Source organism: Actinomadura sp. NPDC048955 (genome assembly GCF_040649435.1).
GTDB lineage: Bacteria > Actinomycetota > Actinomycetes > Streptosporangiales > Streptosporangiaceae > Spirillospora > Spirillospora luteofluorescens.
Window position 1 is genome coordinate 1 of sequence record NZ_JBEZJI010000068.1, and the last position, 46,907, is coordinate 46,907.

General features: G+C 72.9%; 47 protein-coding genes. 26 read left to right on the forward strand and 21 right to left on the reverse strand.

Annotated features, from left to right (window positions below; translation table 11 throughout):
* Nucleotides 1-319: 319 nt before the first annotated feature.
* Nucleotides 320-1,516 (reverse strand): MFS transporter, encoded by a 1,197-nt coding sequence (locus tag AB0C84_RS38820; RefSeq protein WP_361076004.1) that lies wholly within the window; start codon nt 1,514-1,516, stop codon nt 320-322.
* Between the two features lie 105 nt (nt 1,517-1,621).
* Between AB0C84_RS38820 and AB0C84_RS38825 the strand changes: the two genes are divergently transcribed.
* Together AB0C84_RS38825 and AB0C84_RS38830 are read left to right on the forward strand one after the other, a co-directional pair.
* Nucleotides 1,622-2,101, forward strand: a complete 480-nt coding sequence (locus AB0C84_RS38825; protein WP_361076007.1) for an Lrp/AsnC family transcriptional regulator — start codon at nt 1,622-1,624, stop codon at nt 2,099-2,101.
* A gap of 610 nt (nt 2,102-2,711) precedes the next feature.
* Nucleotides 2,712-3,101: a hypothetical protein gene (locus tag AB0C84_RS38830; RefSeq protein ID WP_361076010.1), complete on the forward strand. Its 390-nt coding sequence runs from the start codon at nt 2,712-2,714 to the stop codon at nt 3,099-3,101.
* On the opposite strand, the gene AB0C84_RS38835 is transcribed toward AB0C84_RS38830, so the two are convergent.
* Nucleotides 3,058-4,023, reverse strand: coding sequence for a Gfo/Idh/MocA family oxidoreductase (locus AB0C84_RS38835; RefSeq protein ID WP_361076013.1), 966 nt, complete (start codon nt 4,021-4,023; stop codon nt 3,058-3,060). The genes AB0C84_RS38830 and AB0C84_RS38835 overlap by 44 nt on opposite strands.
* A gap of 279 nt (nt 4,024-4,302) precedes the next feature.
* Between AB0C84_RS38835 and AB0C84_RS38840 the strand changes: the two genes are divergently transcribed.
* The 3 genes from AB0C84_RS38840 to AB0C84_RS38850 all read left to right on the forward strand — a co-directional run bounded on the left by AB0C84_RS38840 (nt 4,303) and on the right by AB0C84_RS38850 (nt 7,224).
* The gene (locus AB0C84_RS38840; RefSeq protein WP_361076016.1) at nt 4,303-5,982 is read left to right on the forward strand and encodes an AMP-binding protein; all 1,680 of its coding nucleotides are present in this window, start codon (nt 4,303-4,305) and stop codon (nt 5,980-5,982) included.
* 8 nt (nt 5,983-5,990) lie between these two features.
* The gene (locus AB0C84_RS38845) at nt 5,991-6,890 is read left to right on the forward strand and encodes an aminoglycoside phosphotransferase family protein (protein ID WP_361076019.1); all 900 of its coding nucleotides are present in this window, start codon (nt 5,991-5,993) and stop codon (nt 6,888-6,890) included.
* Nucleotides 6,891-6,957: 67 nt separating this feature from the next.
* Complete coding sequence (locus AB0C84_RS38850) at nt 6,958-7,224, forward strand: zf-TFIIB domain-containing protein (RefSeq protein ID WP_179847349.1); 267 nt, start codon at nt 6,958-6,960, stop codon at nt 7,222-7,224.
* A gap of 53 nt (nt 7,225-7,277) precedes the next feature.
* Here AB0C84_RS38850 and AB0C84_RS38855 read toward each other — a convergent pair whose 3' ends face one another.
* On the reverse strand, nt 7,278-9,839 hold the full coding sequence (locus AB0C84_RS38855) for a polynucleotide kinase-phosphatase (protein ID WP_361076022.1): 2,562 nt from the start codon (nt 9,837-9,839) through the stop codon (nt 7,278-7,280).
* The gene (locus tag AB0C84_RS38860) at nt 9,836-11,269 is read right to left on the reverse strand and encodes a 3' terminal RNA ribose 2'-O-methyltransferase Hen1 (protein ID WP_361076025.1); all 1,434 of its coding nucleotides are present in this window, start codon (nt 11,267-11,269) and stop codon (nt 9,836-9,838) included. The genes AB0C84_RS38855 and AB0C84_RS38860 overlap by 4 nt, the downstream gene beginning before the upstream one ends.
* A gap of 107 nt (nt 11,270-11,376) precedes the next feature.
* On the opposite strand from AB0C84_RS38860, the gene AB0C84_RS38865 reads away from it, so the two are divergent.
* The gene (locus tag AB0C84_RS38865; protein WP_361076028.1) at nt 11,377-12,207 is read left to right on the forward strand and encodes a TIGR02452 family protein; all 831 of its coding nucleotides are present in this window, start codon (nt 11,377-11,379) and stop codon (nt 12,205-12,207) included.
* On the opposite strand, the gene AB0C84_RS38870 is transcribed toward AB0C84_RS38865, so the two are convergent.
* Nucleotides 12,204-12,968, reverse strand: coding sequence for a TetR/AcrR family transcriptional regulator C-terminal domain-containing protein (locus AB0C84_RS38870; RefSeq protein ID WP_361076031.1), 765 nt, complete (start codon nt 12,966-12,968; stop codon nt 12,204-12,206). The genes AB0C84_RS38865 and AB0C84_RS38870 overlap by 4 nt on opposite strands.
* 166 nt (nt 12,969-13,134) lie before the next feature.
* On the opposite strand from AB0C84_RS38870, the gene AB0C84_RS38875 reads away from it, so the two are divergent.
* On the forward strand, nt 13,135-14,841 hold the full coding sequence (locus AB0C84_RS38875; protein ID WP_361076034.1) for an MFS transporter: 1,707 nt from the start codon (nt 13,135-13,137) through the stop codon (nt 14,839-14,841).
* Between the two features lie 57 nt (nt 14,842-14,898).
* On the opposite strand, the gene AB0C84_RS38880 is transcribed toward AB0C84_RS38875, so the two are convergent.
* Together AB0C84_RS38880 and AB0C84_RS38885 are read right to left on the reverse strand one after the other, a co-directional pair.
* Nucleotides 14,899-15,825 carry an LLM class F420-dependent oxidoreductase gene (locus AB0C84_RS38880; protein ID WP_258939462.1) on the reverse strand — a complete coding sequence of 309 codons (927 nt, stop codon included), beginning with the start codon at nt 15,823-15,825 and terminating at the stop codon, nt 14,899-14,901.
* A 60-nt stretch (nt 15,826-15,885) separates the two neighbouring features.
* A complete protein-coding gene (locus AB0C84_RS38885) occupies nt 15,886-16,554 on the reverse strand; it encodes a hypothetical protein (RefSeq protein ID WP_361076037.1) in 669 nt (222 codons plus the stop codon).
* A 245-nt stretch (nt 16,555-16,799) separates the two neighbouring features.
* On the opposite strand from AB0C84_RS38885, the gene AB0C84_RS38890 reads away from it, so the two are divergent.
* On the forward strand, nt 16,800-17,831 hold the full coding sequence (locus tag AB0C84_RS38890; RefSeq protein ID WP_361076040.1) for a glycoside hydrolase domain-containing protein: 1,032 nt from the start codon (nt 16,800-16,802) through the stop codon (nt 17,829-17,831).
* A gap of 1 nt (nt 17,832) precedes the next feature.
* Here AB0C84_RS38890 and AB0C84_RS38895 read toward each other — a convergent pair whose 3' ends face one another.
* Nucleotides 17,833-19,014: a GNAT family N-acetyltransferase gene (locus tag AB0C84_RS38895; RefSeq protein ID WP_361076043.1), complete on the reverse strand. Its 1,182-nt coding sequence runs from the start codon at nt 19,012-19,014 to the stop codon at nt 17,833-17,835.
* 39 nt (nt 19,015-19,053) lie between these two features.
* A complete protein-coding gene (locus tag AB0C84_RS38900) occupies nt 19,054-19,659 on the reverse strand; it encodes a helix-turn-helix domain-containing protein (RefSeq protein ID WP_361076045.1) in 606 nt (201 codons plus the stop codon).
* A gap of 77 nt (nt 19,660-19,736) precedes the next feature.
* Here AB0C84_RS38900 and AB0C84_RS38905 point away from each other — a divergent pair, with 77 nt between their 5' ends.
* Together AB0C84_RS38905 and AB0C84_RS38910 are read left to right on the forward strand one after the other, a co-directional pair.
* A complete protein-coding gene (locus AB0C84_RS38905; RefSeq protein WP_361076048.1) occupies nt 19,737-20,510 on the forward strand; it encodes an oxidoreductase in 774 nt (257 codons plus the stop codon).
* Nucleotides 20,511-20,540: 30 nt separating this feature from the next.
* Nucleotides 20,541-20,906 carry a VOC family protein gene (locus AB0C84_RS38910; protein ID WP_361076051.1) on the forward strand — a complete coding sequence of 122 codons (366 nt, stop codon included), beginning with the start codon at nt 20,541-20,543 and terminating at the stop codon, nt 20,904-20,906.
* Here the strand turns inward: AB0C84_RS38910 and AB0C84_RS38915 are convergent.
* Genes AB0C84_RS38915 through AB0C84_RS38925 form a run of 3 tightly spaced genes read right to left on the reverse strand, consistent with a single transcriptional unit; the run spans nt 20,903 to nt 24,834 of the window.
* A complete protein-coding gene (locus AB0C84_RS38915) occupies nt 20,903-21,430 on the reverse strand; it encodes a GNAT family N-acetyltransferase (RefSeq protein ID WP_361076054.1) in 528 nt (175 codons plus the stop codon). The genes AB0C84_RS38910 and AB0C84_RS38915 overlap by 4 nt on opposite strands.
* Nucleotides 21,431-21,470: 40 nt before the next feature.
* Nucleotides 21,471-22,808 (reverse strand): class I SAM-dependent RNA methyltransferase, encoded by a 1,338-nt coding sequence (locus AB0C84_RS38920; RefSeq protein WP_361076057.1) that lies wholly within the window; start codon nt 22,806-22,808, stop codon nt 21,471-21,473.
* Nucleotides 22,801-24,834: an APC family permease gene (locus AB0C84_RS38925; protein WP_361076060.1), complete on the reverse strand. Its 2,034-nt coding sequence runs from the start codon at nt 24,832-24,834 to the stop codon at nt 22,801-22,803. Before AB0C84_RS38925 ends, AB0C84_RS38920 begins: the two co-directional genes overlap by 8 nt.
* A 248-nt stretch (nt 24,835-25,082) precedes the next feature.
* On the opposite strand from AB0C84_RS38925, the gene AB0C84_RS38930 reads away from it, so the two are divergent.
* Together AB0C84_RS38930 and AB0C84_RS38935 are read left to right on the forward strand one after the other, a co-directional pair.
* A complete protein-coding gene (locus AB0C84_RS38930) occupies nt 25,083-25,748 on the forward strand; it encodes a TrkA family potassium uptake protein (RefSeq protein ID WP_179847332.1) in 666 nt (221 codons plus the stop codon).
* Nucleotides 25,748-26,407 (forward strand): TrkA family potassium uptake protein, encoded by a 660-nt coding sequence (locus tag AB0C84_RS38935; RefSeq protein ID WP_258939448.1) that lies wholly within the window; start codon nt 25,748-25,750, stop codon nt 26,405-26,407. The genes AB0C84_RS38930 and AB0C84_RS38935 overlap by 1 nt, the downstream gene beginning before the upstream one ends.
* A gap of 107 nt (nt 26,408-26,514) precedes the next feature.
* Here the strand turns inward: AB0C84_RS38935 and AB0C84_RS38940 are convergent, their stop codons facing one another.
* Both AB0C84_RS38940 and AB0C84_RS38945 read right to left on the reverse strand, forming a co-directional pair.
* Nucleotides 26,515-27,210: a DUF3159 domain-containing protein gene (locus AB0C84_RS38940; protein ID WP_361076063.1), complete on the reverse strand. Its 696-nt coding sequence runs from the start codon at nt 27,208-27,210 to the stop codon at nt 26,515-26,517.
* Between the two features lie 28 nt (nt 27,211-27,238).
* A complete protein-coding gene (locus tag AB0C84_RS38945; RefSeq protein WP_179849807.1) occupies nt 27,239-27,571 on the reverse strand; it encodes an OB-fold nucleic acid binding domain-containing protein in 333 nt (110 codons plus the stop codon).
* 230 nt (nt 27,572-27,801) lie between these two features.
* Here AB0C84_RS38945 and AB0C84_RS38950 point away from each other — a divergent pair, with 230 nt between their 5' ends.
* Complete coding sequence (locus AB0C84_RS38950) at nt 27,802-29,268, forward strand: MFS transporter (RefSeq protein WP_361076066.1); 1,467 nt, start codon at nt 27,802-27,804, stop codon at nt 29,266-29,268.
* A gap of 124 nt (nt 29,269-29,392) precedes the next feature.
* Entirely contained in the window at nt 29,393-30,400 is a 1,008-nt protein-coding gene (locus tag AB0C84_RS38955) for a hypothetical protein (protein WP_361076069.1), read from the forward strand.
* Here AB0C84_RS38955 and AB0C84_RS38960 read toward each other — a convergent pair.
* The 3 genes from AB0C84_RS38960 to AB0C84_RS38970 all read right to left on the reverse strand — a co-directional run bounded on the left by AB0C84_RS38960 (nt 30,363) and on the right by AB0C84_RS38970 (nt 33,410).
* The gene (locus AB0C84_RS38960; protein WP_361076072.1) at nt 30,363-31,187 is read right to left on the reverse strand and encodes a hypothetical protein; all 825 of its coding nucleotides are present in this window, start codon (nt 31,185-31,187) and stop codon (nt 30,363-30,365) included. The genes AB0C84_RS38955 and AB0C84_RS38960 overlap by 38 nt on opposite strands.
* Before the next feature lie 68 nt (nt 31,188-31,255).
* Nucleotides 31,256-32,611, reverse strand: a complete 1,356-nt coding sequence (locus AB0C84_RS38965; protein WP_361076075.1) for an FtsX-like permease family protein — start codon at nt 32,609-32,611, stop codon at nt 31,256-31,258.
* Between the two features lies 1 nt (nt 32,612).
* Nucleotides 32,613-33,410, reverse strand: coding sequence for an ABC transporter ATP-binding protein (locus tag AB0C84_RS38970; RefSeq protein ID WP_361076078.1), 798 nt, complete (start codon nt 33,408-33,410; stop codon nt 32,613-32,615).
* Nucleotides 33,411-33,639: 229 nt separating this feature from the next.
* On the opposite strand from AB0C84_RS38970, the gene AB0C84_RS38975 reads away from it, so the two are divergent.
* Together AB0C84_RS38975 and AB0C84_RS38980 are read left to right on the forward strand one after the other, a co-directional pair.
* Nucleotides 33,640-34,920 (forward strand): ArsB/NhaD family transporter, encoded by a 1,281-nt coding sequence (locus AB0C84_RS38975; RefSeq protein ID WP_361076081.1) that lies wholly within the window; start codon nt 33,640-33,642, stop codon nt 34,918-34,920.
* Nucleotides 34,921-34,954: 34 nt separating this feature from the next.
* The gene (locus AB0C84_RS38980; protein ID WP_361076084.1) at nt 34,955-35,656 is read left to right on the forward strand and encodes a PIG-L deacetylase family protein; all 702 of its coding nucleotides are present in this window, start codon (nt 34,955-34,957) and stop codon (nt 35,654-35,656) included.
* A 198-nt stretch (nt 35,657-35,854) separates the two neighbouring features.
* Here AB0C84_RS38980 and AB0C84_RS38985 read toward each other — a convergent pair whose 3' ends face one another.
* Nucleotides 35,855-36,682: a DUF3710 domain-containing protein gene (locus AB0C84_RS38985; RefSeq protein ID WP_179847324.1), complete on the reverse strand. Its 828-nt coding sequence runs from the start codon at nt 36,680-36,682 to the stop codon at nt 35,855-35,857.
* Between the two features lie 3 nt (nt 36,683-36,685).
* Complete coding sequence (gene dut, locus AB0C84_RS38990) at nt 36,686-37,186, reverse strand: dUTP diphosphatase (RefSeq protein ID WP_361076087.1); 501 nt, start codon at nt 37,184-37,186, stop codon at nt 36,686-36,688.
* Nucleotides 37,187-37,408: 222 nt separating this feature from the next.
* Between dut and AB0C84_RS38995 the strand changes: the two genes are divergently transcribed.
* The 9 genes from AB0C84_RS38995 (at nt 37,409) to AB0C84_RS39035 (ending at nt 42,866) form a co-directional block, all read left to right on the forward strand.
* The gene (locus tag AB0C84_RS38995) at nt 37,409-38,125 is read left to right on the forward strand and encodes a hypothetical protein (RefSeq protein ID WP_361076089.1); all 717 of its coding nucleotides are present in this window, start codon (nt 37,409-37,411) and stop codon (nt 38,123-38,125) included.
* Nucleotides 38,122-38,652, forward strand: a complete 531-nt coding sequence (locus AB0C84_RS39000) for a MauE/DoxX family redox-associated membrane protein (RefSeq protein ID WP_361076092.1) — start codon at nt 38,122-38,124, stop codon at nt 38,650-38,652. Before AB0C84_RS38995 ends, AB0C84_RS39000 begins: the two co-directional genes overlap by 4 nt.
* A complete protein-coding gene (locus AB0C84_RS39005; protein ID WP_361076095.1) occupies nt 38,649-39,110 on the forward strand; it encodes a hypothetical protein in 462 nt (153 codons plus the stop codon). Before AB0C84_RS39000 ends, AB0C84_RS39005 begins: the two co-directional genes overlap by 4 nt.
* A complete protein-coding gene (locus AB0C84_RS39010) occupies nt 39,107-39,661 on the forward strand; it encodes a hypothetical protein (RefSeq protein WP_179847319.1) in 555 nt (184 codons plus the stop codon). The genes AB0C84_RS39005 and AB0C84_RS39010 overlap by 4 nt, the downstream gene beginning before the upstream one ends.
* Entirely contained in the window at nt 39,649-39,816 is a 168-nt protein-coding gene (locus AB0C84_RS39015) for a hypothetical protein (protein WP_179836384.1), read from the forward strand. The genes AB0C84_RS39010 and AB0C84_RS39015 overlap by 13 nt, the downstream gene beginning before the upstream one ends.
* Before the next feature lie 18 nt (nt 39,817-39,834).
* Nucleotides 39,835-40,392, forward strand: coding sequence for a hypothetical protein (locus tag AB0C84_RS39020; RefSeq protein ID WP_361076098.1), 558 nt, complete (start codon nt 39,835-39,837; stop codon nt 40,390-40,392).
* A gap of 79 nt (nt 40,393-40,471) precedes the next feature.
* A complete protein-coding gene (locus tag AB0C84_RS39025; RefSeq protein WP_361076101.1) occupies nt 40,472-40,771 on the forward strand; it encodes a DUF6412 domain-containing protein in 300 nt (99 codons plus the stop codon).
* 45 nt (nt 40,772-40,816) lie between these two features.
* Nucleotides 40,817-41,506: a membrane protein insertase YidC gene (yidC, locus tag AB0C84_RS39030; RefSeq protein WP_361076104.1), complete on the forward strand. Its 690-nt coding sequence runs from the start codon at nt 40,817-40,819 to the stop codon at nt 41,504-41,506.
* Between the two features lie 76 nt (nt 41,507-41,582).
* Nucleotides 41,583-42,866 (forward strand): cytochrome P450, encoded by a 1,284-nt coding sequence (locus tag AB0C84_RS39035; RefSeq protein ID WP_312879518.1) that lies wholly within the window; start codon nt 41,583-41,585, stop codon nt 42,864-42,866.
* 10 nt (nt 42,867-42,876) lie between these two features.
* Here AB0C84_RS39035 and AB0C84_RS39040 read toward each other — a convergent pair whose 3' ends face one another.
* A complete protein-coding gene (locus AB0C84_RS39040) occupies nt 42,877-43,764 on the reverse strand; it encodes a metal-dependent hydrolase (protein WP_258939431.1) in 888 nt (295 codons plus the stop codon).
* 109 nt (nt 43,765-43,873) lie between these two features.
* On the reverse strand, nt 43,874-46,399 hold the full coding sequence (gene valS, locus AB0C84_RS39045; protein ID WP_361076110.1) for a valine--tRNA ligase: 2,526 nt from the start codon (nt 46,397-46,399) through the stop codon (nt 43,874-43,876).
* 128 nt (nt 46,400-46,527) lie between these two features.
* On the opposite strand from valS, the gene AB0C84_RS39050 reads away from it, so the two are divergent.
* Nucleotides 46,528-46,815, forward strand: coding sequence for a DUF4235 domain-containing protein (locus tag AB0C84_RS39050; RefSeq protein ID WP_179847313.1), 288 nt, complete (start codon nt 46,528-46,530; stop codon nt 46,813-46,815).
* Nucleotides 46,816-46,907 lie beyond the last annotated feature (92 nt).

A 46,907-nucleotide genomic window follows, 5' to 3' on the forward strand; every position in this document is an offset into this window, starting at 1 on the left:
GCCCGATGTTCGACCGCCTGACCGCTCTCAGGTAGGAGGGGCCGTGCAGGGGACCCTTACCGAGCTGAACGCCTACCCGCTGAAGAGCGGCGGCGCACCGGCGCGCCGGTGAACCCGCGGCGTCCCGCCGTCGAACTCATAAGCGGGCACGGCATGGGATCGGCCGAGCCCCTAGGATGAACCCCCAGGGGGTGGTGGACTTGGGCAAGCACAACAAACCGGCGACGCGGTCGTGCCCCGGTTGCAACGGCACCGGCACCAGCACCGCCACCCACGAGCGGTGCAACGTCTGCCGCGGCACCGGCCGCATCTGACCCTGTCACGGCCGTCCGATCCCCCGCCCGTCCGGCTCCGGACGGGCCAGCGGCGCGCGGCGCCGTACCTGGCCGGCCGCGACGGCGAGGGCCCCGGCGCAGGACGCCCAGGCCAGGGCGGCGTACCCGCCCGCCGACAGGACGGCCGTGGACAGCAGGCTCGCCGCGGCGGCGACCGTCCAGACGGCCGCGTCGACGGCGCCCTCGGTGTGCTGGCGCTCCGCCTCGGGCAGGTCGCGGGCGAGGCGCGCGCTGCCGCCGACGAAGCACAGGTTCCAGCCGTACCCGAGCAGGAAGAGGGCCGCGGCGCGCCCCGGCGACCCGGTCGCGACCGCCGCGAACGCCGTGGACAGGGCGAGGACGGCCAGGCCCGCGAGGATCACCGGCTGCGCGCCGTACCGGTCGGTCATCCGCCCGGTCAGCGGTGACAGGGCGAACATGCCGAGCGTGTGCGCGGACAGCGTCATGCCGACCGCCCCGAGGCCGTCGCCGTGCAGGTGCATGTCCAGCGGCGCGGCCGTCATGACGGCGACCATCACGACCTGGGCCGTGGCCATCACCGCCAGCGCGGAGCGGGCGGCCGGGGTGCGGGCCAGCCGGCGCAGCGGCGGCGGCGAGCCCTGCGCCCCCGCCCGGCCGGCGGGCCCGCCGGTCGCGGTGCCGGCGGCGACCGCGCAGGTCAGGACGGCCAGCAGGAACGGGCCGGTGAACGCGGGGAGGCCGGCGCCGGCGGCCGCCGCGCCGGACGGGTCGAGCAGCAGCGGCCCGCCGACGGCGCCGGCCGCCGCGCACCACACCACGAGCCCGATGGCGAGGCCGCGCCGTCCGGCCGGGTGCAGGTCGGCCGCCGCGTACCGCGAGAGCTGGGCCCCGGCGTTGCCGAGGCCGAGCAGCAGCATCCCGAGGCAGAGCCTGATGACGTCGCCGTTCGCGACCGCCAGGGCGGCCAGGCAGGCGCCCGCCGCCGCGGCGGCGTAGCCGAGGACGAAGGCGCGGCGGCGGCTCGTCCGCACGAGCCGGGTCAGCGCGAGCGCGCCGGCGCCCGTCCCGACGATGCCGGCGGTGTTCGGCACGCCTCCCCATCCGGCGCCGAGCCGGTCCGCGGCGACCAGGGTCGCGGTCGCGCTCGCCACCGCCATGGACGCGTTCATCAGGGCGACGCCGGAGCAGAGGGCCGCCATCGGACGGGATCGTTTCTCCATGCCTTAACGCTAGAAACGCCGATTCCCGGACGGAATAGATGATCCCTGGCGTCCAGTCCTTTCGACTTGTAGGTTGCAAAGCGATTCCCCGAAGGGACCTTCCACATGGATCAGACGGACTGGCGGATCCTCGCCGAGCTGCAGCGGGACGGCCGCCTGTCGTTCAACCGCCTCGCGGCCCTGGTGAACCTGTCGCCCCCGGCGGTCGCCGAACGGGTGCGGCGCCTCGAGGAGACCGGCGTGATCACCGGATACCGGGCGAGCGTCGATCCGGCCAAGGTCGGCCAGCCGCTGACGGCCTTCGTCCAGATGCGCTGCGCCCTCGGCCGCTGCCTGCTCAAGACGTCCGCCGCCGAGGACCTGCCCGAGGTCACCGAGGTCCACAAGCTGAGCGGCAACTGGTGCTCGATGCTGAAGGTGCGGGTCGCCTCGATGCCGCACCTGGAAGGGCTCCTGGAACGCCTCGGTGAGCACGGCGAGATGAACTCGCACATCGTCCTGTCGACCGCCTACGAGGGCCGCGTGGTGGAGCCGACCACGCCCGAGAGCCGCACGGTCACGCGTTCGGAGGGCTGGACGCGCTGAGCCGGCGCGGACTGCCGGCCGCCACGGTCGACACCGTGTAGAGGTACGCGACGCGGGGTCCGCCGCGAGCCGATCGAGATCCTGTCGGTCGCGGGCGGACGCGCCCGGGCCTACGCGGGCGGATTCCTCAACGGCGGCCTCTCGCTGGTCGACCCGGAGTCGGGCACGGCCGCCTTCAACCGCTTCTCCCAGGTCGAGTCGGTGCTGGAGGCATCCGACGGAAGGGTATGGATCGGCGCGTACCCCGACGCCCGGCTCTACTCCTACGACCCGTCCGAGCCGTGGAGCAGCCCGGAGTACTCGCCCGGTCCGGCCGGTACGCCCGACAATCCCCGGCTCGCGGTCAACCTCAAGCCCGAGCTGCAGATGCGCGCTCGTGCGCTCGCCGAGGTCGACGGCAAGATCGCCGTCGGGGCGGTGCCCGAGGGCGACCGGCTCGGCGGGGCGCTGGCCGTCCACGACCCGGAGACGGGCCAGACCCAGGTCGCCCGGAACGTCGTCCAGGACGAGAGCGTCTTCTCCCTGACCGCGCGCGACGGCGTCGTCTACGGGGGGGACGTCGATCACCGGTGGTCTGGGCACGACGCCACCGACCCGCAAGGAGGGGGCGGTGTTCGCCTGGGACGTCGCCCGGAGCCGCAAGCTGTGGGAGACCCTCCCCGTGCCCGGTGCCGGAACCGTCGGCTCCGTCACCATCGGCCCCGACCGGAAGCTCTGGGGGGTCGCCGGAACGACCGTGTTCTCCGTCGATCCGCGCCGCGGCCGGGTCCTCAGGCGCTTCGTCCTGGGCTCGACCACCGCGGGCGGCGACATCGTCGCGACCCGGAAGGCGCTGTACGCCGGCATGGACGGCGGCCGGATCTACCGGATCGACCCCGAGTCCGGGCGGGCGCCCACCCTGGTGGCCGAGCATCCGCTCCGCAGGCTGGCGGTGCAGGGCGACCACCGGCTCCTGTTCAGCGACGGCGCGGAGCTGTTCCGGGTGGATCTGCGCGACTGACAGCGGGAAACGCCGAGTTCCGCGCGTCGACGACGGCGCCGAGGACCTCACGGGTCGTCGTCCAGGGGACGGCGGCCCGGCCCTCGCGGACTCCGCCGAGGAAGGCGTCCACCGTCCCGGCGTAGCCGAACGTCTCGAACGGGTCGTCCTCGTCGCCCGTGAGCGCGGCCGTCCGCGTCCCCTGCCTGGTGTGCACGGCGACCTCGTACCGGTCCTCATCGGTCGCGCCGAGGACCTCCACGAGGCCGTACCGCCCGTCCGGCCAGGCCAGGGCGATCACTCCGGTGTCCTCCGACAGCGATCCGCGGTGGACGCGGACCGACCGGCTCGCCCAGTGCGCGTCGAGTCCGGGCCCGAGGACCGCGGACGCCAGTTCGACGCCGTGCAGGCCCATCGTCGCCAGAGTGCCGCCGCCCTCGGCCGGGTCGTCGAGCCAGCGGCGTTCGGGAGACAGGTAGGCCGCCACGGAGTGCCGCACGGTGACGCGCACCCCGAGAACGTCCGAGGCCGCACCGCCTTCCATCGCGCGAACCGTCTCGGCGAGCCTTCTCACCGCCGGCGCGAACCGCAGCACCGAGCACGTCGTCACCGGGGTCGAGGCGGTCTCGACGACCTGGTCCAGCCGGTCGAGATCGGCTGCGGTGCCGACGGCGGGTTTGGTCACGAACACCGGGATGCCGGCCTCCGCCAGCCGGCGCACGACCTCGGGCACGGCACGCGGCCGGCAGGTGACGACGGCGGCGTCCGGCCCCGCCGCGACGAGTTCCTCCAGCGATCGGACCGGCCTGGCGCCGTGCCGCGCCGCGAAGGACCCGTCCTCGTCGCCCCAGACGACGAGCTCGGTGATCGCCCGGTCGCGCAGCAACTGAGCGTCGACATCGGGGTGGTAGGTGGTGGCCAGTCCCGCGAACGCGATCCTCATCGTTCTCCCAACACCCCGAACGGCTCGGCCGGCCAGCACGGCTCCGCCGCTTCCGCCGCGATCTCCCTACGACCCAATTAAGGACTGGACCGAAACTAGAGCGCCGCCGGGGGACCGTCAACCCGCCGGTCTCACAGCGGCTTCCCGCGCGATCGAGTCCTCGGGGGGCGGGGCGAGAGGAACTCACCTCTCGCGGAGGTGCCGGAGATGGTTCAATCGAGCGTTATGTGGCACTCGTCACTGCGCTCCTCACCCTGGCGGCAGTGGTATCAGCCGGGGGTGCCCCGGGAGATCGTCGTCCCGGACGTCCCCGTCACGCGCCTGCTCGACGATGCCGCGGACCGGTACCCGCGCAACCACGCGCTGATCTTCTTCGGCCGGCGGATCGGCTACCGCGACCTGCGCGAGGCCGTGGACCGGTTCGCCGACGGGCTGCACCGGCTGGGAGTGCAGCCCGGCGACCGGGTCGCGCTGATCCTCCCGAACTGCCCGCAGCAGGTCATCGCGTTCTTCGGCGTGCTGCGCAGGGGCGCGATCGCGGTCCAGCACAACCCCCTCTACACCGAGGAGGAGATGCTCCGGCAGCTCGCCGACTGCGGCGCGCGCGTCGCCGTCGTGCTGGATCGTTCCTACAAGACGGTGAAGGCCGTGCGGGACCGGCTGGGTCTGGAGCACGTCATCGTGACGTCCCTGGCCGACTTCCTCCCGGTCGGCAGGCGGATCGCCCTGCGCCTCCCGCTCGTGCAGATGCAGCGGCGGCGCGCGGCCATCACCGCGGACGTGCCGAACGACCCGGGCGTCATCCCGTTCAAGGAGCTGCAGAGGGCGCCCGCGCGCCGCGTACAGCAACTGCCCTTGGACCCGTCCAGGCATCTGGCCGCCATCCAGTACACCGGCGGGACGGAGGGGCGTCCCAAGGGCGCGATGCTGACCCACCGCAATCTCGTCGCGAACGCCTGCCAGCAGCACGCGTGGGACCTCGAAGGGCGTCCCGGCGAGGACGTGACCCTGGCGGTCCTGCCGCTGTTCCACTCGTTCGGGCTGATGAGCTGCCTCGTCGCGCCCGTGATGACGGCCGGGGCGGTGGTGCTGCTCCCCCGCTACGACGGCGACCGCGTGGTCCGCGCGCTCCGCAAGTACCGGCCGACCATCTTCCCCGGGGTGTCGACGCTGTACGAGCAGGTGCTCGACAGCCCGCGGTTCCGGCCTGACGACCTGCGCTCGCCGCGCATCTTCATCTCCGGGGCGATGGGGCTGTCGCGGAGCACGATCGACCGGCTCGCCGAGGTCGGGGCCAGGGGCCTGATCAACTGCTACGGGCTGACCGAGGCGTCCCCGGCGGTCACCGCGAACCCGCTGGGCGGCGGGGCGCGGAACCTGACGGTCGGGCTGCCGCTGCCCATGACCGACGTCGTCATCGTCGACCAGGACGAGCCGACGAAGGTCCTGCCGCCGGGCGGGACGGGGGAGGTCGTCGTGCGCGGGCCGCAGGTGTTCGCGGGCTACTGGAACGCGCCGCTCGCCACCGCGCAGACCCTGTCGAAGGGCTGGCTCCGCACGGGTGACATAGGGGTGATGGACGAGAAGGGCTTCCTCACCATCGTGGACCGCCAGCGAGACATGATCAAGGTGAGCGGCTTCACCGTGTCCCCGTCCGAAGTGGAGAAGGTGCTGCGCCGCCACCCGGCCGTGCACGACTGCGCCGTGGTCGGCGTCCCCGACGCCCGGCGCGGCGAGCGCATCATCGCCCACGTGGTGGAACACCCCGCCTACCCGTTCTCGGCGGACGAGCTGCGCCGGCATTGCGAACGCTACCTGTCGCACTACAAGGTGCCCTCCGAGTTCCTGCCCCGGACGGAACTCCCCCGGAACATGCTGGGCAAAGTCGTCCGGCAGCGGCTGCGGGACGAGTTCGCCGCCTCGTCGGCGGAGCGGATGGGCCCCGCCCGGAGTGGTTGACTGGTCGGGTGCACACCGAGACCGTCCAGCCAGGGCTCTTCACACGGCTCGCCGAGATCGGGCGGCAGAAGGCCACCCAGGACGGACGGCCGGAAACCCTCTACGACCGGCACGGTGTGCTCGTCGTCCGCGTCGGGGACGTGGTCGTGAAGGCGCACCAGGCCGACCGGGAGCTCGGAGAACCGTTCCTCGCCCGGATACGGCTGGCGGGAGCGCTGCCCGATCTGGTCATCGGCGCTCTGGGCCCGCCGCTCATCGTGGACGGCCGCACGGTCACGCTCGCGACGTTCGGAGAGCCCGTGGATCCGGCCAAGGAACTTCCCTGGGAGGAAGGCGCCCGGCTCCTGGCCGCCCTGCACTCGGAACCCGTCCCGGCCGACGCGCCCGCGTGGGGGCGCCCGGCACGGGTGGCGCGTCTGGTCGCCCGTCTGGAGGACGGTCCCGCCGAGGACGCGGTGCGCCGCGCGTTCACCACTCTCCCGGCCTGGATACGCGGCGAGGAGACGGAGCCCGAGGGGCGCACCCCGTGCCTCATCCACGGCGACTGGCATCTGGGGCAGATGGTCCGCGCACCGGGCGGGCGATGGCGGCTCATCGACATCGAGGATCTCGGCAGGGGCGACCCCGCATGGGACCTCGCACGTCCTGCGGCGCTCTACTCCGCCGGGGTCCTCCCACCACAGGACTGGGCGCGCTTCCTGGGCTCGTACAGGAAGGCGGGCGGCCCGGCCGTCCCCGCGCAGGGCGATCCCTGGACGGCCCTCGACGTGCCCGCCCGAAGTCTTGCGATCCAGATCGCGGCCACGTGCGTCATATCCGCCGGGAGGAAAGATCGGCCACTCGACGGTGCGGAGCAGGCGATGGTCGACGCCTGCGTGAGAATATCCGCGGCGGGGGACGCGGCATGACGTGGCGCCGAACCTGGCCTACATTTAGCCTCTATCTGGGGATCCATACCGGAAGGACGACAAGGCGATGCACTGCCCTAAGTGTCGTGGCGTGATGCGGACCTACACCCGCAGCGGCGTCCACATCGAGCAATGTGACAGCTGCCGGGGCATCTTCCTCGACTACGGCGAGCTTGAGGCCCTGGGCCAGATGGAGTCGCAGTACCGCGCGGCGCCGCCGCCCGCCGCGGCGCCCGGCTGGGGCGCTCCGGCGCCGGCCGTCCACCACCATCACCACGGCGGGCACCACCGCCCGCACCACGGCGGCGTGTTCCACATGCTCTTCTCCACCTGACCGCGCGGCCACGGCCCGCCCCGAGGGAGCGGGCCGTGGCGCGCGCGAACGGCCTACAGGCGCGGGTCCACCGGCTCGGACTCCAACGCCAGGACGGCGAAGACCGCCTGGTGGACGCGCCACAGCGGCTCCCCGCCCGCGAGCCGGTCGAGGGCCTCGGCGCCGAGCGCGTGCTCGCGCATCGCCAGCGACCGCTTGCGCCCGAGCGACCGGCGGCGCAGCCGGTCGAGGTGCTCCGGCTCGCGGTAGTCGGGCCCGTAGATGATGCGCAGGTACTCCGGCCCGCGGCACTTGATCCCGGGCTGTACCTTGGCGTCCTCCGGGAGCGGCCCCAGCGGCTTGACCACCATGCCCTCGCCGCCCGCCGCGGTGAGCTTCTCCCACCACTCGGCGGCCGCGGCCTCCGACTCCGACTCCGGCGAACCCAGGTCGACGGTCAGCGACGCCGTCCGCTGGACGAGACCGCTCGCGTCGCTCTCCGCGAGCCGCCCGGCCACGGACATGTGCCACTCGTGGTCGCGCAGGGCCGCCCAGGAGCGGCCTTCCCCGGCCAGGACCTGGAACGGCGCGAAGCGCACGCCGGTCAGGCCGTCCACCGTCCAGCAGTAGCGCGCGTACGCGTCGCGGAACCGGAACGCGTTCGCCGCCCGCCGGTCGATGCGCTCGCGCAGGCCGCCGACGTCGAGCCCCCGCCCGTCCGCCCGCGCGAGCACGTCGGCCGCCACCGGCAGGGCGGCGCGGGCCGCCGCGCCGGTCGCCGCGTACTGGGTGCGGATGAGGTCCATCGCCTTCGCCGACCACGGCAGCAGCTCGCCGTCGAGGACGAGCCATCCGGTGTCCAGCTCGTCCCAGAGCCCCGCCGCGCCGATGGCGGCGCGGAGCCGGTCCAGGACCTCGGCCGTGCGGGCCGGGTCGCGGAAGAAGGAGCGCCCGGTGCGCGTGTAGACCGCGCCGGTCGTCCCGTCGTCCACCCCGAACCGCTCCGCGGCCACCGAGGCGTCGCGGCACACGACCGCCACGGCGCGCGAGCCCATGTGCTTCTCCTCGCACACCGCGCGCAGGACGCCCCTGCTCCGGTACGCGGCGAGGGCCTCGGCCGGATGCTCCAGGTACCCCGGCAGGGGCGAGGTCTCTGCGGGCGCCATGGTGGGCGGCAGGTAGACGAGCCAGCGCGGGTCCACGGCGAACCGGCTCATCACCTCCAGCGCGGCCAGCGCGTTCTCCTCCCGGACCGAGACGCGGCCCATCAGGCGCGTCTCGACGCCCTGGTTCCCGAGGACGTCCCCGATGTTGAGGACCTCGTTCTCCCGGTGGCCGCCCGCACTCGTCCCGGCCGGCGCCGACAGCGGGCGCGTCGGCTCGTACCAGACCTGCCGCGCCGGCACCGACACCAGCTCGCGCTCCGGATACCGCAGCGCCGTCAGCTTCCCGCCGAACACCGCGCCGGTGTCCAGGCAGATGGTGTTGTTCACCCATTCCGCCTCCGGGACGGGCGTGTGGCCGTACACGACCATCGCCTTGCCCCGGTAGTCGCGCGCCCACGGGTAGCGCACCGGCAGGCCGTACTCGTCGGTCTCCCCGGTCGTGTCGCCGTAGAGCGCGAACGAGCGGACCCGTCCGGACGCGCGGCCGTGGTAGTCCTCCTTGAGCCCGGCGTGCGCGACGACCAGGCGCCCGCCGTCCAGGACGTAGTGGCTGATGAGGCCGTCCATGAACCGCAGGGCGCCGTCGCGGAAGTCCTCGTCCTCGGCGGCGAGCTGCTCCAGCGACTCGGCGAGCCCGTGCGCGACGCGCACCTTGCGCCCGCGCAGGGCGCGGACGAGCTTGGCCTCGTGGTTGCCCGAGACGCACAGGGCGTCGCCGGCGGCCACCATGCCCATCACCAGGCGCAGCACGCCCGGCGAGTCGGGCCCGCGGTCGACCAGGTCGCCGACGAAGACGGCGGACCGCCCGCCGGGGTGGCTCGCGCCCGCGGCGCGTCCCCGCGCGTCCCGGACGATCTCGTAGCCGAGGCCGGCGAGGAGGTCCTCCAGCTCCGCGCGGCAGCCGTGCACGTCCCCGATGACGTCGAACGGGCCGGTCAGCTCACGCCTGTCGTTCCAGGCCTTCTCGTACCGGATCGTCGCGGCGTCGATCTCGTCGGGACCGTTCAGGACGTGGACGCGGCGGAACTCGCGGCCCAGCGACCGCATGCCGCGCCGCAGCTCGCGGCGCTGGCGCGGGATGACGTGCGGGGCCAGGTCCCGGTCCGGGCGCCCGGCGTTGCGCTCGGCGGCGAGGCCTTCGGGGACGTCCAGCACGATCGCGGCCGACAGGACGTCGTGCTCCTTGGCCAGCCGCAGCAGCGACTCCCGCGCCTTGCTCTGCACGTTGGTCGCGTCCACCACGGTCAGCAGGCCGCGCCGCAGCCGCTTGCCCACGATGTAGTGCAGGAGGTCGAACGCGTCACCAGTGGCCGACTGGTCGTTCTCGTCGTCCGACACGGCCCCGCGGCAGAAGTCCGACGACACCACCTGGGTCGGCTTGAAGTGCTTACGCGCGAAGTGCGACTTGCCCGACCCGGACACGCCGACGAGCACGACCAGCCCCATCTCCGGGATCTTGATCTCGGTCATCGCGTGAACACTCCCATCTGCGTCGGCGCGCCGACCTCGGGGTCGTCGTCGCCGACGGGTACGTGGCGGACGCGGTAGCCGTGCTCGGCGGCGACCCGGTCCGCCCAGGCGCGGAACTCCGCCCGCGTCCATTCGAAACGGTGGTCGGGGTGGCGCATCGCCCCCGGCGCCAGCCCCTCGTAGCGGACGTTGTGCTCGGCGTTCGGGGTCGTGACGACCACCACGCGGGGCGAGGCGTGGCCGAACACGACCCGCTCGACGGCGCTGAGGCGCGGGGGGTCGATGTGCTCGATGACCTCCATCAGCACGGCCGCCTCGTACCCGCGGAACCGCTCGTCGGCATAGGTGAGCGCGCCCTGGAAGACGTCCCGCACGCGGTCGTTCTCGCGGCGCGGCTGCTTGTCCAGTCGCAGGCGCCGCGATGCGTGGCCGAGCGCGCGGTACGAGACGTCCGACCCGGACATCTCGCTGAAGAACTCGTCCTTGGCCAGCCGCGCCAGCAGCTTCCCCGAGCCGCAGCCGAGGTCGATGACCCGGCGGGCGTCCTCGTCGTGCAGCGCCCGCACCACCGACCGCAGACGCAGTTCCGCGAGCGAGACGGACGTCTCCTCCGGCGCCGCCTCTTCCTGGCCCTCCTCGGAGGCGGGCCCCTCCTCCTCCACCTCCACGGGGTCGAGTTCCTCGTCGGGCGCCTCCTCGGCGTCGGCGAGACGGCCCAGCGCCGACTGCACGAGGCTGCGCCGGTTGGCCAGGTACCGGCGCGTGATGGCACCGCGGTCGGGGTGCGCGGCCAGCCAGCCCTCCCCCGCCCGGATGAGCTTGTCGACCTCGTCGGGCGCCATCCAGTAGTGCTTGGCATCGTCCAGGACGGGCAGCAGCACGTACAGCTGGTTGAGGGCGTCGGCGAGCCGCAGGGTCCCGGTCAGGGTGAGCGTCACGTACCGGGAGTCGCCCCATTCGGGGAACTCCGGGTCGAGCGGCACGGGCGCGGCCGCCACCTCCCAGCCGAGCGGGGCGAAGAACCGTTCGGCCTGGCCGGGCCCGCCCCTGCACGGGAGGGCGGGAAGGACGACCTCCAGCGGGATGGGCGTCTCCGCCAGTTCGGGACGCAGGTCGCAGCGGCCCCGCATGGCGGTGCGGAACACGTTCGCCATGGCAGACGCCAGGAGCGACGACGCCGCGTACGGACGGTCGTTCACGTACTGGCCGAGTGAGAAGTCTGGCGTGCCTCTGCCGCGCGTGCGCACGAGCTGGACCGGGTCGACGTCCAGCAGCAAGGCCGCAGTGCAGCGCTGCTCCTCCGCATCCGGGTAGAAGACGTGCGCCGTGCCGTAGGACTGCTCGAAGCGCTGCACCCGGTCCGGATGCTTGTGCAGGAGGAACCCCAGGCCGGTCGCCTGGCTCATCGTCGTGGTGATCGTCAGAAGCACGCCCCAAGTGTGGCCGAACGCGCCGGACGCCCCCATCCCTTTTTCCGGAACGCCGGTCTTAAACGGTTTGCGCCCGGGTTCGGCCGACCAGCAGAATCCGGGGGGACATGAGCAGACACCCCCGCCGGATGACCGCGCAGGAGACCGTGGCCATCCTCGAACGCGGCGACTACACGGCGCCGTCCGGCCGCGCCGTCTCGATCGCCGACGACCTCGCCGACGCCGTCCGGCGCACCGTCCTCTACCGGCCGGACGAGCTGGACGCGCTGCTGAAGAGGCTCCCTCCCGCCGACCCCGGCACGCGGACGCGGATCGAGGTGACCGGGGAGACCACGCTCGCCGCCGCGCGCCGGCTGCGCGCCCCCGGGACGACGCCGTTCGCGCTCAACTTCGCGTCCGCGAAGAACCCGGGCGGCGGCTTCCTGAACGGAGCCCACGCCCAGGAGGAGGGGCTGGCGCGCTCGTCGGGCCTGTACGAGTCGCTGTGCTCGGCCAGGGAGTACTACGACTTCCACCGCGCGCAGGGAGATCTCCTCTACAGCGACCACATGATCTACTCGCCGGACGTCCCGGTGTTCCGGGAGGACTCCGGACGTCTGCTGGAGGAGCCCTACGGCGTCGCGTTCCTGACGTCGCCCGCGCCGAACCGCGGCGCGATCCGTGACGCCGCCAAGACCGAGCAGATCCCCGCGGCGCTGCGGCTGCGCGCTCGCAAGGTCCTCGCCGTGGCGCTGGCCAACGGGCACGGCCGGCTCGTTCTCGGCGCCTGGGGCTGCGGCGTGTTCCGCAACGACCCGGCCGAGGTCGCCGAGGTGTTCGCCGAGGCGCTGCGTCCGGGCGGAGAGTTCGCCGACCGGTTCGAGCACGTGGTCTTCGCCGTCTGGGACACCGCCGCGGGCGCCCCCAGGCACGCGGCGTTCGAGCGCGCCTTCGCCTAACCCTCCCTCTCCGGACGGGACGGCTCCTCGACGTAGGAGGCGATCCCCCGGATGAGCATGTCGAGGCCGAACTCGAAGCGCCCGTTGCTGTCCTCCCCTGTGAGCTCGTCCACCATGCCGGAGATCGTCGGGTAGCGGTCCTTCGGCAGGGCGGCGAAGTACTCGCGGATCTGGTCGAGGTACGCCTGGAAGTACGTCCACGGGTCGCCCGCCCCGGCGGGCGTCTTGGCATGGTGCATCGTCTCCTCGATGGCGTCGGCGTCGAGGAACATGCCGAGGGTGCTGACGGCGAGCCCGGCGATCCGCTTCGGGACGCCGCCGGCTTCCATGAGGGCGAGCTGCGCCTCCGCGACGTCCAGCAGATGGGGCCCGGTGGGGATGAGCGACATCGACACCACCGCGATGTCGCGGTGCGAGGTGTAGACGCGGCGGATCTCGCGTGCCAGCTCCTTCAGCTGCTCCTGCCAGCGCGCCGGGTCGGGGACGGGAAGCCGGATCTCGGCGGCCACCCGGTCGAGCATCAGCTCGCGCAGCTCCTCCTTGTTCGAGACGTGGGCGTAGAGGGACGCCGGCCCGGTGCCGAGCTCCTGGGCGACGCGGCGCATGGTCACGGCCTCCAGCCCTTCGGCGTCCAGGACGCGGATCGCCGTGTCGACGACGAGTTCCTGCGTGAGCGGCTGCCGGGCGGAGGGGGCCTTGCGCGGCCTGCGGCCGGGCGGCGTCGGCATTTCCGGGCGTGCGGCTCGGCCGGCTTCAGCCACGGCAGGACCTCCCAATCTCGCGATACATCTTGACTATCGCGAATCGCGATATATCTTCTCTATTGCAGAGAGGATTCCTCGAACACGAACATCGTACTTGACACGAACAGCGTTCGCCCATAGAACATTGTTCGTAACCAACGAACACCGTTCCCCCGGAGTGACCATGACCGACACACTGACCTCCCCTGCCCGGGGCACCGCGGACGGCGGCTTCCGCTGGCGCTGGGTCGCCCTGTTCGTGATCCTCGCCGGCGAGGTCATGGACATGCTGGACGCCCTGATCACGGCCATCGCGGCCCCCACGATCCGCGCCGAGCTCGGCGGGTCCGCGGCCACCATCCAGTGGCTCGCCGCCGCCTACACCCTCGCCATGGCCGTCGGGCTCATCACCGGCGGGCGCCTCGGCGACCTCTACGGACGCAAGCGGATGTTCCTCATCGGCGCCGCCGGCTTCACGGTCGGCTCGCTGCTGTGCGGCATCGCCGGCTCCCCCGGGATGCTGGTCGGCTCCCGCGCCGTGCAGGGCCTGTTCGGCGCGCTGATGCTGCCGCAGGGCATCGGGATGATCAAGCAGATGTTCTCGGCGAAGGAGATGGGCGCGGCGTTCGCCATGTTCGGGCCGGTCATGGGGCTGTCGTCGGTCGGCGGCCCGGTGCTGGCCGGCTGGCTGATCGACGCCGACCTGTTCGGCACCGGCTGGCGGATGATCTTCCTGATCAACCTGCCGCTGGGCGCCGCCGCCGTGCTGGCCGGGCTGAAGTTCCTGCCCGAAGGGCGCGCCGAGCACGCCTCCCGCCTCGACCTCACCGGCGCGGCCCTCGCCTCCCTCGGCGCCGGCCTGCTGGTCTACCCCCTCGTGCAGGGCCGCGAGCACGACTGGCCCGCCTGGACGTTCGCCATGATGGCCGCCTCCCTCGTCGTGTGGGGCGCGTTCGCCTGGTACGAGGTCCGCAAGCAGCGCTCCGGCGGCGACCCGCTGATCGTGCCGAGCCTGTTCCGCAAGCGCGGCTTCACCGGCGGCCTCGTCGTCGGCCTGGTGTTCTTCTCCGGCGTCGCCGGCCTCGGCCTGGTGCTGGCGCTGTTCTTCCAGCTCGGGCTCGGCTACTCCCCGCTCAAGGCGGGCCTCGCGCAGATCCCGTGGTCGGTCGGCATCGTCATCGGGTTCGGCGTCATGCAGGCCGTGCAGCGCTTCGGCCGCAGGGTGATCCACGCGGGCGCCGTCATCATGGCCGCCGGGATCGCCGGGCTGTACTTCACCCTCCGGTACGCCGGGATCGACGTCACCCCCTGGCAGCTCGTCCCCGCGCTGACCGTCACCGGGATCGGCATGGGCCTGCTGATGGGACCGTTCTTCGACACCGTGCTGGCGGGCGTCGAGCCCGAGGAGACCGGCTCGGCGGGCGGCACGCTCACCGCCGTCCAGCAGCTCGGCAGCGCGCTCGGCGCGGCCGTCCTCGGCACGGTCTTCTTCGGGGTGCTCGGCGGGCACGTCGCGTCCGCCGCCGACGACGGCGCCGCCGCCCTGCGCCGCGACCTCGCCGCCGCGTCCGTTCCGGCCGCGCAGCGGGACGGCCTCGTGGACGGCCTGCGCGACTGCGGCCGCGACCGCGCCACCGCCAAGGACGCCGCCGCCGTGCCCGCGTCCTGCCGCCGGCTCGAGAAGGCCACCGTCGCCGCCGTCGCCGCCGCACCGCAGTCGGCGCCCGCCGTCCAGAAGGCGGTCGCCGGGGCCGGCGAGCACGCCGCCAAGGTCGGGTTCGGCGACGCCATGAAGATCACGCTGTGGGTCGAGGTCGGGCTCCTCGGCCTGTCCTTCCTGGTGACGTTCCTGCTGCCGATGCACGCGCGCCCGGAGGAGCAGACCGCCTGACGGAACGCGCGGGGCCCGCGCCCGGGGACTCCCCCGGGCGCGGGCCCCGCCTCGCCGTCAGAGCTTGCTCATCACCTCGGAAGCCAGCAGCTCCACGTGCTCCAGGTCGCTCATGTCGAGGACCTGCAGGTAAAGGCACTCCGCGCCTAGCTCGCCGAACCGGCCGATCTTGTCGACCAGCTCCTGCGGGGTCCCGGCGAGCCCGTTCTCGCGCAGCTCCGGCACCTTCCGCCCGATCGCGTCGGCGCGCCGCCCCAGCTCCGCCTCGTCCCGGCCGCAGCACACGACCTGCGCGGCCGAGTACACCATCGGCCTCGTCCGGCCCGCCTCCGCGCACGCCGCGCGGACCCGCTCGAACGCGTCGCCGGTGTCCCCGACCTGGTGGAACGGGACGTTGTACTCGTCGGCGTACGTGGCGGCGAGCCGCGGCGTCCGCTTCGCCCCGGCCCCGCCGATGATGATCGGCGGCCCGCCCGGCCGCACGGGCTTCGGCAGCGCGGGCGACCCGCTCAGGGTGTAGTGCTCCCCGCTGAAGGAGAAGGTCTCGCCGGACGGCGTCCCCCACAGCCCGGTGAGGATCTGCAACTGCTCCTCGAGCCGCTCGAACCGCTCGCCCAGGCTCGGGAACGGGATGCCGTACGCGGTGTGCTCCTCCTCGAACCACCCCGTCCCGAGTCCCAGGTCGACGCGCCCGCCGCTCATCTGGTCCACCTGCGCGACGGAGATCGCCAGCGGTCCCGGGTAGCGGAACGTCCCGGCCGTCACCAGCGTGCCGAGCCTGATCCGGCTGGTCTCCCGGGCCAGCGCGCCCAGGGTGATCCACGAGTCGGTCGGGCCCGGCTCGCCCGTGACGTCCCCCATCTTGACGAAGTGGTCGGAACGGAAGAACGCGTCGAAACCGAGGTCCTCGGCCGCCTTGGCGACGGCGAGCTGTGTCTCATACGTCGCCCCCTGCTGGGGCTCGGTGAAGATTCGAAGTCGCATGTCCCCATCCTCGTACGAACCGGGCGGCGGTCGCGCGGCGGGTCGGCGCCCCGCCAGGCGTCATCCCGTGCGAGCGACCCTCCGCACCGCCGCCGGCGTCTTCGCGGCGGACTTCTTGGCGCGCGGCTTCTCGGCATGCGGCTTGGCATGCGGCTTGGCGCGCGGCTTCTTGGCATGCGGCTTCTTCGCCGCTGGCTTATTGGCCTTCGTCTTTTCCCCCTGCGGCTTCTTCGGTGCCGCCTTGGAGTGGCCGAGGTGGACGGGCTCGCCCACGCGGACGGCCGGGAACGCACGGGCCGCGTGGGCCCGGCCCCACGTCACCGTCCCGCGCAGGCCGATCCTCTGGCCGGGCCGGGCGTCACCGGACACCTTGGCCTTGATCGCGCCGGTCACGGTCCGGCCCCTGCGCACGGTGCCGAGGTCGCACTCGACCGTCCACCCCGCGGCCGCGCAGTCCCTGTTCCCCGAGACGAACGACAGCGACTTCGGCAATCTCATCCTGAACGCCGCCTTGCCGGATTTTCCCGGCCCCCTGGCGGTCATCGTGAACGTCCACTCGTAGGTGCGTCCCGGCACCACGGCGCTCACGGGACCACTCAGGCGTAGCGCCACTACAGCGGCGTGCTTCGCGTGCGGCTTGGGTTTCGTCCGCGGCCCGGGTCCGTCGGCCTGCGCCGCCGCCGGCACGAGCACGCCCCCCAGCAGCGGCGCGGCCATCGCCAGCACCATGCCCTGCACCCTCAACGTCCGGATCACTACGAACCCCCCGTGGCCTGCGCTTTTCTTGCGGTCACCGTCCGTTCTAGTGATCCGGGGCCGGGGCCGCCAACGCCGCGTCGGCGTGTCGTCACGCACGGCGACTCTTGACCGTCCACCCCCCTTACGGACAGTCAACCTCCGCGTTCTCCTGCGCCCCAAAGCACAAGCCTGTTAAATCGCCTAGACCCCGCCAATCCCCGACACATGGAGCTGACATGGCTGTCTTCGGCGTCGACTACGCGTGGGGCCGCCCCGGCGCGCCCGCGCTGGAACGCGCCGGGGCGAAGTTCGCCTGCCGCTACCTGTCGCACGACACGACCGGCAAGAACCTGACCCGCAAGGAGGCCGACGAGCTGTCCGGCGCGGGGATCTGGCTGGTCGTCGTGTGGGAGTCGACCGCCAGGCGTCCCCTCGACGGGCGGTCCGCCGGCGCGGCCGACGCCCGCGCCGCCGCCGCCCAGGCCAAGGCGTGCGGCATGCCGGACGACCGGCCCATCTACTTCGCCGCCGACTGGGACGCCACCTCCGGGCAGCAGGACGAGATCAACGCCTACCTGGACGGCGCGGCGAGCGTCCTCGGCCGCGACCGGGTCGGCCTCTACGGCGGCTACGGCCCGGTCAAGCGCGCCTTCGACGCCAAGAAGATCACTTTCGGCTGGCAGACGTACGCCTGGTCGGGCGGCAGGTGGGACGCCCGCGCCCAGCTCCAGCAGTACTCCAACGACCACACGATCAACGGCGTCGGCGTCGACTACGACCGCGGCGTCAAGAGCGACTACGGGCAGTGGCGCGTCGGCGCCTCGCCCCAGGGAGAGGACGACATGCCCGACTACGTGTCCGTCGGCACCGGTGGCGACCACCAGGAGCTTCCTCCCGGCAAGTGGACCGAGGTCACCTGGAGCAAGGAGTACTCCGACAAGGAGCACCAGCACAACGACCCGGGCGGCCCCAGCCTGCTGACCGGATCGGCCCGCTACAGCCTGTCGGTGAGCGCGGCGCTGAGCGGCGTCCCCGCGGGCACGCTCATCCAGGCCCGGGTGGTCGAGGTGGCGGACGGCGACGCCTCCGACTACCAGGTCGGCCCCGTCCAGGACTTCATCTCCGTCGGCGACACCACCAACCTCGTCTACGGCCTCGCCGCCGATACCGTCGAGGCGGGCAAGCGCGTGCGCTTCCAGCTCCTCCACCAGGGCGCCGCCGCCGCGACGATCGCCAAGGCCAGCGCCAAGGTCTTCTTCTGGCGCTGACTCAGAAGTCGTCGTTGATGTAGGGGGCCAGCGGGACGGCCAACGCGGCCTCCAGACGCGCGGCCGCGCCGGGCGTGTGCTCGGCGACGGCGCCGATCCGCACCAGCGTGACCGGGCTCTGCCCGCCCATGTAGACGGCCGCGAGATCGGCCGCGCTCAGACTCAGGTCCGGAGCCCCGGAGGTCGGCTCGCACGCAGGCGCCGCACCGGTCGTGAGGCGCCACCGGCCCGCGTTCTCCGGAATACGAGGATCGTCGACCTCCAGGACGAAGGTGTCCTCGGTGGCCCAGGAGCGGGCGCGAAGAGCAGTCGGCAGATCGATCAGACGGAGCCACAGCGCGCCGTAGTCGCTCTTGATCGTGACCTGGTCGGGATCGGCGGCCATGTGCGGCAACAGATCGTCCACCGGACGGCTCGGCGCCTCGATCCGGGACGTCAGATCGATCGACGCCAGGAACGCCCAAAGTGCGGCCTCGACCTCGGGCGTATCGGCCACAAGGTCGAGGACCCTCACGATCCCCGGCCGGCCCCGGTAGACCGCGTAACCGGCGGGATGCACGACGATGCGCGGCGCGGTGTATCCGGGGGCGTCCCGGTCGACCGGCCGCAGGATCCCCCGGGCCCACCACTCGGGGTCCCGGACGAGCCCGCCCGGCCGCACCGACAGCGCCCGGCGATGGATCGGGTCGACCACCTCGAACGCGGAATCGACGTCGACGAGCCGAAGCGGCCGGTCGTCCGCGACAGTCCGCAGCTTCAGCGGACGGGACGTGTCCACTTCCAGCCCGATCGCACGCGTGGCCAGACCGAACCCGTACCGGCCGTAGATGGCGCTTTGGGACGCCCAGAGCGCGGCGACCGGACGTCCGGCGGCGATGGCGTCGGCGTCCATCCGGTCCATCATGGACGTCAGAATCCCCCGGCGCCGGTGCGTGGGCAGCACCCCGACGAACGTGACCGCCGAGCAGTCGAGCAGAGCGCCCGGGACCGCGAGCCGCATCGGCATGGCCGCGAGCTGCCCGACCTTCGTCTCCCCGTCGAAGGCGCCGATCCGCTCGGCCCGGACGACCGGCCACCCGTCCCGCTCGCGGTCGATCTCCTCGATCGGGACGTGGAACACCATCCCGGCGAAGTCGACCATCAGCCCGGCATCGGCCTCCGGCACGTCCCTGATCTCGATCACGCTTCCACGCTATGCGGCCGCGCAACAGGTTTTCCAAGCTCACGGGAGTCGGCTGGGGGCATCCGGCTCAGTTCGCCCGGCGGCGCCGTGGCGCAGGCCGTCGAAGAGGAGGGCGGTGATCTGCCGGGCTTCGACCAGCCAGCCTTCCGTGGCGCGCATCCCGCAGATGCCGCCCAGCGCGCGCAGCAGGGTGGAGCCCGTGACGTCGCCGCGGACGGCGCCGGCCTCGGCGCCCGCGGCGAGCAGCCGGTCGAGGGCGTTCGCCATCTGGGTGCGGGCGGTCCCGAAGACCGGTGAGTCCGTGGCCATGATGCTCTCCAAGGCGACGGACATCCCCTTGCCGACGGCCGCGTGGTCCACGAGCAGCAGCAGGAAGCGCCGCAGGGCCTCGTCGGGGGCGTGCCGGTCCAGAAGCTCCACGGGCGCGGCGCACAGTTCGTCGACCTCCTTGCGATAGACCTCCTCGATGAGAACCTCGCGTGTCTCGAAGTGGCGGTAGAACGTCCCGACCGCCACGCCGGCACTACGGGCGATCTCCTCGACATGCGCGTCGGTGTCGCCGCCGAGGAACGCCTCCCGCGCCGCGGCGAGGAGCGCCTCGCGGTTGCGTCGCGCGTCGGCGCGCAGCGGGCGCGATGAAGCCAACGGGACCTCCATAAGGTGAGTCCGGTTCCGGTTGTGTACTGTTTCCGGAGTCGGGTTCATGTTACGAGGGAGATCCCATGACGATCGCAGAAGAAGGACTCGGCGGCCTTCGAGTGCTGGTCACCGGCGGCAGCCGCGGCCTCGGCGAGGCGACCGCCCGCCGTTTCGCCGCCGCGGGCGCGACCGTGCTGACGGCGTCCCGGAGCAGACCGAAGGACGAGGTCGGCGCGACGTTCCTTCCGGCGGACCTCTCGACGGAGGAGGGCGTGGCGGAACTGGGCCGCCGCGTCGTCGACCTCGTGGGCGGTGTGGACGTCCTGGTGAACAACGCGGGCGCGGCGAGCGCCCCCGCGCCGACCCTGACCCGGTCGGAAGAGTCCTGGCGGGCGGACCTGGAGATGAATCTCCTCAGCGCCGTGCGCCTGGACCGGGCCCTGGTGCCGGGGATGGTCGAACGGGGCTCCGGCGTCGTCGTGCACGTCTCCTCGATCGCCAGCCGGCTCCCGCAGCGCACCGAGGCGTCCTACGCCGCCGCCAAGGCGGCACTCAACGCCTACAGCCGCGAACTGGCGACCGAGGTGGGCGAGCACGGAGTGCGCGTGGTGTGCGTCCTTCCGGGCTTCGTCGTCACCGACGGCGCGGCCGCCCACCTCCAGCGCATGGCCGACCAGCAGGGCACCAGCCCCGAGGAGATCGAGCAGCGGATCGTGGACCACCTGAAGGTCCCGATGGGCCGCCCGGGAGACCCCGAGGACGTCGCCGACCTGATCGCGTTCCTCGCCTCCCGGCGCGCGAAGTGGCTCACCGGAGCGCAGTTCCGCGTCGACGGCGGCATCATCCCGACCGTCTGAGCACCGCCCGACTCGAAGAACGGGAAACCCGTGATCATCAACCTGAGCTCCGTGGTCATCGACGCCGCCGAACCGGAGCCGGAAGGCGCCTTCTGGCACCGGCTGCTCGGCGGCTCGATCACCCGCACGCCGAGCCACCACTTCGTCCAGGCCCCCGGCCTGCCCGTGCTCGTCATCCAGTCGGCCCCGGGACAGATCGCCCCGAACTGGCCGGACGGCCTCCAGCAGATGCACCTCGACTTCACCGTCGACGACCTCGCGGCCGCGGACCGCACGGCGCTCGAAGCCGGTGCCACCAGGCTGCGGCCCGCAGACGACGTCCACCCGGAAACCCAGAACGGCAGCCGGGTCTACGCCAGTCCGGCCGGACACCCCTTCTGCCTGCGATCAGCCTAAGAGGGCGGCACACCGCCCGCCCGACCTAGGCGCTTGACCAGGAACCGCGCGGGGTCGACCACTTCATGGCGGGTCCCGTGGTCGTCGATGTAGTGGTACCGATCGAGGTAGCGGCAGCCGGTCTCCTGGTAACCGAGCCGGAGGTAGAGATCGGCTGCCCGCTGGTTGTCGTCGTCCACACCCAGCCCGATCCGGTCGTGACCGCGTTGGCGGACGAGGGCTTCGGCCGTGGCGATGAGGGCGCTGCCGATGCCCTGGGACCTCAGTTCGGGCGGCCAGACCCCCAGACCGTTGAGCTCAGGACAGTCCGGATGCCGCTGCCTCACCTCGGGAGCGGCACAACCGTGCCACAGGATCTGCCCGGTCCCGACGGGAACGGCTTCGGCCCAGGCGATCAGAAACGTGGTGAGACCGCGCCGCTGCTGCTCGAACCGCGCCGCATGCCGCCTGGTCCGACCAGGCGAGGGAATGCAGGCCTCCAGCAACTCAAGATCTTCCTCCCTGCACTCCCGAACCCCGACCATCCCCAAACCTCCCCGAAGCCGACCTGTGGTGCACTACCGGTCAGCCCTTGACCAGGGTGGCGAGGCACTCTACGTGGTGGGTCATGGGGAAGGCGTCGAAGGCGCGGAAGGACTCGAGGGTCCAGCCGCGTTCGCTGAAGTAGGCGAGGTCGCGGGCCAGGGTCGCCGGGTCGCAGGAGACGTAGGCGATCTTGCGGCCGGCGACGCGGGTGATGTGGTCGACGACCTCGCGGCCCGCGCCGGTGCGGGGCGGGTCGAGGACGACGAGGTCGGCCTTGCGGACGCGGGAGCCGCCGTGGTGGCCGGTGCCGCGCTTGTTCTGGGTGCGCGAGCCCGAGGACGCGCGACCGAACTCCAGGTCGGCGACGACCTCCTCCACGGGGCCCCGCTCGATCGAGACGTTCGGCAGGTCGCGCAGGTTGAAGCGGGCGTCGCGGACGGCCTGGCCGTCCGACTCGATGCCGACGACGAGGCCGTCGCCGCCGACGCGGTCGGCGAGGACGCCGGCGAACAGGCCGACGCCGCAGTACAGGTCGAGGGCGATGTCGCCGGGCTTCGGTTCGAGGGCGTCCACGACGGCGTCGGCGAGCAGTTGCGCGGCGCCGGGGTGGACCTGCCAGAAGCCGCTGCCGCTGACCTGGTAGAGCCGTCCGGAGACCTCTTCGCGCACGTACGGGAGCCCCGAGCCCGGCTCGGGCTTGCCGCGCACGAGCCGGACCGGCACGTCCAGCCGCGGGACGCGGATCTTGCGGCGGTCGCGGCCGCGCAGCACGACGAGGCGGTCGCCCGTGCTCGCCGACACCACGCCCTCGACGCCGGACGCGCCCGGCCAGCGCTTGCGCTCGATGCCCATCAGCTCCACGCCGGGGTGAGCGATCAGGCACTCGTCCACCGGCTCGATGTCGTGCGAGCGGTGCTTGCGCAGGCCGACGACGCCGGAGGAGACCGAGAACTGGACGCGGGTGCGCCAGCCGAGCCCCGGCTGCGGCACCACCTCGCCGTCGACCGGGTACGGGACCTCCTCGACGACGACCGTGCGGGTGATCCCGGCGAGCCGCTCCAGCTGCTCCTGCACGACCGCGGCCTTCAGCGCCCGCTGGGCGGGCAGGGAGGCGTGCTGCCAGTCGCAGCCGCCGCACCGTCCCGGACCGGCGAACGGGCAGGGCGCCTGCACCCGGTCGGGGGACGCCTCGATGATCTCCACGGCGTCGGCGCGGAGGAAGTTCTTGGTGCGGTCGGTGACGCGGGCCCTCACCCGTTCGCCGGGCAGGGCGTGCCGGACGAAGACCACGCGCCCCTCGTGCCGGGCGACGCAGAAACCGCCGTTGGCGACGTTGCCGACCTCCAGTTCGAGGACGTCGGGTTCGAGTTCAGTCACGGTCCGAAACACTACCGGCCCCGGGGCGCGTTCCGGCCCGCGGCGGGCGCCGGGACGAGCCGGGCCCCGGAGGCTCCTTGCGCCCCTTGAGCCGGTCGGAGGACTGCAGCTGCCAGGCGACGCTCGTCACCATCACGCCCGGCTGGAACAGCAGCCGGCCCTTCAGCCGCAGCGCGCTCTGGTTGTGCAGGAGATGCTCCCACCAGTGGCCGACGACGTACTCGGGGATGAACACGGTGACGACGTCGCGGGGGCTCTTGCGCCGGACCCCCTTGACGTAGGACAGGACGGGGCGCGTGATCTCCCGGTACGGGGAGTCGAGGATCTTCAGCGGGACGGGGATGTCAAGGGCGTCCCACTCCTGCTGGAGCCGCTGCGACTCCTCGTGGTCCACCGCGACGGTCACCGCCTCCAGGGTGGACGGGCGGGTGGCGCGGGCGTAGGCCAGGGCCCGCAGCGTCGGCTTGTGGATCTTGGAGACGAGCACGATGCCGTGGTTGCGGGCGGGCAGCGCGACGTCCTCGCCGGAGGGCACCAGCTCCGCGGCGACCCGGTCGTAGTGCCGCCTGATCGCCTTCATCAGCAGGAACAGCAGCGGCATCGCGATGCAGACGATGTAGGCGCCGAGCGCGAACTTGGTGATCAGCACGACGACCAGGACGATGCCGGTGAGGGTGGCGCCGAAGGCGTTGATCCCGCGGGAGGTGCGCATCCGGCGGCGCTGCGCCGCGTCCGGCTCGGTGGCCAGGAGCCGGTTCCAGTGCCGGACCATGCCGACCTGGCTGACGGTGAACGACACGAACACGCCGACGGTGTAGAGCGGGATCAGCCGGCTGACGGACGCGTCGTAGGCGTAGATCAGCAGCCCGGCCATGGTGGCGAGGATGATGATGCCGTTGCTGTAGGCGAGCCGGTCGCCGCGGGTGTGGAGCTGGCGCGGCAGGTAGCGGTTCTGCGCGAGCACCGAGCCGAGCACCGGGAACCCGTTGAACGCGGTGTTGGCGGCGAGGAACAGGATCAGCGCGGTCATCGCGGTGACGAGCGCGAACCCGGGGGTGAAGTTGCTGAACACCGTGTGCGCCACCTGCGCGATCACCGGGTCGGCGTCGGTGACGGGTTTGCCGGTGGACGGGTCGATCAGCTGGCTGCCCTGGTCGGGCTCGGCGAACTTCGCGTCGGTGATGTAGGCGAACGCGGTGACGCCGCCGAACAGCGTCATCGCGACGAGCCCGAGCATCAGCAGGGTCGTGGCGGCGTTCTCGCCCTTGGGCTTCTTGAACGCGGGCACGCCGTTGCTGATCGCCTCGACCCCGGTCAGCGCGGCGCAGCCGGAGGAGAAGGCCCGCAGCAGCAGGAACACCAGGGCGAACCCGGCGATGCCCATCTCGTCGCCGCGGACCTCGTAGTGCGCCGTCTCGGCCTGCAGTTCGGCGCCCGACACCAGCCGGACCAGTCCCCACGCCAGCATGCTGAAGACCGCGAACATGAACAGGTAGGTGGGGATCGCGAAGGCGACCCCGGCCTCCTTGAGGCCGCGCAGGTTCCCGAGGGTGAGCAGCACGACGATGACGATCGCGACGGCGACCTCGTGCGGCTGCATGAACTTCAGCAGGGCGCCGAGGTTCTCCACCCCCGACGACACCGACACCGCCACGGTGAGGACGTAGTCGACCAGCAGCGCGCTCGCCACCACGACGCCCCAGTTGCCGCCGAGGTTGGTGGTGGCGACCTCGAAGTCGCCTCCGCCGCTCTGGTAGGCCCGGACGTTCTGCCGGTAGGAGGCGACCACGGTCAGCAGGATGATCACGACGGCCGCGGCGATCCACGGGGTGTAGTGGTACATCACGAGGCCGCCGGCGCCGAGCGCGAGGAGGATCTCCTGCGGGGCGTAGGCGACCGACGACAGTGCGTCGCTCGCGAAGACGGGCAGCGCGATGCGCTTCTTCAGCAGCTGTTCGTGCTGCTGGGCGCTGCTCAGCGCGCGGCCGAGGAGGAGCCGCTTCGCGAGGTCCGGAACCTTTGACACGCAACGAGACTCTAGCCCCTGCGGGGCGCCGTGCAGCGCCCGGCCGCCCCCCGTCCCGCGGGCGCCTCGCCGCCCCGGCGGATTGCTGGTTGAGTAGTACTCGCCTGGGCGGATGTGTAGGTTTGCAGCCCGGCAGGGATCATTCACAGGAAACGGTCCTCGGGTGCGGCGCGGTGTCGGCGGCGAATGCCGTGCCCGGCGCGGGGGGTACAGGGGGAGCGTCCCCCTGGACGGAAGAGGGAACGGCCGTGCATATCGTGATCATGGGATGCGGGCGGGTCGGCTCGACGCTCGCCCACATCCTGGAGGACAAGGGTCACTCGGTGGCCATCATCGACCAGAGCCCGGAGGCGTTCCGCCGGCTGCGCAGCGGGTTCCGGGGCCGCCGCATCACCGGGTTCGGGTTCGACCGCGAGGTCATCGCCGAGGCGGGCATCGAGCGCGCGTCGGCGTTCGTGGCCGTCAGCAGCGGCGACAACTCCAACATCATCTCCGCGCGGGTGGCGCGCGAGACGTTCGGGGTCGACAACGTGGTGGCCCGGATCTACGACCCGCGCCGGGCGGAGGTCTACCAGCGCCTCGGCATCCCCACGGTCGCGACCGTCCGGTGGACGGCCGACCAGATCCTGCGCCGCCTGCTCCCCGAGGGCGCCGAGCCGCTGTGGCGCGACCCGACGGGCGCGGTCGTGCTCGCCGAGCTGGACTCCGGCCACCTGTGGGTGGGCGAGAAGGTCGGCGAGCTGGAGGAGCACGCGAGGACGCGCGTGGCGTTCCTGTCCCGGATGGGCGAGGCGCTCGTCCCCGAGCGGGACACGGTGATCCAGGACGGCGACATCGTGCACATCATGGCGGAGGCCGACGACCTGGAGCGTGTCAACGCCGCGGTCGCGGCGCGGAACGGGGAGGACGCGTGATGCGGGTCGCGATCGCGGGGGCGGGCGCGGTGGGCCGGTCCATCGCCCAGGAGCTGCTGGAGAACGGGCACGAGGTGCTCCTGATCGACAAGAGCCCGAAGGCCATCAAGGTGGAGATGGTGCCGCGCGCGGAGTGGCTGCTGGCCGACGCGTGCGAGATCGCCGCGCTGGACGACGCGGCGCTGGAGCGCTGCCAGGTGGTGGTCGCCTCCTCCGGCGACGACAAGGTCAACCTGGTCGTGTCGCTGCTGGCCAAGACCGAGTACGGGGTGCCCCGGGTGGTGGCGCGGATCAACCACCCGAACAACGAGTGGCTGTTCAACGAGTCGTGGGGCGTGGACGTGGCGGTCTCCACGCCGCGGCTGCTGTCGGCGCTGGTGGAGGAGGCCGTCAGCGTCGGCGACCTCGTCCGGCTGATGACGTTCCGGCAGGGCGAGGCCAACCTGGTGGAGCTGACGCTGCCCGACGACGCCCCCCTCGGCGGCGAGCGCGTCGGATCGGTGGACTGGCCGCGCGACACCGCGCTGGTGGCGATCCTGCGCGAGGGCCGGGTGCTGGTCCCCTCCCCCGACGACACCCTGGAGCCGGGCGACGAGCTGATGTTCGTGGCCAGCCAGGACGTCGAAGACGAACTCGCCGAACTCCTCGGCGGTAGATAACTGGCATTTCGCGATCGCGACCATTGATGTTGTCGCGTGGTTGCTGCGACGGCTGAGGCCGGCGCGAAGAAGGTAGGGCGAGAAGGTGGAGGCCAGGCCGGAGTTCGCTAGGCGGGTTCTTGGCTCTTTGCCGGGCCCCCGCGGTTGATGGGGGTGCGGCCGCGGGTGAGGAGCCAGACCATGGCGGCCAGTGCGGCGACCTGGAGCGGCCAGCCCATCGCGATCTTCGCGGTGCCGAGCAGGCCGCTCTGGTCGCCGTCGGCGAGGTAGATCGGATACTGGACGGCGACGCGCGCGGCGCAGGGCAGCACGAGCAGCCAGGTGAGCCGGGAGCACAGCCGGACGATCCCGGGGTCGGCCCGCCAGGCGGTCGGGTCGCCGGTGACCGATCCGATGATGAAGCCGACGACCGGCCAGCGCACCGCGATCGAGAAGATCATCGCAGCGGCGTAGCCGGCGTTCAGCATGATGCCGGGCAGGAAGGCGTTCTCGGCCTTGCCCGAGCGCAGCGCGAAGAACGCGGCGATCGCGATGCCGATCAGGCTGTTGAGGACGAACTGCGGGCTGGAGCGCTGCGCGATCCGGACCAGGAGCAGCACCACCGCGGCGCCGACACCGGCGCCGACGGCGAGTTTGACGTCCTTGGCGGCGACGTAGGTGCCGGTGAAGGCGATCGTCGGGACCGCCGCCTCGACCATGCCGCGCACGCCGCCGAGCGCCTTGGTGAGCTGGGCGCGGACGGCCGCCTCCACGGTGTCGTGCGCGGCGGTCTCCCGCGCGGTGCCCGTTTCCGTTTCGCTCACGTCGCTCTCCCGGCGGTTCGCCGCGGCCTCACGCGCCGCCGCGCAGCTCGTATCGCGGATTGAACATGACCTTGCGCCCGTCCTGCTCGCTCACCAGTCCCTCGGCGCGCAGCCGGCGCCCCGGGTCGATCCCGGCGATCTTGCGGCGGCCGAGCCAGACCAGGTTGATCACGTCGGTGCCGTCGTAGAGCTCGGCCTCCAGGGCGGGTGCGCCGCCCCGGGGACGGAGCGTCACGGTACGTAGCGTACCCGCCACGCAGTGGCGTTTGCGCGCGGCGCAGTCGGTGATCGGCGTCGCGCCCTCGTCGCCGGTGGTCTTCTGCAGCTCCTCGGCCTCCAGCTCGGCCTTGGTGGACGCCATGCGCCGCAGGAAGCGCCGCAGTCCGCCCTTCCCGCGCTCGCGTCCGCGGGGCCCCGCCCCCGGCGGGGTGCTGGCCGAAACCTCGTCCATACCTCGAAGCGTATGGCATCCCCGGACGAAGCGGACCCCTTGCCCGCCGCCGGAACCCGGCCGGGCGCGATGTGGAATGAAGCATTCCGTTCTGCTATTATCGGAACAGAGCATTCCGCTCCAGGATGGAAGGACGGATCATGACCGCCACCCTCGAAACCCCGGCGCCCGTGGCCGGGACGCGCCCGGCCGACGGCGCCCCGCGCCGCTGGCTCGGACTCTCGGCGATCCTGGCCGCCACGCTGCTGAACCTGCTCGACTCCACCGTGGTGAACGTGGCCGCGCCCGCGATCCGCGCGGACCTCGGCGGCTCCTTCTCCGCGCTGCAGTGGACGGCCGCCGGCTACACGCTCGCCCTCGCGGTGGCGCTGCTGACCGGCGGGCGGCTCGGCGACATGTTCGGGCGGCGGCCCGTCCTGCTGGCGGGCGCGGCCGCGTTCACGGCGATGTCGGCGGCGTGCGCGTTCGCCTGGTCGCCGGAGAGCCTGATCGCCGCCCGGGTCGCGCAGGGCCTGTGCGCCGCGGTGATGATCCCGCAGGGGTTCGGGCTGATCCGCGACCTGTTCGGCGCGCACACCGGCAAGGCGTTCGCCCTGTTCGGACCCGTGATCGGGCTGGCCACCATCCTCGGCCCGGTGGTCGCCGGCCTGCTGATCGACGCCGACCTGTTCGGCACCGGCTGGCGCGCGATCTTCCTGGTGAACGTGCCGGTCGGCGGCTACGCGCTGATCGTGGGCGCCAGGGCGCTGCCCGCCCCGTCCGCCGCCGACCGCTCGGGCGGCCTGGACGTCGCCGGGATGCTGCTCGGCGGCCTCGGCATGAGCATGCTGGTCTACCCCCTCGTCCAGGGCCGCGAGCTGGGCTGGCCCACCTGGTCGCTCGCGCTGCTCGCCGGATCGTTCCCCGTCCTGGCCCTGTTCGCCCTGCACCAGCTGCGCCGCGCCCGCCGGGGACGGACGCCGCTGGTCAGGCTGAGCGTGTTCGCCGGCCGCGCCTACTCCTCGGGCGTGCTGTTCGTCGTCGTCTTCTTCGGCGCGATCGCCGGGTTCTCCCTCGCCACCGGCCTGTTCCTCCAGCTCGGCCTCGGCTACACGCCGCTGGCCGCGAGCCTGGCGATGTCGTCCTGGGCGGTCGGGGCGTTCGCCGGGTCGGCGTTCAGCGGCATGACGATGACCCGGCTGGGCCGCCGGGTCCTGCACCTCGGGCTGATGCTCATGCTCGCCGGGCTGGCCGCTCTGTACGCGGTGTTCGAGGCGGCCGGGACGGGCGTCGGCGGCTGGCACCTGGCCGCGCCGCTGCTGCTGTTCGGCGCCGGCATGGGCATGATCTTCGTCCCGCTGTTCGACGTGATCGTCGCGGACATCGCCGACCACGAGGTGGGTTCCGGCTCGGCCGCGCTGGAGTCGGTGCAGCAGCTCGGCGCGTCGCTCGGCATCGCGGTCCTCGGCACGGTCTTCTTCGGGGCGGTCGGCGCCCCGGTGGCCGGACGGTTCGCCGCGCCCGCCGCGCTGGAGGCCGCCGAGCAGGTCACCGCCCTGACCGCCGGGCTCACCGCCGCCGCGTTCCTCGTCGCCTTCCTCCTCCCCCACCGCGCCCGCGCGCACTGACCCCGCGCGCACTGACCCCGCGCGCACCGACCCCGCGCGCACCGACCCCGCGCGCACCGACCCCGTCCGCCCCGAGCCCGGCTCGGGGCGGACGCGTGTTCCCGGGCGCCGGTACCGTACCCGGATGATCACTCCTGTGGACGTCGGCCCGTACCGGTGCGCGCTCGTGATCCGGTACGAGGACGGGATCGACGACGCGCTCCTGGGCGCGCTCGCCGGCGCGACGGGCCTGACGTTCGCGTACTACGGAAACGGCGGTTTCGGCGGTGAGACCCTCGCCGACGTGTACGCGGACGCGTCGGGCCGGACCCTGCTGATCGAGGTGGCGGCCGACGAGGTCGGGGTGAAGGCCGTGTTCGTCCGGGCGGAGTCCGCGGACGAGGCCGTGGCGATCCGGGCGGTCGTGGGCGAGCACGTCCAGGTCTGGACGGAGCAGACGCTGCGCGCGCAGCTGGAGGGGACGCTCACCGACGCGCCCTGGACGCTCGTCGCGCTGATGATGGCCACGGGCGGCGCGGAGCCCGATCCGGAGACCGTGGATCTGCTCCAGCGCGCTCTCGGCCACGGCGATGGTGACGTCCGGGAGGCGGCCGAGTACGCGCGTGCGATCGCCGCCGAACTCGTCCATGCGCCGGTGGTGATGCGGGAGGCGCCCCGGGAGCGGCCGACGGGCGTCCTTGCTCCCGCGCGGCCGGTGGAGGGCGAGCAGGACTGGGTCACGGTCCGGCCGGGGATCCCGGACCGGGCCGTCCCGCGACCCGTCGTCTGGGTCCGCCTCGCCACCGATGACGCCGAGAAGGCCGCCATCTGGGCCTTCAAGGAGGACTGGAACATCGCCGTCGTCGGCAGGGACACCGACGGCTCGGGCTGGAAGGAGGCCATCTACACGACCATGGACGAGGAGACGGCCCTCCACATCGTCGAGCACCCGGCGCTCGGCACGGTCGTCCATACCGCCGTGCACGGGACGCACGCCGAGGCGACGGCCGCCGCGCTCCGTGAGGCCCTCGGCGGTGAGATCCTGGACGGCCCGCCGCCCGGCCTGGAACGCACGGCCCGGTCGCCGAAGGCGGATCGCCCGTCCGGCGGACGGTTCAGGCGGTCGCGAAGCGGACGGCGGAGACCGCGATGACCAGCGCCGCCACCGCCCAGTAGGCGCCGGAGGCGAGGGCGACGGACCGGACGCGGCGGGCCTCGGGCAGGCCGGTGAACGTGAGCAGCCAGGCCAGCAGCGGCAGGACGAGGATCGCGTGCATCGTCACGAAGTGCGCCGGCTTCAGCGCGGCGACCACGTGGTAGGCGGCCTGCTGGTCGCCGGACTCCACCGCCGTGACCCCGCGGGCGATCATCGCGGCGCCGGAGGCCAGCGCGAGCATCAGGGCGGCGAAGCCGGACCGGACGGCCAGCCGCATGCTCGGCGCGGTCTCCCCCTTCCGGCGGAAGGAGGCGACCGCGAGCGCGACCAGCGTGACGACCAGGATCCCGCCGCCCGCCGCCAGCATCCGGGTGACGACCGTGTCGAACGCCGTCTCCTCGTTGAAGTGGGACGGGACCTTGCGCCACGCCTGGAGGGTGATGAGGGAGACCTCCGCGACGCAGTCGGCGGCGAACACGCCGAGGATCACGGTCCGCGCGCGGTCGCCCAGCCGGACGAACGCGCTGACCCACGCGATCGTGAGGAGCGTCAGGCCGAAGGAGAGCCCGAAGGTGACGGGCTTGCGCCATGACACCGGTCCCGTCCACGGGCCGCCGTCGACCGCGAACACGACCAGGTGCAGCAGCCCCGAGGCGATGAGCGCCGCCCCGATGGCGTAGGCGGCGCGCTCGACCCGGCGGCCGCGCGTCCAGAACGCCCGCAGGCCCTGGACGGCGGCCGCCACCGGGAACCCGGCGCGCGAGGCCTCCACCGATCCCGCCATGTCCGCTCCTAAATGAGTGAGTGCTCACCCAGTATGGGCGAGCACCCACGCGAAGACAAGCCGGGCGGTCAGCGGAGGGCGGCCTCCACGGCGGGGACGCGGATCGCGCGGCGGGTGGCGGCCCACGTCGTGGCGCCGGTCAGGGCGGCGGCGAGCGCGACGACCGCGAGGTAGGTCCACGCGTCCCCGGCCGGGACGGCGGAGTCGCGGCGGGCCAGCCCGAAGGGCACGATCGTGAACACCGAGGCGACCGTCCCGCAGACCACGCCGGTCACCGTCAGCATCGCCGACTCCAGCGCCACCGAGGCGAGCACCTGGCGCGGGGTCGCGCCGGCGAGCCGGGTCTGCCCGAACTCGCGGCGCCGGTGCGCGGTCGCCGCGACCAGCGTGTTGACCAGCATGATCGCCGTGAACAGCACCACCATGCCGATGACGACGAAGTTGAGCGTCTCGATGCTCTTCTGCTCGGCCGTCTTGGCCAGCCCGGCGGCCTCCATCGCCGCGTTCTCGGTGGCCTGGAGGTATAGGGTCCCGACGGCCGTGCCGACGAACAGGATGACCGGGGTGACCGCGGACGCCAGCGCGCCCGTCCGGCGGCGCATGGTGGCGGCCGCCAGCTCGCCGGCCGCGCCGAACGCGCGCAGCGGCCGGCCCAGCAGGGCCGTCGCCCGCCGCATGATCGCCGGAGCCAGCAGCGCCAGCCCGATCGCGGCGAGGATGTCGGCCTGCCCGGACGTCGCCATCACGTCGCTGCCCTTGCCGTCCATCAGCGTGACCGTGATGACCGCCTCGTCCAGCGCCAGCAGCAGGAACAGGACCGCGAAGACGATGCGCTTCCTGCTCAGCCTCCCGGTGTCCACCGCCGCGGACCGCATCGAGTCGGCGACGCCGGCGCGGGTGGCGCGCCGGGCGGTGATCAGCGCGGCGGCGGTCGCGGAGACCGTCGTGATGCCGATCCCCATCGACAGCGCGACCGGGCCGAAGCTGTGGCCGATCTCCGCGGGCACCTGGCCGGTGTCGTGCAGCAGGCCGAGCACGCCCCGGCCGGCCAGCATCCCGGGGACGATCGCGAGCAGCGCCGCGACCACCGCCAGCCCTGCCGCCTCGCCGACGATCATCCGGGCGAGCTGCGCCGGGGTCGCGCCGACGCTCTTGAGCAGCGCGATCTCCGACGCGCGCTGCCGCACCGACAGGGTCAGCGTCGAGGTGACCGCGAACACCACCAGCAGCAGGCCCCAGCCGCCGACGACGTTGGCCATGATGACCAGCGTGCTCCGGGCCTCCCCGGTCGCGCCGCCCGACGCGGCGGTGTCCAGCATCGAGGCGAAGGCCATGATGATCGTCGAGCCGAGGAACAGGGCGAGGAAGCTCGCCGTGAACGCGCCCGCGCGCCTGCGCAGGGAACCGATCGCCAGTGCGAACATCTCACGCCCCCGCCGTCATGCGCTGGCGCTCGACCTCGTCGGCCAGGTGCGTCATCCGCTCCGCGACGGACTCGGCGGTCGGCGCGGGCTGGTGGCCGACGATCCGCCCGTCGGCCAGGTACAGCACGGCGTCGGCGAAGGACGCGGCGACCGGGTCGTGGGTCACCATCACCACCGTCTGCCCGAACGCGGCCACCGACTCGCGCAGCAGGCCGAGCACGTCGCGGGCGCTGCGGGTGTCGAGCGCGCCGGTCGGCTCGTCCGCGAACAGCACCCGCGGCCGGGTGAGCAGCGCCCGCGCGATCGCCACCCGCTGCTGCTGGCCGCCGGACAGCTCCGCGGGCAGGTGCCCGAGCCGCTCGCCGAGGCCCACCCGCTCCAGGACGGCCCGCGCGCGGTCCTTGTCCGCCCTGCGGCCGGCGAGCTTGAGCGGCAGCACCGTGTTCTGCATGACCGACAGCGTCGGCAGCAGGTTGAACTGCTGGAAGACGAAACCGATCCGCTCCCGCCGGAACTTCGTCAGCTCCGCCTCGCCGTCGCCCGTCAGCTCCGCGCCGTCGACGAAGACGCGGCCCCCGGTGGGACGGTCCAGGCCCGCGGCGCACTGCAGCAGCGTGCTCTTGCCGGACCCGGACGGGCCCATGACCGCGGTGAACGACCCGGTCGGCAGCGACAGCGACACGCCGTCCAGCGCGACGACCCGGTTGCCCTCGGGGCCGTACACCCGGCGCACGTTCTCCAGCCGGAGCGCCTCACCCGGCACCCGGTGCGCGGGCTCCGGTCCCCTGCGTCCGAACATCGTCCTCACCTCCGCCCGGCGCCCCCTCGCGGGGCGCCTTCGGGACACGAAGCTACGGACGCGCGGCGCCGCGGAGGATGGGTCCAGCACTCCGATCGGGGTAGGCAAAACCCCACCATCGCCGGGCCCGGCCTCCCCCGCGGCGTGCCGGGACGGTTAGAGTCACCCGTGGTGCGCCGGGAAGTCTGGTCGGCAGGTCCCGTCATCAGCATGCCGTCCAGGAGGTTCTGTGCAGGCCACCGCCGCGATCGTCATCTTCGTCTGCGCGTACGTGCTGATCGCGTCGGAGAAGGTGCACCGGACGGCGGTCGCGCTCGGCGGCGCGGGCCTGATGCTCCTGCTGCACATCACCGACGCCCGGGGCGCGTTCTTCTCCTCCGAGTCCGGGATCGACTGGAACGTCATCTTCCTGCTGCTCGGCATGATGGTCATCGTCTCGGTGCTGCGCCGGACGGGCGTGTTCGAGTACGTGGCGATCTGGGCCGCCAAGCGCGCGCGGGGGCGCCCCTACCGGCTCATGGTGATGCTGGTCGTGCTCACGGCGGGGGCGTCCGCGCTGCTGGACAACGTCACCACCGTCCTGCTGGTCGCGCCCGTCACGTTCCTCGTCTGCGAACGGCTCGCGCTGGCGCCCGAGCCGTACCTCATCGCCGAGGTCATGGCGTCCAACATCGGCGGCACCGCGACCCTGGTCGGCGACCCGCCCAACATCATCATCGCCAGCCGGGGCGGCCTGTCGTTCAACGACTTCCTGGTCCATCTGGCCCCGCTGGTCGTGGTGCTGATGGTCGTGTTCTGCCTGCTGTGCCGGTGGCTGTTCCGCTCGGCGTTCCGCTACGACCCGGACCTCGCCGCCGAGATCATGGAGCTGGAGGAGCGGGAGGCCATCACCGACCGCCGCCTGCTCGCGCAGGGGCTCGCCGTCCTCGCCATCGTGATCGTGGCGTTCGTGCTGCATCCCGTCCTGCACTACGAGCCGTCCGTGGTGGCGCTGCTCGGCGCCGGGCTGCTCGTCGCCGCGACCAGGGTGACCACGGAGGAGGCCCTCAGCGAGGTCGAGTGGCCTACGCTGGTGTTCTTCGCCGGCCTGTTCGTCATGGTCGGCGGCCTCGTCGAGACCGGCGTCATCGGCGAGATCTCCAGGGCCGCGGCGGACGCCACCGCCGGCCGCCTCGGCGCCGCCACGATGCTGCTGCTGTGGGCGTCCGCGGGGCTGTCGGCGATCGTGGACAACATCCCCTACGTGGCGACGATGAGCCCGATCGTCTCCGACCTCGTCCAGCGGCACCCCGGTACCGACGGGCACGTGCTGTGGTGGGCCCTCGCCCTCGGCGCCGACCTCGGCGGCAACGCCACCGCCATCGGGGCCAGCGCCAACGTGGTCGTGCTCGGCATCGCCGCGCGCAACGGCACGCCCATCAGCTTCTGGCGCTTCACCCGCTACGGCCTCGTCGTCACGCTCGTGACGGTCGCCCTGGCGACCCCGTACCTCTGGCTCCGCTACCTGTGACGACCGGCCGCCCGTCCGGGGGAGGATGGGGGGCATGGACGAGGTGCCTGAGGACTGGGAACGCGCGCTCGCGATCGTGGCGCACCCCGACGACCTGGAGTACGGGACGTCGGCGGCGATCGCCAAGTGGACGGGCCAGGGCAAGACCGTGACGGAGGTGCTGGCCACCCGCGGGGAGGCCGGGATCGACTCGATGGACCCCGGCGAGGTGCGGCGGATCCGCAGCGCCGAGCAGGTCGAGGCGGCGCGGATCGTCGGCGTCCGCGAGGTCGAGTTCCTCGACCTGCCGGACGGCACGCTGGAGTACGGCCTGCCGCTGCGGCGGATGCTCGCCGCGGCGATCCGGCGGCACCGGCCCGAGGTGGTGCTGTCCGTCAACTTCCGCGAGACCTTCCCCGGCGGCGGCTTCAACATGGCCGACCACCGGGCGCTCGGCCTCGCGGTCGCGGACGCGGTCCGGGACGCGGCCAACCGGTGGGTGTTCCGCGACCTCGGCCTCGAACCGTGGCAGGGCGTGCGGTTCGCGCTGTTCGGCGGGTCGCCGCAGCCCACCCACTACGTGGACGTCACCGGCCACCTGCGGGCCGGCATCGACTCACTGCTCGCGCACCGCGTGTACTTCGCCGAGCTCGGCGCCGGGTTCGACGCCGAGGCGTTCCTCACCGGCGCGGCCGAGGCGGGCGGGAAGCAGGCGGGCGTCGAGCACGCGATGACGTTCGAGATGATCGGGAGTTAGTGGCGGGCGTTGGGCCGCCTGCCCTTGTTGTGCTTGCTCCGCTTGCGGGCCCGGCGTTTGCGCGTCTTCTTGGACATGTCCCGATTGACCGCCCGCGGGGCGGTCCAAGGCAAGAGATCGGCCGGGCGCAGACGCCGCGAACCCGCCCGGTCGCACGTCCGAAAAGCGTGCGGGCGGGCGGGTCCGGTGCTCGTGGGGTCAGCGGACCTCGGTGATCTCCGGGCCGCGCTCGAACGGGTCGAAGGTCTCCACGGCCTCCTCTTCCCCGTCCTCGCCGGCCTCGCTGAACTCCTGCGGGATCTGCAGCTCCAGCAGCTCGCGGGGCGGCATCGGGGCGTCGCCGCGGTGCACGACCACGCCGCGCAGCACGTCCTCCAGGACCTGCCACTGCTCCTCGTCCTCGATCGCGGCGCCCTGCACCACGGCCTGCAGGAACCAGCGGGGGCCGTCCACGCCGAGGAAGCGGATGATCTGCGGCGCCCAGCCCTGCTCGACGAACTCCGCCGGGATCTGCTCGCGGACCTCCTGCGGCATCTCGGCGAGGACCTCCTCGGTCAGCGCCGCCGGGACCATCGCCAGCAGTTCGGAGCCGAACGGGCCCTCGCCCTCCTGGGTCTGGCCCTGCGCCTCCTCCTGGATGTCCTTGGCGGTCTCACGGCGCACGTCGTCCCAGATGCCGCTGCGCTTCGGCGCGGCGAACACCTGGAGCTGCATGGCGCTCTCCTCGTACTGCACCAGCACGGCGACGGGGCGCCCGTCGAGCGGGTTGCCCTCCTCGTCGACCTGGGTCGCCTCGAAGTTCACCTGGAAACCCAGCCCCGGCGCGACCGGCACCTGGAGAGCCCCGAAATCCAGCCGCTGCAGCTCGGGGAAGGACTCCTCGGAGTCCCACGGGCCGCCCTCCGGCGTCTCTGCCTTGGCCGACCCCGCCTCGGCGGGAGCCTCCTCGGCGGTCTCCGCCGGCTCCTCGGTCACCTCGGGACCCTCCGCGGGCTCCTCGGCCTGCCGGCGACGTCCAAAAGCCACGACTCACGCTCCTTCTCGACTGTGCTCATTGTCCCCGGATCGCGGGGCCGGGCCGAATCCGCCGGTGGAGCCGAACCCGCCGGTTCCGCGCGCCGATCCGGGAAGCTCGGTGACCTCGTGGAACACCGCGTGCTCGACCCGCTGGACGACCATCTGCGCGATGCGGTCTCCGCGCCGCAGTCTCACCGTGGCACGGGGATCGGTGTTCAGCAGGGTCACCCTGATCTCACCCCGATAGCCGGCGTCGACCGTACCGGGTGCGTTGACGATGGTCACCCCCAACCTAGCGCCCAATCCGGACCGGGGGTGAATGAACGCCGCGTAGCCGTCCGGCAGGGCGATCGCCATCCCGGTGGGGACGACGGCGCGCTCGCCCGGCGCCAGTTCCACGTCGGCGGCCGCGACCAGATCGGCGCCCGCGTCGCCCGCGTGGGCGTAGCGCGGCAGGGGCAGCTCCGGATCCAGCCGCTGGATCAGCACATCGACCTTGCTCACGGGCTCCACCTCACGCGCCTACCTGCCGGAGAACCACACGACCCTACCCAGGGCGCCGGGGACGGCCGCCGCTGAAACGCCGCTGCCGCGCGAGTCCGGCAGTTGACCCTACCCGGTCCCGGGCGTGACCACTTCCGGAAGGTTTGACCCTGAAGTGACGTATCGAGCGTAGCGTCGCAATTGTTACCCGCGGCGCTTCTGTGGGGCGCGTCCCCGCAGAAAGGGGACGGCATGGGCACACGGGGACAGGGCACCGCAGGCGGGCACCACGTCACCCACCGGTCGCTGGACGGCGTGCGGGTCCGCCTCACCGGCGACCACGACCTGCGGCGGCCGTGCACGTCGGTGGCGCGGATCGCCGAGGGCGGGCGGCTCCACGAGATCTCCAGCGGCACCCGCGAGGACGCGCTGGCCTGGGCCGCCGACATCGGGGTCGACCGCTTCGAGGAGGAGTTCCGCGTCCAGGGCGGGCGGCTGCGGGTCGGGCGGACGGCGACCCGCGACGCCGAGACGGGCCTGAGCGACCCCGTCCTCGCGGCCGTGTGGGAGGGACGCCGCCACGCGGTCTTCACGCACCTCTACCACGGGCGCCCCGCGGACGCGGTGGCCTTCTTCGGCACCGTGCGCCTCACCGAGCACGAGGACGGGATCACCGCCGTGCCGCGCGGCCGGGCGCGCCGCCCCGACCCCGCCGAGATGGTCAAGGAGGTGCCGGGGATCGGCCTGCTGGAGATCACCGCGCTGACCTCGGCGACGCGCAGGCGGCTTCCGCCGTGGCGCGGCGCCTCCGTCGCCGGCGGCGAGCTGTTCCGGGACACCGTGGAGGGCCAGGGGCCCTACTTCCTGCTGGCGCTGGCGTCGCTGCTGGTGACCGTGCTGCCCGAGGAGGACCGGGTCCGCGACGTCCCGCGCCGGCTCGCGGGGCTGGCGGTCGAGGCGGTCCGGTGACCGGGCTCCTCGCCGGGATCGCCGCCGTCACCGTCCCGCTCGTCCTGCTGGCGTCGCTGGCCGGGCAGGTCAGGCGCCCCGCGGCGCTGGCCGCGGCGGTGCGGGCGCACCGGGTGCTCCCGGCCGCCCTCGCCGGCCCGGCCGCGGCGGCCGTGATCGCCGCGGAGGCGCTGATCGGCGCCGCCGGGGCGGCGGCGCTGCTGCTCCGGCTGGACGGCCCGGCCCGCGCGGCCGGCGGGGCGGCGGCCGCCCTGCTGGCCCTGTACGCGGCCTACGCGGCGCACGTGGCCCGCGTCCGGCGCGGCGTCCCCTGCGGATGCGGAGGCGCGGGCACTCCGATGACCGGCTGGGTCGCGGGACGGGCCGCCGCGCTCAGCGCGCTCGCCCTCACCGGCGCCCTGTACGGGCTCCCGGCCGGGCCCACCTTGTACGAGTCGTCCGTGGAGGTCGCGGCAGGGCTGGTGTTCGCCGTGCTCCTCTGGACGCTCCCGCACGCCATGACCGAGGAGAGGAGGACGGCCGGATGAGCTTCCAGAACAGCGCGCTCCTGCTGTCATGGGCGGCGATCCTGCTGCTCGCCCTGGTGGTCGCCGGTCTCGTCCGGCAGGTCCACGCGCTCGGCCAGGGGGCCTCCCGGCCCGCCGGGCTCGGCCCCGCGGTGGGCGCGGCCGCGCCCGCCTTCGACCGGCTCGGGCCCGGCCTGCTGCTCTTCCTGGACCGCGAGTGCGGCGTGTGCGCCGACGTCCTCGCCGCCGTCCCGGCCGGACGGCCGCTGCACGCGATCTTCGCGGGGCCGGCGCCCGACGAGGCGACGCGCCCCGAGGTGAGCGTGCTGGCCGGCGAGCAGGACGGCCTGTTCGCCGACTACCGCGTCCCCGCGACCCCGTTCGCCGTACTGGTCGGCGCGGACGGGCGCCTGCGGGCCGCCGAGCCCGTCGGCTCCCCCGACGCCCTCCGCGCCCTCACCCTGGAGGCGGCACGATGATCGAACTGGAAGACGTCCCGCCGCTGCGCGGCCCCCGCCCGGCCGGGGCGCAGCGCGTCCGGCGGCGCCCCGCACCCCCGGACGAGCCGAGGTTCCGGCCGGTGCGGCGCAGCGTCCTCACCGGGCTCGCCGCCGCGGGCGCCACCGCCGGGCTGAAGGCCCTCGGCGTCTTCCCGCCCGCGCGGGAGGCGCTCGCATCGGGATTCCAGCTGGTCGGGTACTACGACATCTATCCGCGCTGCCCCTCGTACGCGTCCAACCACAACTGCTCCCCCGGCTGCGGACCCAGCCTGGTGTGCAGCGTGTGCTGCCGGACGAGCGGCAAGTACAAGGGGTTCCACAAGTCCGGCGTGTCGGACCCGGGCCGCTACAAGCTGCGTCCCAACCAGTGCTACGGCGGCGGGTACGACGGCTGGCTCTGGGCCTACGCCAAGAGCTGCGGCAGCTGCAAGAAGGGCGTCACCTGGCGCTGCCATGACGGCTGGAAGAAATCCAAGAAGGGCAACTGGTACAAGACCATCTGCCGCAAGGCGATGGCGTGCAAGAACTGACCGCCGGGCGGCTGCGGCGGGGCACGACCGACCCGCTCCTGCCCGTCGCCGCCCTCGCGCTCTTGGCGGTGTCGGCCGCCGCCCTGGACGCCGCCGTCCTCTGCTGGGCGTCGATCGGCGCGCTCGCCGGATTCTCCCTGTCCGGCAGCGTCTGAACGCGCAACAGCGAATCCGTGCTGTTCTCGCCAGGTTGGCGGGCCCCCGTACGGCAGGGCGAGATCCTGGCCGTCTTCACCCTCGGGCTCCTGCTCGGAGGCACCCTCACCGCGACGGTGATCTGGTCGCTGTCCGGCCTCTCCGCGCCGCTCCCGCCGGCCGCCCGCACCGCCGCGATCCTCGCCGTCGCCGGGCTGGGCGCCGCGCGCGAGGCCGGGCTGGTCCGCGTTCCGCTCCCCCAGAACGCCCGCCAGATCCCCCAGGACGTGTTGCAGGCCCACCTTCGCAAGGGCGCGCTCCAGTTCGGCTTCGAACTCGGAACCGGCGTCCGCACCTACGTCTCCGCCACGGCGCCCTACGTGCTGGCCCTGGGCCTGCTCCTGGTCCGCGAAGACGCGCTCACCACCGTCCTGACCGGCACGGCCTTGGGCGCCGGTCGCGCGCTGAGCGCCCTGCTCACCTACCTGGCCCGCGACGACCGGCGGGACGCGGCGATGGCCGTCCGGATGCCGCCCGTGAAGAACGCCACGGCCCTCGCGTCCCTCTCCGCCCTCGCCCTCCTCCTGCTGCTGTGAGCGCGGACCGGTCGATCATCGTCGCGCCGCCGTGGCACACTGATCACATCTCGCCGTCGCGCTCCCGGAAGGGCCCCTCGTGCTCTGGTCATTGCTGATCTTCGCGCTGTTGCGGGGGTTCGCCGTGGCCGAGTGGGCCGGGTCCGCGCCAGGGCAGTCGGTGCTGGTCACGCTGGGCGCGCTGACCGTCGCAGGGCTGCTGGTGCTCGCGGCGGTGCGAGTGCGCGCCGCGTGCCGGGGGCAGAGGGCGGCACGAGCCCGGATACGGACGACCCTGCGGGAGCGGACGCTGCGGACCGCCTTCCTGCCGCAGCGCGATCCGGACGCGGCGGGACGGCCCCGTCCGCGAGCGCCCGGAACGGGGATCGCGGCCGCCTGAACGCGGCCGGAACGCCATCGATCCCTCGTTCCGGAAGGCTCATCCATGTTCGACATTCCCATCTCCATCGCCGCCGCCCTCGTCGGCGGGCTCGCGGACGCCCTGGACCCGGTGGCCGGGGGCCTGGCCACCGCGCTGGCGATCGTCCTGTTCACCGCCGGGGTGCGGCTGGCGCTCGTCCCGCTGGCGGTCTCGGCCGCCAGGGGCGAGCGGGCGCGGGCCAGGCTCCTGCCCAAGGTCCAGGCCCTGCAGAAGAAGCACGCGAAGGATCCGCACCGGCTCCAGCGGGAGATGGCCGCGCTGTACAAGGCGGAGGGCGCCACACCGGCGGCCGGATGCCTGCCGATGGCCGCGCAGATCCCGTTCTTCATGGTCATGTACCGCCTGTTCACGTCCGCGGCGGTCGCCGGGCACCAGAACCTGCTGCTCGCGCACACGCTGCTCGCTGCGCCGCTCGGTCAGAACTGGATCGGCGTCCTCGGCGGGGGCCTGCTCGCGCCGCCCTCGCTCGTCTTCCTCGGGCTGTTCGCGCTGCTCGCGGTCGTGGCCGTGGTGACGTCGCGGCGGATCACCGCCGAGGGGCCGATGGGCGCCGTCGCGCGGCTGATGCCGTTCGGGACGGTCGCCGTGGCGGCGTTCGTGCCCCTGGCGGCCGGGCTTTACCTGCTGACCTCCGGGGCGTGGACGGCGGCGGAGCGGGCCGTCCTGCGCCGCGGCGCCGCGGCGGCCGCCTGATCGCTCTTGACGGATGTCCGGAAGGCTCGGTTCGATGGTAACCGAACGGCGTTCTGACTCACGAGGACGGTGTGCGGTGACGACGACGGCACGGGCGACCGAGGACGACCTGTCCGATCTGGCCTTCTGGTCGCTGCCCCCGGACCGGCGGCTGGCGGCGTTCGCGCGGCTGCGCGAGCGGGAGCATCCGGCGTTCTTCCCGGAGCTCAAGCTGCCGTTCATCCGGTCCGGGCGCGGCTACTACGCGCTCACCCGGCACGCGGACGTGGTGGAGGCCAGCCGGACGCCGGAGGTGTTCAGCAGCGAGCCGTGCTCGAACAGCATCGCCGACCTGCCCCGGTACATGGCCCGCTACTTCGGCTCGATGATCAACATGGACGACCCGCGGCACGCCAAGATCCGCCGGATCGTGTCGCGGGCGTTCACCCCGCGCGTCCTCGCCAAGCTGGAGACCGACCTGCAGGCCACCGCGACGCGGATCGTCGACGACCTGGAGCGCAAGGGGTCGGCTGACTTCGTCACCGACGTCGCGGCACGGCTCCCCGTGCAGGTCATCTGCGACATGATGGGCATTCCCGAGCGGGTGCGCCCGATGGTGTACGACCGGACGAACACCATCCTCGGCCTCGGCGACCCCGAGTACACCGGCGGCAGGGACGTGACCCGCGAGGGCATCACCCGGATCGGCGTCCTGTACGGGCTGCTCATGGCGATGTCCGCGGGGTACGAGCTGAACCACCTGGCGATGAAGCTCGCCCGCAGGCGCCGCCGGGACCCCGGCGACGACCTCGTGTCTCGGCTGGTCTCGGCCAACGTGGACGGCGAGTCCCTGACCGACCAGGAGATCGGTTCGTTCTTCATCCTGCTCGTCGTGGCCGGGAACGAGACCACCCGCAACGCGATGACGCACGGGCTGAAGCTGTTCACCGACAACCCCGAGCAGCGGGCGCTGCTGATGGAGGACTTCGACGCCCGCGCCCCGGGGGCCGTCGAGGAGATCGTCCGGATGGCGACGCCGGTCATCCAGTTCCGGCGGACCGTGACCCGCGACCACGAGATGAACGGCCAGCGGTACAGGGCGGGCGACAAGGTCCTGCTGTTCTACAACTCCGCGAACCGCGACGCGGAGGTGTTCACCGACCCGGACGTCTTCGACATCACCCGCTCGCCGAACCCGCACGTCGGGTTCGGCGGCCCCGGTCCGCACTTCTGCCTGGGCGCGAACCTGGCCCGGCAGGAGATCACGGTGATGTTCCGGGAGCTGTTCACCCGCGTCCCGGACATCCGGGCGAGCGGCGAGCCGCAGATGCTCTACTCCAACTTCATCAACGGCATCAAGCACCTGCCCTGCACGCTGTGAGCGGCGCGGCTCAGGACGCCGGGCGGCCGGCGGACCGCGCCGCGGGCGACACCGCGAGGTAGTCGAGCGCCCGCTGCGTCGAGCACACCTGGGACGGATGGTAGTCGCGCCGCAGGTAGGCGCGGCCGGCGGAGATCATGAACCGGTTGCTGGGGAACAGCCCGCGCCGCACCGCCCGCCGGTAGTCGCGGATCCGCGGGCGGACGCCCTTCAGCGTCGGATCGGCCCGGCACAGGAACACCGCCCCCGCGTAGACCATGAGCGGCAGCGCGAGGACGCCCAGGAAGAACGCGATGAACCGCATCCAGTACCGTCCGGCCACGTGCTGGTAGACGTCGAACGCGACGGACCGGTGCTCGACCTCCTCGGCGCCGTGCCAGCGCAGCAGGTCCATCATCGTCGGATCGGCGCCGGCCTCGTCCAGTTCGCGGGCGTCCAGGATCCACTGCCCGAGCACCGCCGTGTAGTGCTCGATGCCCGCGATGACGCCGATCCGCACGAACAGCCAGCGCTTGCGGGGCAGGAACGGGATCCAGCACCGGTCGCCGAGGATCCGCCGGAACACCCACTCGATCCGGTCGGTGAGCGGGCCCGGATCGAGGCCCTGATCCCGCATCTGCCGGTCCAGGACGCCCTGGTGGGAGTAGGCGTGCACGGCCTCCTGGCCCATGAACCCCTTGACCTCGCGGTGGAGGCGCTCGTCGTCGCGGACGAGCGGGAGCGCCTCCTTGTAGACGTGCACGAACCACCGCTCGCCCGCGGGCAGCAGCAGGTGCAGGACGTTGATGAAGTGCGTGGCGACCGGCTCGTCCGGGATCCAGTGCAGCGGCGTGCCCGCCCAGTCGAACCGCACCCGGCGCGGGGCGATCACGGGGTGCCGCTCGTCGATCTCGCTCATCCCGTCTCCTCCCGCGCCGGACCGCGCGCCTCTCACGGCGGCACCAATTAGACCGCTGATCTAATATCTGGAGAGTGCCGGACCCGCGTCAAGGCCCGGCCGGGGTGATCTACGTCGCGGGCGCCAGGACGACGTCGACGGTGAGCGCGGCGGGGGCGTCCTCCAGCGTCAGGTCGGCGATCCGCCCGGCCGCGGCCAGATCGGGACGCGCGATCCGCGTCACCTGCGAGCCGCGCACGACCGCGCGGGACACGTCGGCGCGCATCGACGCCCTGGCCTCCGACTTGGCCTTGCGGACCTGCCGGAGCGCCTCGCCCGTGGCCGCGAGGACGGCGGGGTCGCCGCCCGACGGCAGCTCGGCGGCGGACGGCCACGAGGCCGTGTGCACCGAACCGTGCCGCCACCACGACCAGACCTCCTCGGTCACGAACGGCAGGACGGGCGCGAACAGGCGCAGCATCACCGACAGCGCGGCGCGCAGCGCCGCGCGCGCGGACAGCGCCTCCGGGCCGTCGCCGTAGGCGCGGGCCTTGACCAGCTCCAGGTAGTCGTCGCAGAACTCCCAGAAGAACCGCTCCGTGCGCTCCAGGGCGCGCGCGTAGTCGTAGCCCTCGAACGCCTCCGTCGCCTCCTCCACGACCCCGGCCAGCGCCGCCAGCATCGCCTTGTCCAGCGGTTCGGTGACCGGCACGTCCGGGGCCGCCTCGCCGAGCCCCAGCACGAACTTCGACGCGTTGAGGATCTTGATGGCGAGGCGGCGGCCGACCTTGATCTGACCGGTGTCGAACGCGGTGTCGGTGCCGGGCCGCCCGCTCGCCGCCCAGTACCGGACGGCGTCGGAGCCGTACTCGCGCAGCAGGTCGATCGGCGTGACGACGTTCCCCTTGGACTTCGACATCTTCTTGCGGTCCGGGTCGAGGATCCACCCGGACAGGGCGGTGCCCTTCCACGGCAGCGAGCCGTGCTCCAGGTGCGAGCGCACCACCGTGGAGAACAGCCACGTCCGGATGATGTCGTGCGCCTGCGGCCGCAGGTCGAAGGGGAAGACCCGGGCGAACAGGTCGGCGTCGCGCTCCCAGCCGCCCGCGATCTGCGGGGTCAGCGACGAGGTGGCCCAGGTGTCCATCACGTCGGGGTCGCCGGCGAACCCGCCCGGCCGGCCGCGCTGGTCCTCGGTGTAGCCCGGCGGGACGTCCGAGGACGGGTCGACCGGCAGCGCGTCCTCGGCCGGCACGATCGGCTCGGAGTACACCGGCTCGCCGGAGTCGTCCAGCCGGTACCACACGGGGATCGGCACCCCGAAGAACCGCTGCCGCGAGATCAGCCAGTCGCCGTTCAGCCCCTCGACCCAGTTCTCGTAGCGGGCCCGCATGTAGCCGGGATGCCACTCCAGCTCCCGGCCGCGGGCGAGCAGCTCGGCGCGGACGCCCTCGTCGCGGCCGCCGTTGCGGATGTACCACTGCCGGGTCGTGACGATCTCCAGGGGCTTGTTGCCCTTCTCGTAGAACTTCACCGGCCGGCTGATCTTGCGGGGCTCGCCGTCCAGGTCGCCGGACTCGCGCAGCAGCTCGACGACGCGCTCCTTGGCCGAGAAGACCGTCTTGCCGGCCAGCTCGGCGTACGGCTCCGCCGGGACGCCCTGCGGCGGGTCGGCGGCGAGCCGCCCGTCCCAGTCGATGATCGCGCGGGTCGGCAGGTTCAGCTCGCGCCACCAGACGACGTCCGTGACGTCGCCGAACGTGCAGATCATCGCGATGCCCGAGCCCTTGCCGGGATCGGCCAGCCGGTGCGCGACGACCGGGACGTCCACGCCGAACAGCGGCGTGCGCACGGTCGTGCCGAACAGCTCCTGGTACCGCTCGTCGTCGGGGTGCGCGACCAGCGCGACGCAGGCGGGCAGCAGCTCCGGCCGCGTCGTCTCGATGTAGACGGGGCGCCGGTCGCCGTGGAACCGGAGCCGGTGGAACGCGCCGGGGTGCTCGCGGTCCTCCAGCTCGGCCTGCGCGACCGCGGTGCGGAACGTGACGTCCCACAGCGTCGGCGCCTCGGAGACGTACGCCTCGCCGCGGGCCAGGTTGCGCAGGAACGCGCGCTGCGACGCCGTCCGGGCGGTGGCGCCGATGGTGGTGTACAGGTGGTTCCAGTCGACCGACAGGCCGACGCGCCGCCACATCTCCTCGAAGGCCTGCTCGTCGACCTCGGTGAGGCGCTCGCACAGCTCGATGAAGTTGCGCCGCGAGATCGCCTGCTGGCGTTTCGGGTCGGGCTTGGCCGGGGGCTCGAAGTCGGGATCGTAGGGAAGCGACGGATCGCACCGGACACCGAAGTGGTTCTGCACGCGGCGCTCGGTCGGCAGCCCGTTATCGTCCCAGCCCATCGGGTAGAAGACCGCCCGACCGCGCATGCGGTGATACCGGGCGACGGTGTCGGTGTGGGTGTAGGAGAAGACGTGGCCGACGTGGAGGGACCCGCTCACGGTGGGCGGCGGGGTGTCGATCGAGTAGACCTCGGCGCGCGGCCGGGTGCGGTCGAAGCGGTGGACGCCCGCGTCCTCCCAGACGCGTACCCATCTGTCCTCCAGGCCGTCCAGCGAGGGCTTCGGAGGGACGTGCGAAGTACGCGGCTGCTCTGTCATGAGGCCAATCGTATTGACATCGGCCCGGGTCGCATGCCGATTGCCGGCGCCGACGCGGCGATCACCTTCCCCGCCGGGGGCGGGCCGTTCCGGTAGCGTCGGAGACGACAGGACGAGAGAGGACCAACATGGCGGACAAGGGCGACATCGGCTGGCGGGTGATGGCCGGCGCGGCCGCATTCGCGGGCGGCTTCGTCGCGAAGAAAGTCATCACGCTGGCCTGGAAGAAGAGCACCGGCAAGGAGCCCCCGACCAACCCCGAGTCCCCCGACGTGGCGCTGGCCGAGGCGATCGGCTGGGCCGTGGTGATGGGCGTCGGCATGGAGGTCTCGCGGCTGCTCGCCACCCGCGTCGCGGCCCACCAGTGGGCCAAGGGCACCGGCCAGCTCCCGCAGAACCTCAAGGCCGAGGTCTGAGACGTCCCGCGCCGGGGCCCTGAGCCCCGGCCGGTGATGCTCGCCCTCGGGGGCGTCGGGCAGGATGCCCTCCTTGCGCAGCGCGTCGAAGA

Bases quoted from the DNA above. Each gene is read 5' to 3' on its own strand.
- AB0C84_RS39050 (WP_179847313.1), top strand. From the start codon at position 46,528: ATGGCGGACAAGGGCGACATCGGCTGGCGGGTGATGGCCGGCGCGGCC.
- AB0C84_RS38825 (WP_361076007.1), top strand. From the start codon at position 1,622: ATGGATCAGACGGACTGGCGGATCCTCGCCGAGCTGCAGCGGGACGGC.
- AB0C84_RS38880 (WP_258939462.1), bottom strand. From the start codon at position 15,825: ATGCGACTTCGAATCTTCACCGAGCCCCAGCAGGGGGCGACGTATGAG.
- AB0C84_RS39040 (WP_258939431.1), bottom strand. From the start codon at position 43,764: ATGAGCGAGATCGACGAGCGGCACCCCGTGATCGCCCCGCGCCGGGTG.
- AB0C84_RS38935 (WP_258939448.1), top strand. From the start codon at position 25,748: ATGCGGGTCGCGATCGCGGGGGCGGGCGCGGTGGGCCGGTCCATCGCC.
- AB0C84_RS38850 (WP_179847349.1), top strand. From the start codon at position 6,958: ATGCACTGCCCTAAGTGTCGTGGCGTGATGCGGACCTACACCCGCAGC.
- valS (WP_361076110.1), bottom strand. From the start codon at position 46,399: ATGACAGAGCAGCCGCGTACTTCGCACGTCCCTCCGAAGCCCTCGCTG.
- AB0C84_RS38955 (WP_361076069.1), top strand. From the start codon at position 29,393: ATGATCACTCCTGTGGACGTCGGCCCGTACCGGTGCGCGCTCGTGATC.
- AB0C84_RS38950 (WP_361076066.1), top strand. From the start codon at position 27,802: ATGACCGCCACCCTCGAAACCCCGGCGCCCGTGGCCGGGACGCGCCCG.
- AB0C84_RS38820 (WP_361076004.1), bottom strand. From the start codon at position 1,516: ATGGAGAAACGATCCCGTCCGATGGCGGCCCTCTGCTCCGGCGTCGCC.
- AB0C84_RS38995 (WP_361076089.1), top strand. From the start codon at position 37,409: ATGGGCACACGGGGACAGGGCACCGCAGGCGGGCACCACGTCACCCAC.
- AB0C84_RS39005 (WP_361076095.1), top strand. From the start codon at position 38,649: ATGAGCTTCCAGAACAGCGCGCTCCTGCTGTCATGGGCGGCGATCCTG.
- AB0C84_RS38960 (WP_361076072.1), bottom strand. From the start codon at position 31,187: ATGGCGGGATCGGTGGAGGCCTCGCGCGCCGGGTTCCCGGTGGCGGCC.
- AB0C84_RS38835 (WP_361076013.1), bottom strand. From the start codon at position 4,023: ATGAGGATCGCGTTCGCGGGACTGGCCACCACCTACCACCCCGATGTC.
- AB0C84_RS38865 (WP_361076028.1), top strand. From the start codon at position 11,377: ATGAGCAGACACCCCCGCCGGATGACCGCGCAGGAGACCGTGGCCATC.
- AB0C84_RS38875 (WP_361076034.1), top strand. From the start codon at position 13,135: ATGACCGACACACTGACCTCCCCTGCCCGGGGCACCGCGGACGGCGGC.
- AB0C84_RS38965 (WP_361076075.1), bottom strand. From the start codon at position 32,611: ATGTTCGCACTGGCGATCGGTTCCCTGCGCAGGCGCGCGGGCGCGTTC.
- AB0C84_RS38855 (WP_361076022.1), bottom strand. From the start codon at position 9,839: ATGACCGAGATCAAGATCCCGGAGATGGGGCTGGTCGTGCTCGTCGGC.
- yidC (WP_361076104.1), top strand. From the start codon at position 40,817: ATGTTCGACATTCCCATCTCCATCGCCGCCGCCCTCGTCGGCGGGCTC.
- AB0C84_RS38905 (WP_361076048.1), top strand. From the start codon at position 19,737: ATGACGATCGCAGAAGAAGGACTCGGCGGCCTTCGAGTGCTGGTCACC.
- AB0C84_RS38885 (WP_361076037.1), bottom strand. From the start codon at position 16,554: ATGGTGCTGGCGATGGCCGCGCCGCTGCTGGGGGGCGTGCTCGTGCCG.
- AB0C84_RS38890 (WP_361076040.1), top strand. From the start codon at position 16,800: ATGGCTGTCTTCGGCGTCGACTACGCGTGGGGCCGCCCCGGCGCGCCC.
- AB0C84_RS39010 (WP_179847319.1), top strand. From the start codon at position 39,107: ATGATCGAACTGGAAGACGTCCCGCCGCTGCGCGGCCCCCGCCCGGCC.
- AB0C84_RS38945 (WP_179849807.1), bottom strand. From the start codon at position 27,571: ATGGCGTCCACCAAGGCCGAGCTGGAGGCCGAGGAGCTGCAGAAGACC.
- AB0C84_RS38915 (WP_361076054.1), bottom strand. From the start codon at position 21,430: ATGGTCGGGGTTCGGGAGTGCAGGGAGGAAGATCTTGAGTTGCTGGAG.
- AB0C84_RS38980 (WP_361076084.1), top strand. From the start codon at position 34,955: ATGGACGAGGTGCCTGAGGACTGGGAACGCGCGCTCGCGATCGTGGCG.
- AB0C84_RS38970 (WP_361076078.1), bottom strand. From the start codon at position 33,410: ATGTTCGGACGCAGGGGACCGGAGCCCGCGCACCGGGTGCCGGGTGAG.